54 protein-coding genes, 2 tRNA genes and 2 pseudogenes (2 of these 58 running past the window's edge) are annotated in these 55,762 nt (G+C 63.2%); 25 read left to right on the top strand and 33 right to left on the bottom strand.

Going from position 1 to position 55,762, the window contains the following annotated elements:
- The 3 genes in view from urtC to AC0IXR_RS00805 are tightly spaced (at most 59 nt apart) and all read right to left on the bottom strand, a layout consistent with a single transcriptional unit that may run on beyond the window.
- Positions 1-826, bottom strand: the 5' portion of a protein-coding gene (gene urtC / locus AC0IXR_RS00815; RefSeq protein WP_471759415.1) for an urea ABC transporter permease subunit UrtC. 260 nt of this gene lie to the left of the window's left edge; 826 of the gene's 1,086 nt are visible here — the first part of the coding sequence; its start codon is at positions 824-826; its stop codon lies beyond the left edge, outside the window.
- Between the two features lie 59 nt (positions 827-885).
- Positions 886-2,517, bottom strand: a complete 1,632-nt coding sequence (urtB, locus tag AC0IXR_RS00810; protein WP_471759414.1) for an urea ABC transporter permease subunit UrtB — start codon at positions 2,515-2,517, stop codon at positions 886-888.
- On the bottom strand, positions 2,510-3,736 hold the full coding sequence (locus AC0IXR_RS00805) for a transporter substrate-binding protein (RefSeq protein ID WP_311275953.1): 1,227 nt from the start codon (positions 3,734-3,736) through the stop codon (positions 2,510-2,512). The genes urtB and AC0IXR_RS00805 overlap by 8 nt, the downstream gene beginning before the upstream one ends.
- A 263-nt stretch (positions 3,737-3,999) precedes the next feature.
- On the opposite strand from AC0IXR_RS00805, the gene AC0IXR_RS00800 reads away from it, so the two are divergent.
- The 3 genes from AC0IXR_RS00800 to AC0IXR_RS00790 all read left to right on the top strand — a co-directional run bounded on the left by AC0IXR_RS00800 (position 4,000) and on the right by AC0IXR_RS00790 (position 5,639).
- Positions 4,000-4,386: a transposase gene (locus tag AC0IXR_RS00800; RefSeq protein WP_471759413.1), complete on the top strand. Its 387-nt coding sequence runs from the start codon at positions 4,000-4,002 to the stop codon at positions 4,384-4,386.
- Between the two features lie 194 nt (positions 4,387-4,580).
- Positions 4,581-4,657: transfer RNA gene (locus tag AC0IXR_RS00795), tRNA-Arg, on the top strand.
- Positions 4,658-4,793: 136 nt separating this feature from the next.
- The gene (locus tag AC0IXR_RS00790; protein WP_471759412.1) at positions 4,794-5,639 is read left to right on the top strand and encodes a hypothetical protein; all 846 of its coding nucleotides are present in this window, start codon (positions 4,794-4,796) and stop codon (positions 5,637-5,639) included.
- Positions 5,640-5,655: 16 nt separating this feature from the next.
- Here the strand turns inward: AC0IXR_RS00790 and AC0IXR_RS00785 are convergent, their stop codons facing one another.
- Positions 5,656-6,513 carry an exonuclease domain-containing protein gene (locus AC0IXR_RS00785; RefSeq protein ID WP_471759411.1) on the bottom strand — a complete coding sequence of 286 codons (858 nt, stop codon included), beginning with the start codon at positions 6,511-6,513 and terminating at the stop codon, positions 5,656-5,658.
- A 174-nt stretch (positions 6,514-6,687) separates the two neighbouring features.
- Between AC0IXR_RS00785 and AC0IXR_RS00780 the strand changes: the two genes are divergently transcribed.
- Positions 6,688-7,017, top strand: coding sequence for a hypothetical protein (locus AC0IXR_RS00780; RefSeq protein WP_471759410.1), 330 nt, complete (start codon positions 6,688-6,690; stop codon positions 7,015-7,017).
- Positions 7,017-7,595, top strand: a complete 579-nt coding sequence (locus AC0IXR_RS00775) for a hypothetical protein (RefSeq protein WP_471759409.1) — start codon at positions 7,017-7,019, stop codon at positions 7,593-7,595. Before AC0IXR_RS00780 ends, AC0IXR_RS00775 begins: the two co-directional genes overlap by 1 nt.
- Before the next feature lie 81 nt (positions 7,596-7,676).
- Here AC0IXR_RS00775 and AC0IXR_RS00770 read toward each other — a convergent pair whose 3' ends face one another.
- From AC0IXR_RS00770 to AC0IXR_RS00710, 13 genes are all read right to left on the bottom strand, one after another.
- Positions 7,677-8,081 carry a hypothetical protein gene (locus AC0IXR_RS00770; RefSeq protein WP_471759408.1) on the bottom strand — a complete coding sequence of 135 codons (405 nt, stop codon included), beginning with the start codon at positions 8,079-8,081 and terminating at the stop codon, positions 7,677-7,679.
- Positions 8,078-8,845: a hypothetical protein gene (locus AC0IXR_RS00765; protein ID WP_471759407.1), complete on the bottom strand. Its 768-nt coding sequence runs from the start codon at positions 8,843-8,845 to the stop codon at positions 8,078-8,080. Before AC0IXR_RS00765 ends, AC0IXR_RS00770 begins: the two co-directional genes overlap by 4 nt.
- Positions 8,842-12,189: a phage tail length tape measure family protein gene (locus AC0IXR_RS00760; RefSeq protein WP_471759406.1), complete on the bottom strand. Its 3,348-nt coding sequence runs from the start codon at positions 12,187-12,189 to the stop codon at positions 8,842-8,844. The genes AC0IXR_RS00765 and AC0IXR_RS00760 overlap by 4 nt, the downstream gene beginning before the upstream one ends.
- A gap of 26 nt (positions 12,190-12,215) precedes the next feature.
- A complete protein-coding gene (locus AC0IXR_RS00755; protein WP_471759405.1) occupies positions 12,216-12,602 on the bottom strand; it encodes a hypothetical protein in 387 nt (128 codons plus the stop codon).
- Positions 12,603-12,639: 37 nt separating this feature from the next.
- Positions 12,640-13,032: a hypothetical protein gene (locus AC0IXR_RS00750; RefSeq protein ID WP_471759404.1), complete on the bottom strand. Its 393-nt coding sequence runs from the start codon at positions 13,030-13,032 to the stop codon at positions 12,640-12,642.
- A gap of 399 nt (positions 13,033-13,431) precedes the next feature.
- A complete protein-coding gene (locus tag AC0IXR_RS00745) occupies positions 13,432-13,914 on the bottom strand; it encodes a hypothetical protein (protein WP_471759403.1) in 483 nt (160 codons plus the stop codon).
- Entirely contained in the window at positions 13,911-14,330 is a 420-nt protein-coding gene (locus AC0IXR_RS00740) for a hypothetical protein (protein ID WP_471759402.1), read from the bottom strand. The genes AC0IXR_RS00745 and AC0IXR_RS00740 overlap by 4 nt, the downstream gene beginning before the upstream one ends.
- Positions 14,331-14,347: 17 nt before the next feature.
- Positions 14,348-15,403: a hypothetical protein gene (locus AC0IXR_RS00735; protein ID WP_471759401.1), complete on the bottom strand. Its 1,056-nt coding sequence runs from the start codon at positions 15,401-15,403 to the stop codon at positions 14,348-14,350.
- Between the two features lie 26 nt (positions 15,404-15,429).
- Positions 15,430-15,627, bottom strand: coding sequence for a hypothetical protein (locus tag AC0IXR_RS00730; RefSeq protein ID WP_471759400.1), 198 nt, complete (start codon positions 15,625-15,627; stop codon positions 15,430-15,432).
- Between the two features lie 392 nt (positions 15,628-16,019).
- Positions 16,020-18,674 carry a PriCT-2 domain-containing protein gene (locus tag AC0IXR_RS00725; RefSeq protein ID WP_471759399.1) on the bottom strand — a complete coding sequence of 885 codons (2,655 nt, stop codon included), beginning with the start codon at positions 18,672-18,674 and terminating at the stop codon, positions 16,020-16,022.
- Positions 18,671-19,018, bottom strand: a complete 348-nt coding sequence (locus AC0IXR_RS00720) for a hypothetical protein (RefSeq protein ID WP_471759398.1) — start codon at positions 19,016-19,018, stop codon at positions 18,671-18,673. The genes AC0IXR_RS00725 and AC0IXR_RS00720 overlap by 4 nt, the downstream gene beginning before the upstream one ends.
- A 396-nt stretch (positions 19,019-19,414) precedes the next feature.
- Complete coding sequence (locus tag AC0IXR_RS00715; protein WP_471759397.1) at positions 19,415-19,927, bottom strand: hypothetical protein; 513 nt, start codon at positions 19,925-19,927, stop codon at positions 19,415-19,417.
- Positions 19,928-19,978: 51 nt separating this feature from the next.
- Positions 19,979-20,320 (bottom strand): hypothetical protein, encoded by a 342-nt coding sequence (locus AC0IXR_RS00710; protein ID WP_471759396.1) that lies wholly within the window; start codon positions 20,318-20,320, stop codon positions 19,979-19,981.
- A 369-nt stretch (positions 20,321-20,689) separates the two neighbouring features.
- On the opposite strand from AC0IXR_RS00710, the gene AC0IXR_RS00705 reads away from it, so the two are divergent.
- The 3 genes from AC0IXR_RS00705 (at position 20,690) to AC0IXR_RS00695 (ending at position 22,380) form a co-directional block, all read left to right on the top strand.
- Positions 20,690-21,004 (top strand): hypothetical protein, encoded by a 315-nt coding sequence (locus tag AC0IXR_RS00705; RefSeq protein ID WP_471759395.1) that lies wholly within the window; start codon positions 20,690-20,692, stop codon positions 21,002-21,004.
- Between the two features lie 436 nt (positions 21,005-21,440).
- The gene (locus AC0IXR_RS00700; protein ID WP_471759394.1) at positions 21,441-21,983 is read left to right on the top strand and encodes a Panacea domain-containing protein; all 543 of its coding nucleotides are present in this window, start codon (positions 21,441-21,443) and stop codon (positions 21,981-21,983) included.
- Complete coding sequence (locus tag AC0IXR_RS00695) at positions 21,898-22,380, top strand: hypothetical protein (RefSeq protein ID WP_471760268.1); 483 nt, start codon at positions 21,898-21,900, stop codon at positions 22,378-22,380. The genes AC0IXR_RS00700 and AC0IXR_RS00695 overlap by 86 nt, the downstream gene beginning before the upstream one ends.
- On the opposite strand, the gene AC0IXR_RS00690 is transcribed toward AC0IXR_RS00695, so the two are convergent.
- Both AC0IXR_RS00690 and AC0IXR_RS00685 read right to left on the bottom strand, forming a co-directional pair.
- Positions 22,340-23,299, bottom strand: coding sequence for a tyrosine-type recombinase/integrase (locus AC0IXR_RS00690; protein WP_471760211.1), 960 nt, complete (start codon positions 23,297-23,299; stop codon positions 22,340-22,342). The genes AC0IXR_RS00695 and AC0IXR_RS00690 overlap by 41 nt on opposite strands.
- 24 nt (positions 23,300-23,323) lie before the next feature.
- Positions 23,324-23,581 (bottom strand): annotated as a pseudogene (locus tag AC0IXR_RS00685) (Arm DNA-binding domain-containing protein); the annotation flags it as partial.
- A 133-nt stretch (positions 23,582-23,714) separates the two neighbouring features.
- Here AC0IXR_RS00685 and AC0IXR_RS00680 point away from each other — a divergent pair.
- Positions 23,715-23,794 (top strand) — tRNA-OTHER (locus AC0IXR_RS00680).
- 71 nt (positions 23,795-23,865) lie between these two features.
- Here AC0IXR_RS00680 and AC0IXR_RS00675 read toward each other — a convergent pair.
- Positions 23,866-24,165, bottom strand: a pseudogene (locus AC0IXR_RS00675) (transposase); the annotation flags it as partial.
- A 228-nt stretch (positions 24,166-24,393) separates the two neighbouring features.
- Positions 24,394-24,654, bottom strand: coding sequence for a hypothetical protein (locus AC0IXR_RS00670; RefSeq protein ID WP_056428669.1), 261 nt, complete (start codon positions 24,652-24,654; stop codon positions 24,394-24,396).
- A gap of 350 nt (positions 24,655-25,004) precedes the next feature.
- Here AC0IXR_RS00670 and AC0IXR_RS00665 point away from each other — a divergent pair, with 350 nt between their 5' ends.
- From AC0IXR_RS00665 to AC0IXR_RS00645, 5 genes are all read left to right on the top strand, one after another.
- A complete protein-coding gene (locus AC0IXR_RS00665; protein WP_056428264.1) occupies positions 25,005-25,457 on the top strand; it encodes a BLUF domain-containing protein in 453 nt (150 codons plus the stop codon).
- Between the two features lie 216 nt (positions 25,458-25,673).
- Entirely contained in the window at positions 25,674-26,570 is an 897-nt protein-coding gene (locus AC0IXR_RS00660; RefSeq protein WP_471759393.1) for an alpha/beta fold hydrolase, read from the top strand.
- Positions 26,571-26,910: 340 nt separating this feature from the next.
- Positions 26,911-27,096 (top strand): hypothetical protein, encoded by a 186-nt coding sequence (locus AC0IXR_RS00655; protein ID WP_207410946.1) that lies wholly within the window; start codon positions 26,911-26,913, stop codon positions 27,094-27,096.
- A 77-nt stretch (positions 27,097-27,173) separates the two neighbouring features.
- On the top strand, positions 27,174-27,641 hold the full coding sequence (locus AC0IXR_RS00650) for a hypothetical protein (RefSeq protein ID WP_471759392.1): 468 nt from the start codon (positions 27,174-27,176) through the stop codon (positions 27,639-27,641).
- Positions 27,642-27,761: 120 nt separating this feature from the next.
- Complete coding sequence (locus AC0IXR_RS00645; RefSeq protein WP_471759391.1) at positions 27,762-28,331, top strand: hypothetical protein; 570 nt, start codon at positions 27,762-27,764, stop codon at positions 28,329-28,331.
- A 274-nt stretch (positions 28,332-28,605) separates the two neighbouring features.
- Here AC0IXR_RS00645 and AC0IXR_RS00640 read toward each other — a convergent pair whose 3' ends face one another.
- Complete coding sequence (locus AC0IXR_RS00640; protein WP_461221419.1) at positions 28,606-29,637, bottom strand: aldo/keto reductase; 1,032 nt, start codon at positions 29,635-29,637, stop codon at positions 28,606-28,608.
- Between the two features lie 525 nt (positions 29,638-30,162).
- Between AC0IXR_RS00640 and AC0IXR_RS00635 the strand changes: the two genes are divergently transcribed.
- Entirely contained in the window at positions 30,163-31,041 is an 879-nt protein-coding gene (locus tag AC0IXR_RS00635; protein ID WP_471759390.1) for an SMP-30/gluconolactonase/LRE family protein, read from the top strand.
- A gap of 75 nt (positions 31,042-31,116) precedes the next feature.
- On the opposite strand, the gene AC0IXR_RS00630 is transcribed toward AC0IXR_RS00635, so the two are convergent.
- From AC0IXR_RS00630 to AC0IXR_RS00620, 3 genes are read right to left on the bottom strand one after another with little or no spacing between them, the layout of a single operon-like run.
- The gene (locus AC0IXR_RS00630) at positions 31,117-31,350 is read right to left on the bottom strand and encodes a sensor histidine kinase (protein ID WP_471759389.1); all 234 of its coding nucleotides are present in this window, start codon (positions 31,348-31,350) and stop codon (positions 31,117-31,119) included.
- A 29-nt stretch (positions 31,351-31,379) separates the two neighbouring features.
- Entirely contained in the window at positions 31,380-32,408 is a 1,029-nt protein-coding gene (locus AC0IXR_RS00625; RefSeq protein WP_471759388.1) for a sensor histidine kinase, read from the bottom strand.
- A gap of 13 nt (positions 32,409-32,421) precedes the next feature.
- The gene (locus tag AC0IXR_RS00620) at positions 32,422-33,075 is read right to left on the bottom strand and encodes a response regulator transcription factor (protein WP_471759387.1); all 654 of its coding nucleotides are present in this window, start codon (positions 33,073-33,075) and stop codon (positions 32,422-32,424) included.
- A gap of 671 nt (positions 33,076-33,746) precedes the next feature.
- Between AC0IXR_RS00620 and AC0IXR_RS00615 the strand changes: the two genes are divergently transcribed.
- From AC0IXR_RS00615 to AC0IXR_RS00605, 3 genes are all read left to right on the top strand, one after another.
- Positions 33,747-34,760 carry an antibiotic biosynthesis monooxygenase gene (locus AC0IXR_RS00615; RefSeq protein ID WP_471759386.1) on the top strand — a complete coding sequence of 338 codons (1,014 nt, stop codon included), beginning with the start codon at positions 33,747-33,749 and terminating at the stop codon, positions 34,758-34,760.
- Positions 34,761-34,817: 57 nt separating this feature from the next.
- Positions 34,818-35,300, top strand: coding sequence for a nucleoside deaminase (locus tag AC0IXR_RS00610; protein WP_018043743.1), 483 nt, complete (start codon positions 34,818-34,820; stop codon positions 35,298-35,300).
- A gap of 88 nt (positions 35,301-35,388) precedes the next feature.
- Complete coding sequence (locus tag AC0IXR_RS00605) at positions 35,389-36,774, top strand: FAD-binding oxidoreductase (protein WP_471760210.1); 1,386 nt, start codon at positions 35,389-35,391, stop codon at positions 36,772-36,774.
- A gap of 304 nt (positions 36,775-37,078) precedes the next feature.
- On the opposite strand, the gene AC0IXR_RS00600 is transcribed toward AC0IXR_RS00605, so the two are convergent.
- Together AC0IXR_RS00600 and AC0IXR_RS00595 are read right to left on the bottom strand one after the other, a co-directional pair.
- Positions 37,079-38,287: a DUF3829 domain-containing protein gene (locus AC0IXR_RS00600; protein WP_471759385.1), complete on the bottom strand. Its 1,209-nt coding sequence runs from the start codon at positions 38,285-38,287 to the stop codon at positions 37,079-37,081.
- A 182-nt stretch (positions 38,288-38,469) separates the two neighbouring features.
- Entirely contained in the window at positions 38,470-38,862 is a 393-nt protein-coding gene (locus AC0IXR_RS00595; protein ID WP_461221431.1) for a group III truncated hemoglobin, read from the bottom strand.
- Positions 38,863-38,967: 105 nt separating this feature from the next.
- On the opposite strand from AC0IXR_RS00595, the gene AC0IXR_RS00590 reads away from it, so the two are divergent.
- Positions 38,968-39,744 carry a sulfite exporter TauE/SafE family protein gene (locus tag AC0IXR_RS00590; RefSeq protein WP_471759384.1) on the top strand — a complete coding sequence of 259 codons (777 nt, stop codon included), beginning with the start codon at positions 38,968-38,970 and terminating at the stop codon, positions 39,742-39,744.
- Between the two features lie 53 nt (positions 39,745-39,797).
- Here the strand turns inward: AC0IXR_RS00590 and AC0IXR_RS00585 are convergent, their stop codons facing one another.
- The 4 genes from AC0IXR_RS00585 to AC0IXR_RS00570 form a co-directional block, all read right to left on the bottom strand.
- A complete protein-coding gene (locus tag AC0IXR_RS00585; protein WP_056428304.1) occupies positions 39,798-40,568 on the bottom strand; it encodes a potassium channel family protein in 771 nt (256 codons plus the stop codon).
- Positions 40,569-41,095: 527 nt separating this feature from the next.
- On the bottom strand, positions 41,096-41,353 hold the full coding sequence (locus tag AC0IXR_RS00580) for a hypothetical protein (RefSeq protein WP_471759383.1): 258 nt from the start codon (positions 41,351-41,353) through the stop codon (positions 41,096-41,098).
- Between the two features lie 154 nt (positions 41,354-41,507).
- Positions 41,508-41,780, bottom strand: coding sequence for a hypothetical protein (locus AC0IXR_RS00575; RefSeq protein WP_056428678.1), 273 nt, complete (start codon positions 41,778-41,780; stop codon positions 41,508-41,510).
- 571 nt (positions 41,781-42,351) lie between these two features.
- Positions 42,352-42,876 carry a DUF421 domain-containing protein gene (locus AC0IXR_RS00570; protein ID WP_471759382.1) on the bottom strand — a complete coding sequence of 175 codons (525 nt, stop codon included), beginning with the start codon at positions 42,874-42,876 and terminating at the stop codon, positions 42,352-42,354.
- Between the two features lie 271 nt (positions 42,877-43,147).
- Here AC0IXR_RS00570 and AC0IXR_RS00565 point away from each other — a divergent pair, with 271 nt between their 5' ends.
- The 5 genes from AC0IXR_RS00565 to AC0IXR_RS00545 all read left to right on the top strand — a co-directional run bounded on the left by AC0IXR_RS00565 (position 43,148) and on the right by AC0IXR_RS00545 (position 50,484).
- On the top strand, positions 43,148-43,381 hold the full coding sequence (locus AC0IXR_RS00565) for a hypothetical protein (RefSeq protein WP_471759381.1): 234 nt from the start codon (positions 43,148-43,150) through the stop codon (positions 43,379-43,381).
- A 658-nt stretch (positions 43,382-44,039) separates the two neighbouring features.
- Positions 44,040-44,732 carry a DUF72 domain-containing protein gene (locus AC0IXR_RS00560; protein ID WP_471759380.1) on the top strand — a complete coding sequence of 231 codons (693 nt, stop codon included), beginning with the start codon at positions 44,040-44,042 and terminating at the stop codon, positions 44,730-44,732.
- A gap of 1,170 nt (positions 44,733-45,902) precedes the next feature.
- On the top strand, positions 45,903-47,222 hold the full coding sequence (locus AC0IXR_RS00555; protein ID WP_471759379.1) for an HlyD family secretion protein: 1,320 nt from the start codon (positions 45,903-45,905) through the stop codon (positions 47,220-47,222).
- A 74-nt stretch (positions 47,223-47,296) separates the two neighbouring features.
- The gene (locus tag AC0IXR_RS00550) at positions 47,297-48,502 is read left to right on the top strand and encodes a hypothetical protein (protein ID WP_471760208.1); all 1,206 of its coding nucleotides are present in this window, start codon (positions 47,297-47,299) and stop codon (positions 48,500-48,502) included.
- Between the two features lie 8 nt (positions 48,503-48,510).
- The gene (locus tag AC0IXR_RS00545) at positions 48,511-50,484 is read left to right on the top strand and encodes a glycosyltransferase family 2 protein (RefSeq protein ID WP_471759378.1); all 1,974 of its coding nucleotides are present in this window, start codon (positions 48,511-48,513) and stop codon (positions 50,482-50,484) included.
- A gap of 403 nt (positions 50,485-50,887) precedes the next feature.
- Here AC0IXR_RS00545 and AC0IXR_RS00540 read toward each other — a convergent pair whose 3' ends face one another.
- The gene (locus AC0IXR_RS00540; RefSeq protein ID WP_471759377.1) at positions 50,888-54,082 is read right to left on the bottom strand and encodes an efflux RND transporter permease subunit; all 3,195 of its coding nucleotides are present in this window, start codon (positions 54,080-54,082) and stop codon (positions 50,888-50,890) included.
- Between the two features lie 88 nt (positions 54,083-54,170).
- A complete protein-coding gene (locus tag AC0IXR_RS00535; protein ID WP_471759376.1) occupies positions 54,171-55,430 on the bottom strand; it encodes an efflux RND transporter periplasmic adaptor subunit in 1,260 nt (419 codons plus the stop codon).
- 88 nt (positions 55,431-55,518) lie between these two features.
- Here AC0IXR_RS00535 and AC0IXR_RS00530 point away from each other — a divergent pair, with 88 nt between their 5' ends.
- Positions 55,519-55,762: the 5' end (the start) of a TetR/AcrR family transcriptional regulator gene (locus tag AC0IXR_RS00530; protein WP_471759375.1), read on the top strand. It continues 356 nt past the right edge of the window; only the first 244 of its 600 coding nucleotides appear in the window; it begins with the start codon at positions 55,519-55,521; the stop codon falls past the right edge of the window.

Raw genomic sequence — 55,762 nt, 5'->3', positions numbered from 1 at the left:
CGCGCGGGTTGATGATGCCGACCTGAGGCACGTACAGGATCCCGGCGATGGCGGCGATCGTCGCGGAGAGGCACCAGATCCCGAGCTTCAGGCGCGTCGTACTGTAGCCGAGGGTGCGCAGGCGGGCCTCGTCGTCGCGGCAGGCCAGCATGCGCCGGCCGATACGGCCGACCACAAGGGCACGCGTGCCCACGAGGATCAGGGCCAGGGCCAGCAGCGTCGCCACAGTCAGGCCCGTGACCATGCCGGGCGCGCCGATGGGATAGCCGAACAGGAGCGGGAATCCGGTCATGCCGTTATTCCCGCCGAGACCGGTATCGTTGCGGAACATCAGCAGCATGGCGACATAGACCAGGGCCTGGCTGATGATCGAGAAGTAGACGCCGTTCACCCGCGAGCGGAACGAGGCATAGCCGAACAGGAAAGCGATGGCGGCCGACAGGACAAGGGCCACGACCAAGGCATACGGCGCGCTCGCGAGACCGGACCAATAGAGCGGCAGGGTCTTCCAACCCATGAACTGCATCAGGTCCGGCGCCACGCCGGTGACGGCATAGGCGTGGGAGAGCAGGTGCATCGCGCAGACATAGCCGCCGATGGCGAAGAACAGGCCATGTCCCAGGCTGAGAATGCCGAGATAGCCCCAGACCAGATCGAGGGAGACGGCGAGGATCGCGAAGGCCGCGAGTTGGCCGACCATGTTGACGAGGTAGGGGGCGGGTTGCAGCAGGAGGATTGCGAGCGCGCCGGCGAGGACGAGACCGATCACCGCCGCCAGCAAGGGATCTCCCCCCAAAGCCGGAAGACGCCAACGGGACGCCGGCATGGGCCGAGATCGTGTCATGGGCTGAGATGGTGTCATCAGCGAGGGTTCCACGGCCTCGCTCATCGCCGCCGCCTGACGGCGAACAGCCCTTCGGGCCGGCGCTGGAGGAAGAGGATGATGCCCACGAGCACGATGACCTTGGCGGCGACCGCGCCGTAGAACGGCTCGATCAGGACGTTGGCCCCGCCGATGCCGAGGGCCGCCACGAGGGTGCCGATGACGGTACCGACGCCACCGAGCACCACCACCATGAAACTGTCGACGATGAAGGTCGCGCCCATGCCCGGATTGACGCTGTAGATCGGGCACAGGGCCACACCGGCGAGCCCCGCCAGTCCCGAGCCGAAGCCGAAGGCGAGGCGGTCGACCCGGCGGGTGCGGATGCCGAGACAGGCCGCCATGTCGCGATTCTGCGTCACCGCACGGATGTCGAGGCCGAGCGGCGAGCGCTTCAGGATCAGGAGCGTCAGCACCAGGGTGATCGCCGCAAAGGCGATGGCGAAGAGCCGGTTCCAGGTCACGATGAAATCTGCATAGAGGGGCACGCCGCCGCTCACGTAGGCCGGCATGGCGAATTGCAGGTTCTGCGATCCGAAGACCACGCGCACGAAATTGATGAGGAACAGGCTCACGGCCCAGGTGGCGAGCAGGCTCATCAACGGTCGACGATAGAGGTGGCGCAGGATCAGCGCTTCGATGACGATCCCCACCATGGCGGCGGCGAGGAAGGCGACGGGGATCGCCGCGAGGAGGTAGAGGTCGAGGAAGCCCGGAGCGAAGCGGCGGAACGCCTCCTGCACGGCATAGGCCGCATAGGCGCCGACCATGATGAACTCGCCCTGGGCGAGGTTGATCACGCCCATCAGTCCGAAAATGATCGCCAGCCCCGCGGCGGCCATGAACAGGATGCTGGCGAAGCTCAAGCCGTTGTAGAGGAGCGCGAGGCCGTTGCCGATCCACACAGCGCGTTCGACCTTGGCGATCGCGGCCTCCAAAGCCGCATGGAAGGCGGGGTCGGCGCGATAGGCCGGATCACTCTTCAGGGCGGAGAGCCGCGAGAAGGCAGCACCCGAGGGAGCCTCGGCCACCGCCCGGATCGCCGCCAGGCGACGCGCCGGATCGGGCGAGGACAAAGCCGCTCCCTGTGCCGCCACGCCGATTGCCGTCTTTAATCCGGCATCGCTCTCGTTGTCCTGCGCCCGCACCAGCACGGCATCGGGGACGCCCGCCATGCGCCGCTCGACGGCTGCCAACCCCTTCCGTCGAAGCTCCACCGTCTCGCCCGCGATGAGGGTCGAGATGCCGAGGGCGGTCTCCACGAGGCCGCGCTGCCGGAGGCCGAGCACCGGCGAACGTCCGCCATTCGTGGAACGAACGCCGCCGCTCACAACCTCGCGCCCGTCCGGTGCCCCGGCCTTCTCGAGCAGAACAGCCGTATCGCCGAGGCAGACGAGGCGTCTCTCAAGCAAGCCGCCCAGCAGGATGCCGGCGAAAGCGAGATCCTCGGCCGTTACCTCACCGCTCGACCGGATCAGCGCATCGAGCACCCGGCTCTGCGCGGCCCCGTCACCGCACAGACCGACGGCGAAGCCCGCGCGCTCGAAGCTAGGCGACGCTCCGAAGGCCGGCTGCATCAGACCGGCGACGAGCAGGATCGCGCCGCAGAGCCAGGATTTCAGGCTCTCAACCATACGGGCTGAACGGCACGGGCTTGGGGGCGTCGGGCGATTGCCAGAGGATGTCGAAGCCCTGCTTCTCGTTGACCGAGCCGATGAAGACGCCGCGGGCGACGTAGTTGTTCTCTCCCGTCATCGTCAGTGTGTAGCCGGAGGGATCGGCGAAGCTCAGGCCGGCGAAGGCCTTGCGCACTTCGGGCACGTCGAAGCTCCCGGCCTTCGCCGCCGCCAGGGCCCAGAGCTGAACGCTGTCATAGGCCGAGACCATCGGATCGATGACGGTGTCGGCGCTGAAGGGCACGGATTTGGCCTTCACGTAAGCAGCCCAATCCGCAAGGAACCGGGTATTGGCCTCCGCCTTCGCCGCCTGGAGATAGGCCCAGCAATTGAGGTGGCCGACGAGAGGCGCCGTATCCAGTCCTTCGAGATCGGCCTCCACCATATCGAGGCCGAGGATCGGCACATCGGTGGCCCGGATGCCCTGGTTGGCGAATTCGCGCAGGAAATCCGGAATCGACGAGCCCACCACCGTGAGCACGACGATCGGTTGCCCGCCGGGCTCGGCGGCGAAGCTGCGGATCTGGTTCACCAGGGTCTGGAAGTTGGAGAAACCCAGGGGCACGTATTCCTCGCGCCAGGCCGTCGCCGCCACCCCCTTCGATGCCCAATAGGCCTTGAGTTGCTTGTTGATCGTGCGCGGCCAGACGTAATCGGAGCCGATCATGAAGAAGCGTTTGGCCCCGACGCCCTCGGCACCCATCAGGTAATCCACCGCAGGCAGCACCGAGCTCGCCGGCGGTGAATTCACATAGACGACGTTCTTCGAATTCTCGTCGCCTTCGAAGTGAAGAGGATAGAACAACAGCCCGTCATTTTGCTCCACCACCGGCAGGACCGACTTGCGCGAGACCGAGGTCCAGCAGCCGAACAGGGCGGCGACCTTCTCCTGCTGCAGCATCTGCCGGCCGATCTGGGCGTAGAGCGGCCAATCCGAAGCCGGGTCCGAGGTCACCACCTCGATTCGGCGTCCGTTGACGCCGCCCTTGGCATTGATTCCATCGGCCGCCATGCGCACCACATGGTTCAGGCGGCCTTCGATATTGGCCATCGTGCCCGAGGAGGAGAACAGGCATCCGAGCTTGACCGTGTCGGCTGCCCAGGCCGGACGGATGATTGCGGGGGCGGCGAGCGCCGCCGCGGTCCCGATGAAATGACGCCTCGTGACATCGACCATGGGCTTCGAACCTCCCCCGATACGACCCGAAGTTTCCAATTCCTCAGGACTGAACGGAAGGTCAAATAGGCTGCATGGTCCCCCTGGGATGCGCAAAAGGTCATCGGACCGCCTGCAACATGGGCTGGATCCGATGCAAAACGTCAAAATTCGCATTTGCGCCGTCAGCTATTCGCCGGCCTGTCCTCCCATTCCACGGTGCGCTTCTTGCTGGTGCATCTTGCTCGAAGCCAAACCCCATCTTCGATCGCGAAGGTCTACACATGCGTCGATGCCGACACACCGATCAGGAGGTCGCCTTTCTCCTTAGGGAAGCCGAGAATGGGACTCCCATTTCGGCCATCTGCGAGACGGCTCATATCTCCGTCGGCACGTTCTACCGCTGGCGTCGCCGCCTCGGCGGTCTACCGCCGGCAGGCGTCGCCCATCTCGGGCAGATCGAACGCGAGAACGCCGCATTGCGGGCCGAACTGGCTCGCCTGAGGCATTCCTTGCTCGCCCTGACCCCACGTTATCCCGATCACCGGGTGGATCTCGCGACCAAAGCCCTCGACCGCGCTGAGACGCCCCCAGCCCATGGCGAAGGCGTGCGCTATCGCGGAGAAGCCGCCACGGTCGGTCGCTACGCCTTCGTGCGCGGCGCCAACTGAAGCCCGGTTCCGTTACGGGAGAGGTTCGTCGAGGATCGGACCATGCCGGCGTATCGGGGGCTGGTGAGATGCATGGACGTGCGTACCTAACGCCGCTCCGGATGGCGATCCGAGTCTCGCATGGCGAAACGCCGCTTTGACCGCCGACACCGTTGCGCGGGGCCACGGCTTGGGTTAGGTGTCATCCACGGTCAGCACCCGTAGCTCAGCTGGATAGAGCGTTGCCCTCCGAAGGCAAAGGTCACACGTTCGAATCGTGTCGGGTGCGCCAATCATTTCAATGACTTAGCTCGCCCTGCTAAAACCAATTCGAGGCTTGCGGAAGCGCTGCGGAAGCAGTTGCGCCGAATCACCCCGCGCCCAGTAAGGCGGCGGGGGGTTCGTCGTGCGCGTAGGGTAGAGCCCGCATGGAGATAGCCGTGGTAACGAAGCCTCGTCGTGAGACTGATGCTGCCCGTGAGTTCAGCAAGCTCATGAATAAGCTGGTGGCACACAAGGCGTCTGACAGCAGGCACGCGCACATCGTTCTTGGAGAATTACTTCATCCCACCAACATCAGCAGTCCAGCCATACTCGCATATTCAACCATTAATCGGCGGGTCGATGCGTTGCTGGATCTAGTTAATGGCCTTGACGACGATCGCATCGATGATGAAACAAGAGATTTGAGTATTAATGCAATAGAATCAATTCAGTCAATGTTTAGCGCCGAGAACATGTATCAATCGTGGAATGGCGTACTAAATAACCACCTTCGTAAAGAGCATCTGATTGCACTTTCGTTTCTTTCTCCTATCTTTGGCAAACACTATCCATTCCCCGCCGTTGATCAGGCTCAGCTTGATGAGCTTTCGCGATTGCTCCGAGAAGCCCTGGAAGATCTTGTGGTATCAGATCATTTGCCAGCATGGGCTGAGCGCCCACTGCGAAATGGGGTCCGAGATCTGCTGTTCACAATCGAAAATTTTGTTATATTTGGGCACGACGAAGCTTTAGCCGGTATTGTTGATCTTGTTGCAAAGACAAAATCAATTGTTAGCAGCATAAAATCAGAAGAAACAAACCGTTCTGGGCTATGGAATCTTTTAACTGCACTGGTGTTTGCTGTAGACCTATTCGCAGCTGCTCCGAACGTCGCCCAGGCGTATGTTTCTTATCGCGACTGGGCCACGGCAACATTGGAAACTGTGAGACCGCTGCTGTCACCGCCTCCCCTCCAGATCGAGGGGCCAAAGGCGACCGAGGCAACTTAGGCATCGCTGCCACCGGTCACACCGCGATCAGATCCCGGAAGTCCGATTCCGTGACGATGCGGATGGACTGTCCCTGATCGACCAGCTTCTCGGCCTTCACCTGCTTACTGCTGACCGCCTTGCCGGCGAGGCGGCGTACGTCCTGATCGCCGACGACGAGGATCGTGGTCTTCTGCGTGACGTTGTCGCCGACGCCGAAGCCGGCTGCACGCGCATCGCTCTCTGCCTCGCGCCGCTCGACACTGAGTTTTCCGGTGAAGACGATGACCTCGTTCGTCAGCACCTCGGCCAACACCTGCGCGGGTGCGGTGACGCTGGATAACGGCCGACCGATTGGCTGGCCGACACGCGAGAGCCAGTCGGCAACCGAGCGTCCGGTCTCGGCGCTGGCGCGGAGAAACAGCAGGCCGGCGGCACGGGCGTCTTGCACAGGGTCGTGATGATTATCGAGAGGGATGCCGTAGTGCCCGGACAGGAACTTGAGCCCGTAGCCACCGGCACCTGCGTGCTCAAACCACGTCCGGCGCGCGACCATCAGGTTGTCCAGCCAGCGGCACGGCCAGGGCGTGTGTGCGTGCTTGGCGAAGGCCCGGCGGAGGCCGACCCGGTCGAAGGGCCCGTGATGCAGCATTAGAGCGTCGCCATGCTCCTTGCCGATCTGGGCCAGGATCTCGGGCACGGTAGGCTTGCCGCGCACGTCTTCAGCCGAGATGCCGTGGAGCCGAGTGTGATGCGCTGAGAACTCGTCCTCCGGATCGATCAGCGTGTGCTGCTCCTCGATGATCTTGCCGTCCTCGAAGACAACCAGCCCAACAGCGCATATGCTCGACTGATCGGGGTTGGCTGTCTCGATGTCGATGGCGACAAAGTTCATGCGCGCGGCTCCCGTTCAATGGCCGTGATCGTACCGATAAACGGAGGGCTGTCACGATGCGCACTTGTAAGACTCCCTTACAGGCGTACTTTATGAGAAACCGTCCCCGGCGGGGACTCAGGACATGCGGAGAGGCAAGCGGTGGTAACACTGGCCCGCTCCGCGGAGACACACATGGCGAAGCTGCCAGAAGAGACCCAAAGGTTCCTACGTAAGATTTGGACAGCCCGCTTGGCCAAGCGTCAGGGGGCCGAACTCGTACGTGGGCACTCTCGGGGGCATTTCGTTACGCCGGGCAATCATGATCTGTCTGTGCCCGATATGATGTACGTCGATGCCGATGGCGTGCCGGTTGCCGTCGTCAATGTGAAGCCCGTGACGCGCGATGTTGTCGGCCGAGTTGCTAAGGCACTCGACGCCGGCAGCGCAGCAACGGGTGCTTTCAAAACGGCTGCGATCCCGCAGGCACACGTGATTGCTCACGCGGAGCATTCGGCCGACTGATGCCCGCGAACGATCACGAGGTGTTCGAGCACCTCGTCACCAATGGCAGCGGGCACGCCGCCCTCGACTTTCTCACCTACGCCTCGTTCGCGTTCGAGCGTGGGCAATGGATTCAGCATCGGACGATTACCAACAACGGGACGCCGCCGACGCAAGCCGAGATCGATGCGTGGATCCTCGATATCACGCCGTATCAGTTCGAGCAGATGCGGAGTCGCGCAGCCGCTACGTTCGATGTAGCGGCGCGTGAGTATATGAAGCCGGACATCGAGCAGGCCAAGATGGAGACGCTGCAGGGCGGCGTCCTGCGGGAAGTTAGCAACGCTACACAGGCCCAGCAGTCGGGGCTGGCTCAAACCCTCGCAGAGGTAAAAGCTGCTGGAGGCTTTGGGAAGCAGCTGAGCATTGCGCTTCTGACCGCAATCCTTGCTCCCATCATTATTGGCGGCGTGATTGTTCTAAGCCTCTTCGGCGAGAAAGCTGCGCCGACCATCTCAGGCGTGCGCGATGCAATCATGAATCAGCAGAACGGGGCGCAAAAGTCCGACACCGAGAAGAAGCCGGACGGCCAGCAGTAGGCTACGGCTTCCCCGTCGCCTTCTGTATGCAGCGGGTTTCGCGTGGTCGCCCCATCCTCCAATTATCGGAGGACCGCCGCGTCACGGGATGGTCGGTTGCGTGAACGACTTTCCCCGGCGGGTCGCTGGCAGGCCGGAGGCCGTCTTGGCCCGCGCGCCAAACGCTTGCGCCACCGCGTTTTTGCTGGCGTCGTCGAAGGCCAGCAAGAACGCCAGACTATAGGCGTTCGTCGCGTTCTCGTCCGCCCCGTCCCGGCGGAAAATCTCAATCCGGTCCCGGATGTAGCCTTCTAGGGCGCGCTCCACGATGTCCTCGGCTTCACGGCTCGCAGGCACCCCTATCACCGCCGGCGCGGTCTGCTTCGCCACGAAGTCCGCATCGGTTCTGGCGATCGATTGCAGAACCTCGAACACCTCCGCGTCGCCGCACCTCATCCGGAGGGTGGCAATCACGACGTTGGCCTTCGCGCGCTGGACGATGTTCATTCCGCAGCCTCCATCGCCGAGGCCGGCGCGGTGCCATATTCGATCGTAAAGGGCGGGTCGCCCGAGGGATCGATGGGACGGCCGATCTCGTCCGGCCAGCGATAGGCGATCCGCGTCTCGGCCCGGCCCCGCCTGAGATGAGTGTGCTGAAGGAAGCCGCCGACGATGTAGCCGGAACGCGATCCCGGCCCATGGATTTCGGTTTGCTCCGTGTGGCGAAGGGCCATCATCAGCCGGAGTCCGAGATCGTGATGATTGATCGGCCCGGTCAGGGTTCGCAGGTCGGCCGGCAGCCCGACTTTCGCGAGGGCTTCAGCGGATGCCGCCGGCTTGGTGTAAGAAGCGAGCGGCACGGGCGTGTGTGCCTCACACTGCATCCCCAGCAGCGACCCTGGCATGGTGATAATGAGGAACGCCTTCCACGCCTGCGCGCGCTCCGACCACCCGCCGTAGAGGTACATGGACCAATTCTCGGTCTCGCCGCGCTCCGGAAACGCCGCCATCATCATGGCATGCACTTCCCGCGACCATCCGGGCATCTGGTCCGCCACATCATCGAAGCTCCCCGGCGCATCCGAGCTCATGGCGAGATTGAGCAGGGACAGGCCCGAACCGCTGCTTGAGCAAGTGATGACGGTGTCGATGTCGGCGCGGATGAGCTGCTTGTCGTGGATCTGGCGGACGGTGCCCGTCTCGTCATAGGCGGCACCGTCCGAGAACACGACGATGCCGTCCTCCACCACGAACATGGCGTTGGCGGTCATGCGGCGACTCCGATGAAGAGGGCGGGCTGGCCGGTGCCGCCGCTCGGGAACACGGGGCGCCCCGGCATGTCGCCGACGAAGCCGCCGATATCGTAGCCTCGAAAGCCTTTCCGCAGCGCCTCGGCGGTGGCAACGCCGCCGACCCTACGGATATCGTCCTGACTCCAAACCAATTCGCCCTTATGGACGATGCCGGCAGCCTCCAAGCGGGCTCCGGGTCCGGTGTAGCCGCCTTGGTCGAAGCCGAGGAACGACTTCGCGCTGGCGAGCATGGAAGCGATACCGCCACCGCTGCCTCCGGCGCCACCTCCGCCCGCGAAAAGAGCCGAAATCGACTTGTCCGCCGCCGTCATGAGCAGCTTGTCGACCCATCGCCCGGTGAGGTTCGAGATAGACCCGATGATGTCCCGACCCTGGCGCAGGTCGGTGAGCAGCCCCCCGAACGCGTCGGTCGCGATGCTCTTCGTCTCCCGCAGGGTATCGTTCATGCGGGTGGTTTCTATGACCGCGCGAGCCGCGTCGCTGGACGTGTCGCCGACAACCCGCCGCCCGGCCGCGAATGCTGATTGCTCAGTGGCGGACCGGCCCAGCTGCTCGCGCTCGAAGGTGCTGTCGCCCGCGAATTGGACGAGGCGTTGCTTCTGCGCAGCGCCCGCGGCGTCGTTGGCGAACTGCAGTATGCTGGCCCGAAGCGAATCCGTGACAGGGATGCCCCGCGCCATCTGCTGCGAGAGCATTTCGTTGGCGCGGGTGGTGGCCTCGAGCTTCTGGCCGTTGACCCCGTAGAGCTCGGTGTTGGCCTTCAGGTTGTCGGTGGCCAGCTGGAGCGCACGGGCGTTCGCATCGAGTTCCTGGACCCGCTCGGTGACGCCGGGCGTCTGCCGGGTCACGTCGGCGATGTAGTTGCGGGTCTCCTTCGGGAAGCGGGACGGGTCACGGCCCACGCTATCGACGTTCCCCTGCCCCCAGTTGTAATCCGCCAGGGCAAGGGCGACGTCGCCGTTTCTGGCCTTCAGTCGGTCGCGGATAAGGCGTGCCGCGCCGTTAGCCGCGCTGGTGAAGTCGAGCGGATCCACGCCGTACTGCGCTGCCGTGGGCGGCATGAACTGGAAAGGACCGGCCGCGCCGGCGGGGCTCAGCTTGCGGCCGTCGATCACCTCCGGCCGGAAACGCGACTCCTGCCGGAACACGGACGCGAGGAGGTTGGCGTCGATGCCAGCGCTGTTCGCCGCCGACGACACGCGGTCCCGGTACTGCTCCGGTATGTCGCGGACGCTGGTGGAGTAGTTGCCGGGCTGAAGCAGCGAGGACTGGCGAAGGGTCTCCAACTCCTTCTGACGGGCCGTCTCGATGCCGGCGCGGTCCGATTCCTTGGCGTCGCGGAGAAGCTGTTCGTACTTGTCGTTCGTCGCTGCCACGGCCTGCGCCCCGGGGGCGTAGCCGACCGTTTTCAGGTTGAAGTCGGCCGTCCGGTTGAGCGCGGCAACGGCCCGGCTGCCGAACTTGTCCATGTCCTCGACAAGGTTCTTCACCACCGTGCTCACGTCGCCAAAGGCGCGCCGGGCGGCGTCGATCTGGTCCGTCTTCAGACCCCAGGCGACCGGATCGGTGAAGGCTTTGCGGAGGAGCACGCCCTCGTTGGTGAGCTTCTTCAGCTCCTCCCGCTCCGGGTTGAGGGACCGGACGAGGTTGCCGACCGCGAACGAGCGCTGGTTGGCCTGCGTCTGGCCGCCCTCCTTGGTGGCCTTGTCGATCTCGGCCTGGACCTTCGCGATCTGCTCTTTGATGACCCCGGCGTCATAGTTGAACAGCGGGTCGAGCAACCCGCCGAGCGCGCCCTTGGAGCCCTCGTTGCGCTTAAGCTGCGCCTGAAGGGTCTTGAGGCGAGACTCGGCGTCACCGCCTCCGAATCCCCGCTCGACGAACCGGCCGATCCCCTCGATTTCGTTCGATGAGGCCTTGGAGAACTCAGCCCAACCCCGCGCAAAGAACCCGAGCTTCTGCGTGGCGCCCGCGACGCTGCCGGAATAGGCGTCCAGAAGCACCTTCTGCGCGCCGAGACGGTCGCCCTGCGCCTGCATTCGGGTGATGGTCTGAAGCGTCGTGTCGTCGAGGAAGCCAAGCTGCGCATTGAGGGTCTGCGCGCCCTTGGTCGGGTCGGCAAAGGCTTGGGCGAGAGCCGCACCAGCTTCGGGCAAATCCTGTCTGGTCGCGACCGCGTAATCACGGGCGCTCGCGAGAAGGCCGGCGAACATCTCCGTGCCGATCTGGCCGGTACCGGCGAACTGCGCCTGTAGCTCGCGCGCCGCACTCCCCGAGATGCCCGCCGCGCTGGCCTGCGCCTCGGCGATAGCGTTGATCGTGCCGACCGTCGCCCCGGAGGCCCGGCCAATGCCGGACGTGGCGAGCTCGATCTCGCGTTGCTGAGAACGGTAGCTGGCGTAGGCAGCCGCACCGGTGAGAACCGCGGTCGTGACGCCGCCGATGGCGCCGCCGACGATGCCGATACGAGAAACGAACCTCGAAATTGCTTCGCCGGTCTGTGCCAGCGCGCCCTTCACGCTGGTGCTGCCGGGCCCGACGAACATCGGCGCGATCTGGCCGCCCTGCTGAAGCAGCACCGTAAGCGGGTTCATGCCGCCCTGGAGCGACGTGGCAATATCGATCCCCTGTGCCGTCAGGTTCTGGACCTGATCGCCCCGGAGCCGGGTGTTCTGGTTGGCGGCGGTCTGCGGCGTCAGGCCGAGCGATCCGAGCCGCCGGCTGGCCTCGGCGTTCCTCATGGCGGCCGTGCGCCCGGCCTCGATCTCCTTGAGGGTCGCGCTGCCAGCGGCCTCGAAGTCGCGCCATCCGGCGGCGATGGTGCGCGAGGTCGCGACCGGGGCGGCTTCGGCGGCGGGCGCATACTTCGCGGCGGCGAGGGCGCGGAGGCGGTCGCGCTCGGCAACGTCGTACCGGCCGGCCGCATACCCGGTATCGATACCCGTTTCGGTGCGGGCCAGCTTGATCTGTCGGGCATACTCGGCGTCCACCTCCGCTCGCACCCGCTCTGCCACTCGCAGGGACGTCGGGCTGAAGCCAGGCGCGTTCGCCGGCTGCGCGTTGGAGGAGCCGGAGGCGGGGCCGGTCGTAGCCGATGCGCTCGCGGCAGCCTGGGCCGTACGAGCCGCCGCTTGCGCTTCGCGGGTCTTCTGAGCGAGGCGGTCGCTTGCCACCCCGGCCTTGTCCATCGAGGCCGCAACCCCGTCGAACGCCTGCCGGCCGGCGCCGCCCGCATCCTCGAATGCCCGCCTTACGTCTGCTCCACCCTCTACGCCGAGGCGGATCGCGATGTTATTGGCCATGGTCCGCCTCCTTTATGCGGTGGGGGTCAGGCTGCGGCGTCGACCGCCTGGCCGTCGTTCGCGTTAAGGGCCGGGGTAAACACGAGCTGGTCGAAGCGCTCGTAAGCGTCCCAACGGGTCATCAGAGCGTCGATGTTCTCCGGGGTGACCGGCGCAGGGTCGCCGTTCGCGTCGCCGATGCCGGACCAGTCCGCGATGACGGCACGGGCGTACCGGATCACCATCGCGGTCGTTGCGCGGAGGTCGCTGGCTTCGTCCAGCAAGCCCGCATCGCGCTCCTCGATGTACGCCTTGCCGGCAGCCTCGCGGCTGAGCAGGATTTGGGCGATCGACGGGGGGCGAATCTGGAGGCGAACGCCGTCCATGAGGTCGATCCAGGTCGCTTCGGTCTTGGGTTGGCTCAGCTTCAACATGGTGGATTCCTTTGGTTGTGAGGGTGGGTGGCGAGCGCTACGATGCTTGGTCCCAGGGGTGGGGCCACTCGGGCGGATCGGGATCGCGCCAGTACGGCAGGTGACCTTCGGCCTCTCGCCACTCGTCCAGGGCGACGGGTGCGCCAGCCAAGTCCGCAAGGGCGGGCCAGTCGGGCGGGTAGTCGGTCGCCGCAACGGGCCCGAGAGCGCCGTCATCACCGTCCGGCACCTCGAAGGTCAGCGCCACGTTGGTACCGGCCGCCATCATCTCGGCACGGGCGATATTGGCGGCGGCGAACGCGGTCTCGGCGTTGCCCCCGGCGGCGATGACGGCGAAGGCGACGACAGCATCGGTGCGGTGGATCATTGCTACGATCACGTCCCGCACGAGATCCGGTGTCGGGGAGTCCTCGGGCTCCGGCAAAGACATTGGCTGCGCCTTTGGCGGTTTCGCCAGCCGCGCGGCCCGGTTAACTCCTCGGTCCTCGCCCGAGTAAAGTCCGACTGCATTCCGCTTAAGCCAGTTAAGGACTTCATCGCGGTTCAATTTGCCGTCAGAACGTACAGGCAGACCGGCTTTCACGTATTGGGAGACGCGGGCGCGACTAACCCTCATCTCATCAGCAAGTGAAGCCTTAGTAATAATCGTCACGGCAGATCCGGTTAAGTCACGATGTTAAGCGGGTTTTGAGGGTTGGCGCTAGAAACACTGGGGGCCCCGACCACCCGTATAGAGTTGGAGGCCCCAGGGTCCCCCGGCACCTCGGGCAGCTGGTCGGGATGCCGGTTCGGCGCGAGGCCTGGGGCGGGGCGACGGCGGCGCGATGGATCATCGACGCTTCGCCGCGAATGATCGAAGGGCGCTGATCTGCGAGGCCGCGATGGAGCGATCCAGATCTCGCCCTTCCTCGCGGGCGCTGACCTGCGTTGGTCGTGGGTGACGATGGTCGTAGGTCGCGATTGCTGCGAGGTAAGCCTCGGCCTCATCCTGCGCGGCCGGCCAACGCTTCGGATCGCATGCCCGCTGCGCCCGGTTTTCGGCCATGAGGCAGGCTGTTGCGCGCTGCTCCTCGTTGCGGATCGCACCCACGGTCACCGGCTTCCGATACAGATCGGAGGGTAGGTCCGCCAAGGGCGGCGATTGCTCGGTGCCGGCGGGGCGTGACGCACGGTCGAAGGCCGCGAGGGCTGCAATATCGGTGTCGAAGCTGACTTGCTCCTCGGTCGTCATCGAGCGGCAGCGGGTTCGATCGGCGAGCGCTTGCACCCGATCGCAGACGATAGCCCGCTCTGCGGTGCTCCGAATGGTCATCGTCCTGCCCTTTCCAGCGGCTCGATTCCCTGCGCTCGAAGGGTCTGCTCCATGTTCGCTGCCGATGCCGCGGCGCCGGCATTGCCGATGCTGGTCGGGATGTGTGAGGAGACGGCCGTTTCCTGCTCGCGTGCGACCATGATCTCGAAGATCCGTGAGCGGATGTCCTCGACGCTTCCGCCAGCCGCGAGCATCGTGTCGGCGAGATCGGCCGGGATCGTCTGATCGTGGCGCCGGCCCAGCGCGACGAGCTTATGAGCTTCGCCGGCCGCGCGAATGCGGGCCTTCACTTCCGCGATGGCGACGCCCTCGCCCATCAGCCCGGCCGCCATGCCGGGAACGCCGCCTGCCACGCAGAGCGCGACGATCTCCGCCGCCTCGCTCCGGCCAATCGATGCGTTCGTGCGATCTGACATCTGCGTGTCGTCAAGCATTAGGCAGCAAGCCCGCGTTCGGCGCGCCAAGCGCTACGGGCCTTGTCCGCCTCGGCCAGCTTCCAATCGGCCAGAACGAAGCCGATGGGCGGGAAGGCGGAGACCGGGATTCCTTGGCTGCCACGGGCGCGGGTCGCCTCGCGCAACTGGCGCCAGTTGTACGGCTCGGTCTCGGATGCGACGCCCTGGGCGATGGCGAAACGTGCCACCGGCTCGGGAAGACTGACGCGGGAGACTTCCACGATGTCGGGCATGCTGTCCGCCCGCCGCTTCCAGCTGAAGCGCGCCAGCGCATAGACCTGAATCTCGCCGGGGTGCGCCTCGAAGTCGGGCTCGGGCTCGACGTAGGCGCGGAGGTTAGTGGCGGCTTCTCCGCTGCGGATGCGCTTGGCCAGTTCGCGCATGGGGGTAACGAGGAGCGGGACGGCCGGGGCGTCGCCATCCGCGATCTCGATGGGCTTCGGGCTGACCCAACCGAACCCCATATTCTTACTCGCCTCTGAGACCTCGATCGTCGGAAGGGTGGTGGCGAGCATGTGCCCCGTGATGTAGGCGGCGATGGTCTCGGGAGCCTCGCTGTCTCGTGGGCCGTGCATGTCGCGCTTGCCGAACAGCGGGGCGGCGACGGGGCTGATAGCGGACGCAAGGGCGGAGTTGGCCTTGGCTAGATCGTCGACGGCCTTACGGACATTCGCGGCAGCCGCTTCAATGGCGTGACTGTCGCGCTCCAGGCGGTCGGCAGCTGCCTTGCGCTGGTCGGCCTGCCGCGCATCTTCGATCCGAGCTTCCGCATCGGCGATGAGGCGATCGACCTCCGTCAGCGCATCGGTGATTCCGAAGGCGGCACCCTCGGTTTCGCGGCAACGACGTTCGGCGTCGGCGATACCGGCGGCGTCGGTACCGGCGATGAGGAGCGCGCGGCGCTCGGCAATGGCCTTCTCGGTGTCGATGGCAAGGGCGGTCTGACGGCCCTGCAAGTTCTCGCGGGTGCGCATCAGGCCAGCGAGACCGTTCTCGGGCGTTCCACTGCTGGGCTGGGGCTTGGCTTTGGCCATTATGGATATCTCCTCTGCGAAACGGATCAGGCTGCCTGCTGAGCAGACGTGGCTTCCTGAGAGGGCAGGCCGAAACCGTCGCGCTTCAGCTTCTCGGCAAGGGCCTGCCGCACGTAGGCGGAGGGAGAGATGAAGACGCGGGATGCGGCGGCGCTGATGAGGCTCGGCATCTCGCGGGGGATACGGGCCGCGATGCGGACCTCGTAGGCTGTGCGGTTAGACATGGAGCCTCGCGAAACCGTCAATTGTTGAATTGAAGTTGCACGAATGTACAAGCAAGCGCGGCGCTAGATCAATATTTGCTAATATTGGCGGATCGTTCCGCGTTGTTGCTTGAGTTGCATTGTGCACGCGCTCGCGCCTATTACTTCTCAGGAAAAGAGCGGCAATCTCGGGCAACGAAAATAGGGGTTTAGGGGATTGCAGGGGTTCGTTTCGGCCCCGCCCTATGAACTGTCAGATACGAGTCAGGTGCGCTTAAGGGCGACACGTAACAGCAGTGACATGGGTCTGACAGTTTCCCCGCGTTGCTTGAATGAGACCCCTATAAACCCCTAAACCCTACATCAGCAGAAAGCGCCCCCCATCGTGTGCAACGTCTGGAAAAGTCGAGCGATCAAGCCGCGCTAGCAACCTCGTCGGAATGGCATTGATGCAGCGAGAACCGATTTCCATTGCTCGCATCGGACTTCACCTGGAGCATGTGGCCGTTGACCACTCGCCCGCTGATACGGGTCAGCCACTTTCCCAGCTTCCGGCTGTTGACTGCCCCGCCCTCGCCGGCCTGACGCAGAAGCAGATCCCGAAACTCCGGGGCCCGGAACTCGCCAGGCCCAGCGAAGCCGCTGCTGTGTTCGCGCTCACAGGCAACCTGAATGATGGCGTTTGTCGTGAAGCGCGGCATCCAGACGAGATGCTTCTGCCAGTGCCCGAACAACTCTCGGATCGCCGCAAGCTCGGGGTCCTCCTCCCGCGTCTGTTCCATCGTCTTCACCGGGTCGGCCTCGCCGAGCCAAATCAGCGGCGCGCGCACTCGGTCCGACCATTGGCCGTAGGAACCGATCGTCCCGCATACTTTGGGCGAGCCAGCGGCGATGTAAGCTCGCGCGATCGTCAGCACGGCCGCCACGTAGGCGCCCCGGTCGGCCCTGATCCGCTCATCTGGCCGGAAGGTGAACTCGCGCAGCTCAGGTCGCTCGACGCCGGAATTCAGATTGCAAAGAACCGTGCGCCGCGTCATGTCGCCGACAAGGGTGAGATTGTTGCCCGTGGCGAACACGGCCGACCGGCACTCAAGTTCAGGGGTCTCGCTTTTGCCCAGGATGCGAATCTTGATAAGAGGCCGCTCTGTCAATTGGCAGAGCATATTGCCCCCCAATTCGCCATTTACGTTGTCAATCGAAATGATTGCAGATGCGTCCCGAAGCATCGAGCCTAGACGCTTCTCGCTTTCTTCGTCAGTCGCGCCAGCGGTGATCACTGGGCATCGCCGGCCGGTAGCAACGAGAGAGATTAGGTCGACAAGGTAGCTTTTGCCGTCGCCGGGCGTGTGCGCCCGGATAGCGTGAAGGGGCGCCAGGTCCATTGCCCCGCGCAGGACACCGATCATGAGGCCGGACAACGCTACGGCCCGATCGAGGGGACCGACGAACGGGAAGCCGTCCAGCAACTCAATGAGGAGATCCAGCGCGCGGCGCGCGTCGTCCCGGGTCGGATGCTCGGCGATCTCCGGCATCCGGAGTTCGGCATCCTCGACGAGGAGGAGCCGTGTGGCCGGATCGTAGCCGGGCCGGTTGAGGATCGAGCCGTCGGGACGCAGCGTTGGGGTCGTGATGATGCCCGCGACCGGCGGCAGGCTCCATTCTCCGTCTCGCGCCAGGAGCGCCGCGATCACGTCCATAGGCGGGTTCACATCAACCCAATCCTCCGAGCGCTTGTCGTAACGCTGGAACCGGGCGACGCGAGCGGCGTGGTCGGTCATGCTTGGTGGACACATCGTCCGGAATCGCACCGTGGTCGTGGTCCGGCCGTCGGCAGCCGGCACCGTGTCGACCACTGGCCGAACCAGCATACCCGCTCGGGTATAAATCGGCGCGTCGGCCGCCAGAATCGCCCGCTCCGTCGCCGCAACGGCCCTTGGCAGGTTGCCACCTGAGACACGGATGATGGGCAGAATTACCCCGTCTTCGTCCGCGCCGTCCTCGCCGAGATTTGAACCTGCTGCACGTGAGGCGCCCTCTGATGGGTCCGATCCTGCCGCCCCCCCTGCTGCACGGTAAGCATCACGCCGGCTGCCGCACTTGCGGGTCTCGGCATTCCGCCATCCATTCCGGGCGGCATGCCAGAACAATGTTGCGGCCGTCACCGTGCGGCCCTGAGCGAAGGTCGACCACTTCCTCGCCGTCAGTGCGGGGTCGTTCCGCGGCGAGCTGGCGGACCATGCCTCCCAGAGATCGCGTCCGGCTTCGCCCAACGCAGCGTAGAGCGCGAAGCCGATCCGAACCCACTCGTCGTAATCGAGGTCGTTCGGAACATGCTCCAGCGCATCCGCTACGGTCCTCTGGTCTGGCCGCTCACCCGCCTTGAACCCACTGGCGCGTCGGCCTTCAGCCTCTCGTTTGGTCTCGGCACGCCTACGATCGGCACGCGTTGCGGCGCCTGCCTCTCTGATCAATTCTTCCGCGTCGGCGAGAAACTGGCGAAGGCTGGCCGGCTCGACCTCTGGCACGTTGGCGAAGGGAACGGTCAACGGCGAGCCATTGGGCCACGCATAGGGCTGACGAGTCTCAGGGTGTACGCCGAACGCGACGAACTGCTGACCGCGCCCTAGCACCTCGACCCGCGTCGGCTTCTCCAGCGGATCCTCGGTGAAGTGCAGCGCCGGCGTCTGCAACTTGTCGATCGCAAGCGCCGGCCGATAGCAGAGCAGCACCTTTGGGGCGCGGCCGATCCGGCGGAGCGGCGTCGGGCCCAACGACGAGATCGCCAGTTCCTCGATCCGTTCTGCCAGTACCGGATCGAGAATGTCGATGTCCACGCCGGTGAGCGCACCGGTCAGGAGCCCGGTATTTGTGCTGCCGGGTTCGACGCGGGGCCAGCGCGCCACCTCCTCAATTGAGGCGTCCAGGCACCGGGTCTGCCATTTCGCCATCAGGGGACGCTTACCCGCCGACGGGACGTTCATGTCCGGACCGCTCACCGGGACGGGGAAATAGCCGCCCGCACGCAGGCTGAGACGTAAAGCGGTGAGGTCGTCTCGGCCGTCCGTCACTCATGCCCCCGCTTCTCGTAGATCGCACGTTCCATGGCCTCGGCGATCTGATGCCCCTCCGGCCCGCATGCCTCGGCGTACAGGCGGCGCGACACCTCCTCGGAGAGGTTCACTTCGGCGTCGTCGAAGGACTGGTAGAATGCGCGGACCCGATAGCCGCACGCGACCTGCCGCACGGCGGTGAACCAGCGTGCGCCGATCACCAGGGGCGCAAAGGTCTGCCCGGCCTCGCGGCTAACCTGCAGCTCGACCGGCGCGGCGTGGCGGACCCTGTAGGACCGATTGCGGCGTCGGGCGAAAAATCGGCGGTCGGATTCGATCACCGCATCGAATTCGGGCGGCAAGGTTCGATCGCACCGAGCGGCCGTTTGCTGGTTCCGATGGGGTGCGCCGCCCCTCATTGTTCGTCCGTCTCCGAAGTCGAACGCCGCGATCCATTCAGTCGGCCGCTCACCCATGCGTCAAGATTGCTGCGGACGTAGAAGATGGACCGACCGAACCGATCGAACTTCGGGCCGCCGCCGATGCACCGCAGCTTGGCCAAGGTGGCGATCGCCACCGGCGTGCCGTGGATCGCAGCGAGATAGTCCGATGCCTCGACGGGATTGAGCCGCGGCTTGCGAAAGCGAGGATCCGGGCAAGCCGGTAACGCCCCCTCCGAGGACGGGTGGTGCAGATCAGACATTGGATTGCCTCAGACCGGTGTTTCGATCAGTTTCTGATCGATGATTAGGGGGCGATTAGGTTTGGGCTGCGGAACCGGCCAGATGTTCTCGGGTCCGGCGGAGTGCGGTCGCCACAACGTCGTCGAATGCAATGGCGAGATAAGCATTTACGGGGGGAGAAAGTTCTTCGCCGACCCGCATCAAATGACTTTGCCAGCCGAAGGCATAATTTGGATCGGGCCAACAGATCAGCATCAGACCCTGAAACAGTGTGTTGATACCTTCTTCTCCAATATCCTCGTTTCGGGGATTCAAACCATTTCCCCCTTTGAAAAGAGGGCCTAGAACGGCGGCGCGAGCTTGGCGGCTGGCCTCCTCCACCTTGACGCCGAAGTCGACGAGCTTGCGGGTGACCGCCAGGATCGAGATATCGACGAGGCTGAATGAAACCCATCCGCCGTCATTGCCAACAGATCCTGGGAAACCCAGCTGTCCGCGGGCTAGCCAGTTGCGGAGCGACTTGGGCGTTGCATCGATTGCGAACGCCGCCGTTGAAAACCGGATCTTCCGGTCGACGATCGAGGTCATAAAAAACTCCGCTGAGCACTTTTGATATATGGCCTCAGCTGAGAACTTTTGTCAAACAGCTATCTGCTGGCGTTCGCTTTTGTACCCCGCATAGTAGGTACGGTGCAGGTTGCGCGCGAGCGTGCCGATGTGATCGAGGGCGTACTCCAAGCCCTCAGCCTGATCTTCGCTCAGGACTAGAACGCGCATGGTCGAGGACCAGGGCGCCACACGGGCGATCTCCTCCGCAGCGCCACCGAGGGGGCGTCCCAAGGTGTCGCCGACCGCCATCTCCATGAGCATCGCCATACTCCGAAGCTTGGCGACGGCGTCCTCGAGATTGCGATAGGCAACAGCCAGCTCGCGGTCGTTGCGGCTGGAGGTAGAAGGTGTGGTATGAGTGGCTTCAGCCATGTTTCGTCCTCACTCGACGTTTCTGGTCAGGGCGCGAGTGGGAAGCTCCAACTTCCTTCGCGTCCGATTTTATGTAAACGTGAAAATATGAATATGTCAATTCCTGTAAACGAGAAAAGGCGCGGCCGACCTTCGGGACAGGCATTCCCTATTGCCGTGCAGCTTCGCCTCAGCGTTGAGCAGGCATCACAACTCGACGCGTGGCGTGAGGCTCAGACCATTAAGCCGACACGCTCGGAGGCCATCCGCGGGTTGATCGAGGAGGCGCTGAAAGTTAAAGCGTCATTGCAGCAATAAGTAGAAATGCCCCGGAACCTCTCGGAATAATGCACGTTTTCGGCACGGAACGTGAACGCGGAGAGGTGTGAGGTGGCAAAATCAGTGTTTTTCTGCACCTATGATATCGAATCCAATCGTTATGATCCCCACAGCAAGATGAGGGAACATGCATCCACTCATGGATGGTATGTTTTCGAAAAGGATTTTCGCGGCATCAACCACTATCTACCAAATACGACGTTTATGGGCTATTTCGAAGAGATGACGGATGCGCAAAAGGCATTTTATGATCTTTGTGATAGAGTGCGCGGGCTTTGCTCGGGTAATCTTACAGTAGAGAAAATGCTGATTGTTATGTCTAAAGGGAGCTTATTTTCATCAAACAAACCGTTTGGAGTCCCATAAGACTTAAGATTACAATACAGTGTTTTATAATAATTGCTGTCTTACCGATGGCAAATTCCAGAATGCATACTGGCAGGTCACTCGGTCGTGAGTGCCAAAGTGGCCGGCCCAGCCCCATAGCGGCTATACCTTCGGATCGACGCGGGACGTTTAAGAAAGCCCAGCGCTGAAACCAAACGATCCCAGCACGCGCTTCCTTCGGCACGGCATCGGTCGCTCGACGCTGGACAACGGCGCGGTACAGGCCCGGCTCGCTGATGACGGAGACATCCTGCTCGCCGCCAAGGGTACCCATACGGTGGGTACCCCTTTCATCGGCGCCCCCGTGCGGGCGAGATCCAACCTGACAAGCCCTCGCGCTCGGAAGCCATCCGACGGCTGGTCGAGGATGCGCTTAAGGCGCCGCGGGAAAAATAATTTTGATTGTCAATAGCCTGTGGACAAATCCACCGAAAGTTCATACATCGTTCTCATGCCCGGCACATCGTTAGACGTTGCCAACGAATTTATCCGCCTCGCAAAGGAGAGTGGAGAAGAGCTGACACAGATGCAGCTGCAGAAGCTCGTCTATATCGCTCATGGCTGGAGACTAGCGCTTACTAACGAGCCATTGACAACTGACCCGGCGCAAGCCTGGGATTTTGGTCCGGTCTACCCGCAACTTTATGAGCAACTGAAGAAGTATGGTCGCGGTCCCGTTCAGGATTACGTCCGAGATTGGCACCAGTCGATCATGCACTGGCTTGGCAAAGACGAAGACCGAGACATAGTAATTCCGCTCGACGAAGACGATAAGCAGGTTGTAGCTAGAGTATTCGATATCTATGGCTCTTTCCCTGCTTATAAACTGTCGGCCCTGACGCACGAAGCTAACACCCCATGGTCGCAGGTCTATGAGCGGAACGGAAACAAGCCCATCCCCAACCGTACCATCGAAGCGCACTTCAAAGCCCTCGCAGCAGAACAGTCTTCTGAATAAACTTGACGAGATATCGTCAGGGTTAGCTGCTGTTCAAGCCAAAGATGTTCCAGACCAGAAAGATCGGCTGGAGGCAGAAGATGCCTCAAAGCAGCAAGCCCGCGTATTTTCCGAAGCAATCAAAGATATGGAGCATAATCGCGAGCTAAGGCGCGAATATGCATTAAAAGTCTATAGATACTTGATCGCTTATTCGGGATTTTGCGGGCTTATTTTACTCTTGCAGGGCTTCAAAGTTTATAGTTTTTGCTTAGAGCCAACGGCCTTAACAGTTCTTGTTGGTAGCACGGCAGTGGCGGCGATTGGTCTCGTGGGATTTGTTGTGCAGGGTTTATTTAAAAATGGCACTCCCGCACCTAACCATGGCCCAACGAAATCGAAGAAGAGATCTGTTTAGCGACGCCATCCGCGGCCGCCATGAGCACCGCATCAAGGTGATGGATATATCTGGAGGTCACGCCATGTCCGGCATGGCCAATCATGGCCCCAATGGTTGAATCGCTGTAGCCGAGATCGGCGGCGGTAGAGGCAAAGGAGTGGCGGAGCGTGTGAGCGCTGACGCCCGCCAGGCCGGCACGGTCCATGATGCGCTCAAGGGCATCCGATAGGCTGACGAATGGGCCGCTCCCGCGCGTCGCTGGAAGCACGTAAGGCGAGCCCGGGGTGTGCGGCAGAGCTGCCAAGAGGGCCATCACGGCACAGCCGATAGGCCGGACCGATGCGCCCTCCTTCGTGTCCTCAAGCCGAAGGCATGAGCCCGCGGCATCCACCTCCGACCACCGCAGCTTGACGATCTCGCCCAGCCGGCACCCGGTGAGCGCCAGGAGCCGAACGCCCGCCACTGCCTGCCACCGCTCTGCCTGCTCAGCCTCGACGGCCTTCAAGGCTTGCCCGAGGGCGCCGTACTCGTCGGCGTTCAGACGGCGCGTGCGCTTCTGGTCCGCCGGCCGCTTCACGCCCGTTGCCGGGTTGTGCGGGATTATGCCTTCACTGACGGCATAGGTCAGGATCCCGCCGAGAAGCCCCACGGTACGAGCGGCTGTGCCTGGTCCGCCTTCGACGACCGCCTTACCACGGAAGCCCGTCTTGACCACGGCAGCGGTCTTTCCGGTCTGGACGTCCCTAACGAACCGCTGGACATCGGAGACGGTCAGATCCTTGACCAGGCGTGATCCGAGCAAGGGGCGAATGTGTCGTTCGATACGGCCGCGGTCGACATAGAGGGTGGACGCCTTTTTAGGCTTTCCGCCCTTACCCATGATCAGCCCTTTGTCAGTCGCGGCAAGATAGGCGTTGCAGAGCTCGGCCACGGTCATCGCGCTACGTCGTGCGTTTCTCTCCTCCGCAGGGTCCTCCCCTCTGGCCACGCGACCAAGGAGCGACTTCGCTTCCCGGCGAGCTTCGTCAGCAGTCAGCACCCCATGAAATCCGATCGTCACGCGCCTGCTTCGGCCGCTCGATCGATACTGGACGAGGTAGCTGCGGCGCCCGGAAGCGAATACACGCAGCCCGAAACCGGGAAGCTCATCGCACCATATGAAGTAATCTCGTCCCAGGGGCTCGGCGGCGTCGACGACCCGCTTCGTGATCCTTGCCATACGATCCTCACTGCTTCCGCGGAAGCACTGCGGAAGCACGCGGCGGAAAACTCACGCCATTTCAGATCGTCGCTGGATAACTCGGCCCGTAAAATTCGCAATATCTGTCAGAGCTTTAGCAATGACGGGGAAAGTCGGGCAATCACGAGGAAACCCATGACATCAATCCTCCGAAGGCAAAGGTCACACGTTCGAATCGTGTCGGGTGCGCCAATTTTTCGACAAATTAGGATTTGGACTCATAACCAATAGCTGATGGTTGCAGCGATGCAGGCAGCTTTGAGTTAGTGGGCTGCAGACCCGTCGTATCGCGTGGCGCTGCGACGGAAGTCCTTGATGCGGCCGAACATGCGCTCGACGGCGTTGCAGCCCTGGTAGAGGACCGGCGAGAAGCAGGGCTTCCAGCGCCGGTTGGACTTTGGCGGGATGTTGGGGGCGGCTCCTGTCACTTCGATCTGCCGGCGAATGGCATCGCTGTCGTAGCCTTTGTCGGCGAGCAGGATCCGGCACCGGGGCGAGCGCTCGAGGAGCAAGGCTCCTGCCTTGCGGTCCGCGACTTGTCCGCCCGTCAGTAGGAAGGCAAGCGAGCAGCGCTGAGCCACTCGGTTCAGGTGGCCAAGTCAAGATCTGCTTTGCAGGCGGGCGGTGGAACGCTCCTGCGCCGGAGGCACGCGCTTCCGCCGAATCGTCAAGGATGACGAATGGTATTCCAGCGCGCTCGCAGATCTCCACATCGCAGCCTTCGTCTGTCTTCTACTCGAACAGGCTGTTCAACGCGCAGACAGTCGATAACGGACGAGATTCGATACGTATCAGATCTGTCCGGGCTGGCAGCCATAGGGTGGCACCGAGCGCGGGAAGCGTTCTTTGATGCGCTCGCAGCCCCACGACCGCAGCGACTCTGGCAGGCGGCGATTCACTTCGATGCCAACCTCGTCGTAGGGCGTTAGTCCGGCCGTGACGTAGCTGTACCAGCGCCAGCCCAGGGTGCCGACGCCTGCGAGCAGGATTGCGAAGGCCACCGTCGCGGCCAGCCCCAAGCGTGACTGCGCAGGTCTCGTCTTATCTACCATGCAGACCATGTCCTCGATGTTCGTGCGATCCTGACAACGCTCTGCTCCCTCGCGGGGAAGAGCCCGTTGCGACCGACAGGATGATGGGGGCTCCCTTACAACACCCATTCAACGGATGGCCATGCTGCCGCTCTGTGAAAGACGGACGATCGGCTTGGCAACAACGTCAACGCCTCTCAGCATCCGCCCGGATGCCTAGCCTTTTTGATGTAAAAGGTATGTATTAACCCAAAGAATTTTCTCCGCCTCATGGGCCAAACCAGCCGCTCTTTTCTACGTTGTCTGTCCGCACGGCACGAGGGGAGCTCGTTTGATCGTGCCATGCTAAACGTGATGGACAAAAATCCGCAATGATACATCAGCTTGTTTACTATAGCCGAAACGTTGTTGCCGGCAACGATCGCTCCATGCTTATGAATTTGCGTGACATCGTCTCGGCCTCACAACGCAACAACAGCCGTGATGGGATTACCGGTTTTCTCATATTCGATAAAACCTGGTTCATTCAGGTTCTTGAGGGCGACCAAGCGCAGGTGAGTAGCACCTATACGCGCATCGCCCGCGATCCGCGCCATACAAGTGCTACCATTCTGGATGCACGGAACGTTCAGGGCCGTTCCTTTCCCAACTGGACCATGGGTGGCGCCATGCGAACCCCAGAAGTTGAAGAAATTTACTTGCAGCATGGCATCGGAAGCTTCATCGACCCGACGCGCCTGACAAGCGGCAAGGTCATCGCCCTCGCCCTCGATCTTCAGGCTTTCGATGCCGCGAAACGTCAGACTCAGCGGCTCGCGAGTTGAAGTCTGAGCGGCCAGTCCGGGTACGGCGTTTGACGCGGTTCGACCGCAGACATAGCAACGCGTCCACAAGGCTGCGTGCCCGCACTCGACTGGCCTCAAGTCCCGGTGCATGACCGAAAGCCCGGCCCTCTGAAACGATCTCGCGAGCGCTCGCGTCTCGCGGGGCCGGTTCTCTTCGGCGTCGAGTTCGAGGGCGGATGCGGCGGAAACGGGAATATGGGCGTGTCCCTGCGGTGGATCGGTGCAACGGCTGGCGGGATCCTGGCCCGCCTGGCCATGGCCGCTATCCTACCGTGGCGGCGTGCCGGCGAGGCTCGCCACGCAGGTTTGGGACGGCTTGCGGCGAGGCGGACCCGTGTCGACGGCCGGATCATCCATGCCAGGGTCTCCGTCGATTCCGTGCCGGATGATCGCCTGCCCGTGATCCTGGTCCATGGGCTGGGAATGTCCAGCCGATACATGGTCCCGCTCGCGAGGCATCTTGGCCCTCACCTGAAGGTCTACGCCCCCGACCTGCCCGGCTTCGGCTTGAGCGACAAGCCCCGGCACGTGCTCACCGTTCGCGAACTCGCCGATGCGCTGGCCGCCTGGATGCAGGCCCTCGGCCTGAAGCGCGCGGCTTTTATCGGCAACTCGCTCGGCTGCGAGATACTGGTCGAACTGGCGATCGTTCACCCCCACCTCGTCGACCGCCTGGTTCTGCAGGGGCCCACGCCTGACCCGGAGGCGAGGAGCCTCTTCCGGCAGGTTGCGGGGTTCCTGGCCATCGCGCCGTTCGAGCGCTGGTCGCTGGCCTGGGTGGCGCTGAGCGATTATACGCGGGGCGGGATCAACCGATATATCCTGACCTTGCACAGCATGGTCGGCAACCGCATCGGAGAGAAGGCGCTCCGCGTCATGCAGCCCACGCTCGTGGTGTGGGGCGCCCGTGATTACATCGTCCCCTACGCGTTCGTCACGATCCTCGCCGAAAGCCTGCCGCGCGGACGCCTTGCCGTCATTTCCGGTGCGGCCCACGGGATCAACTACTCACACCCCGAGGCATTCACTGCCGTGCTGCTCCCTTTCCTCCTCGCCGAAGGCGACAGGCCTGCCGCGCAGAACCAGTCTTAGAGCGCTCACCGCCGAAGTGGATGCCGGTTCGGCGAAAAAGAGCGCGGCAAAACAAAGGCCTGGAGTTGCACCCGACCCAACGTGGTCGGGTCCAACTCCAGACGGCCGGCACAGGCTGACATTCGGCCAGCGAGCGCCGTTATCGTTGCTCTCGCCGGTCACGACATAGTTTGGCAGGAGTCCGTCTCGGACCGGAGGCGGTGACGGGCGCGCCGAGGGATCGGTTGTCGAAACATTCGCCGAAGAACGGGCTCGTCATAGGATACCGCGCCAATACGCCGTCCGGCACGGATGCCGACCCCTTCACGACTCCTCAACCACACGGCGCCAGGATCGGGCTATGCTGAACCTCTCGCCCCCACGTCGTCTGACCTTCCTTCTCTCGCTGGTGCTGATCGGCCTCGCCGTCGCCAGCCTCTATTTGCGCCTTCCGACCATTGGTCCCACTGTGGTCAAGTACCGGACCTGGTTCTTCGTCGGTGCGTATGTCCTGCTGGCTTTCGGTGTCGTCTCGAAAAGCCTCTGACCGGTTGCAGACGAAGATCGTACGTCCCTGTTCTTCCTCCAGATCAACGACACACGATTTCTGAGGCCATACTGTCCATGCCAACGGTGTTCCTGGATTGCGATGGCGTGCTGGCCGATTTCGATGCCGGCGCGAAGCAAGCCTTCGGGATGGCACCGGCGGAATTCGAGCGGCGTTTTGGCCTGAAGCGTTTCTGGGGCGAGCTTGCCTCGCTCAACAACTTCTTCGGTGAGCTACCGTTGATGCCGGATGCCATGGAACTGTATGAGGCGGTTCGCCACCTCGAGCCCATCATCCTCACGGGTCTTCCGCGGGGAAACTGGGCTGAGCCACAGAAACGCCTCTGGGCGGCCCGGTATTTCCCCGGTGTCGAGGTGATCACGACGAGTGCCGCGCTGAAACGAGAACATTGCCGTCCTGGCGACGCCCTCGTGGATGACCGGGAGAAATACCGGCCCCTTTGGGAGCAGGCCGGAGGCATCTTCATCCATCATCGCAATGCGGATGCATCGATCCGGCGGTTGCGCCAACATGCATTCATCTAAGATAAAACGGCTTGTGCTTGTATCTCACTGGACAAGCATCATCTGTTCCTCATATGCTAAGCATTCGCTGCCGACGCGTCTTGCGTCCTTGAGCGTGTCGATCTCAGGATTATCTCATACATGAAGCGCCGTAGCGCGCGACCTTTCACGGTCGAAATCAAGCATACCCGTACATCCCGCGCCTCGCTCCCCGACGCCCCGGCACGTTCCCGCGTCGGTGACGACCTGTGGGGGGACCTGCAGGCAGCTGTGGCCGAAAAGCCGGCCGATATGCAGCCCCTGCGCCTCGCTCATCCCGAGCCTGCACCGTCAGTGGCGCCCGCCGAGCCGCCCGCCCGGCGTGTCCTGCCGAGTCTCGTGCCGATGTTTGCCATGCCCGATGAGCCGGACGCTCCCGAGGTCGGCAAAGCGCCGGAAGAGGAGCGGCTGCCACGCGTGCAACGCGTGAAGCCCCCGACCAAACGTAAGCAGAAGGTCGTGGCGCAGGTCGACTCGGCACTTTCGTTTGCCGATGCGGACGACGAGCTCGACGATACACCGATTGTCGCGAGCCCTGACTCGACACAGCTATCCGGTGGCGTCAGTGGGCCTGCTTTGGCTCAAGCGCGGACCGCACGGCGCGCTCAGCAGGCAGCGGCTCTACGGCCGGGCGAGCGTTGGAAGCGGCGGCTGCCACGTGCACTTTGGTAAGCCACCGCAACGGCTTCCTGCCTTGCTCGAGATGTAGCCTCCATCGTTCGATGGTTTGAAGCCTGCCCGCGCGGCCGCGTGGTGGCCGTCCGCGGGCCCTCAAGTCAGCCCGACCGATGAGCCCGCATGATCTCCGAGTTGGTCGGCAACGACGCATAAGGCCGTTTTCCAGTCGAGACGGGCGGAATGCGACACCATGCAGGCCGCGCTGCCAAGCGAGAGCAGGTGCACGCGTAACGAGCGCACCGCTCAAGACGATAGACGAAGAGCCGTTTTACCAAGTCGTCGGCTTGGGGTTGCGCTCGTCGAACCCCTTCTGGTGCCAATAGGGATAGATCGGCGTCTCTTGGCTCGCCGCATCGAGGCGGGCCACCTGCTCGGGCGTCAGCGTCCAGTCGAGAACGGCAAGGTTCTGCTTGAGCTGCTCCTCGGTGCGGGCGCCAACGACGATGTTGCACACGGTGGGCCGGGTCAGCAGCCAGTTCAGGGCGACCTGCGCCACCGTCCTGCCGGTCTCCGCCGCCACATCATCCAGCGCATCGACCACGCCAAAGAGGTACTCGTCCGACACCGGCGGCCCGCCCTCGGCGCCGCCCGCAGCGATGCGGCCGCTCTGGTTCGGTTGCCCACGGCGGATCTTGCCGGTCAGACGGCCCCAGCCGAGCGGACTCCAAACCATCAGGCCCACGCCCTGGTCGATGCCGAGCGGCATCAACTCCCACTCGTAATGCCGCCCGATCAGGGAATAGTAGCCCTGATAGGCCACGTAACGCGCGAGCCCATAGCGCTCGGATGTGGCGAGCGCCTTCATCAGGTGCCAGCCGGAAAAGTTCGAGGCGCCGATATAGCCGATCTTGCCCGAGCGGGTGAGATCGTCGAGCGCCCGAAGCGTCTCCTCCACGGGGGTGAGTGCGTCGAATCCGTGCATGAAGTAGACGTCGATATGCTCGGTACCGAGCCGCTTCAGGCTGGCCTCGCAGGCACGAACCAGATGATGGCGCGAGGAGCCGACTTGGTTCAGGTCGTCATTGAAGCGGAAGGTCGCCTTGGTGGAGATCAACGCGCGCTCGCGCTTGCCCTTCAGAGCCTGGCCCAGGATCTCCTCCGAGGCACCTCCCGAGTAGATGTCGGCCGTGTCGAAGAAATTGACACCGGAATCCAGGCAAAGGTCCACCATGCGGGTCGCCTCAGCGACATCGGTCTGGCCCCAGCGCTGAAAGAATTCGTTTGTCCCGCCGAACGTGCCCGTGCCGAAGCTGAGCACCGGTACGGTAAGGCCGGAGCGGCCAAGCTGCCTGTATTCCATCGAATCCTCTCAGCAACCCATCGCGCGGTATGTGATGCGCCTGCCGATCTAACGCGACGGAAGGCCTCGGTTTCCGTCGCGCGGGCATCGCTTCCGCGCGCCTCCTGGCTCTCGGCATGCAGGCCGCCTGCGTATCCTCGAAGTACTTTCGTTTGTATCGACCCGAGTGTTGCACCACGCATCTTGTACAGTGATCGCATCGGATATCGACGATCATCAGAATAGCCTGCGAAGACCTGTTGAACAATCGATGCCGGTCTCGCAGGCGTATGCGCAGATCGAGCGGTGCCCCGCTGCATCTTTCGTGGCCCCGATCCTGGATGCCGAGGGGACTCATCGTTCCCACACGAAACCCGAAGATTCCACATTGGAGGCTCCGACTTCGGAGAGCCCCGACTTCGGAAAGCCCCGACTTCGGAAAGCCCCGACTTGGGGATGCTTCGACCCGGGGGATACTCTCGGGGGATATTTCGGCATGACAGGCATGCCGGTCGCCGCGAGCGGCTGCCCCGAGAAAGGACGAGCATGGACACGATGACGATCCTCGACGCGCACCGCTGCCATCTCGGCGAGGGCCCCTGCTACGATCCGCGAACCGGCACGGCATGGTGGGTCGACATTCTGGAGCGGCAGCTGTTCGAGAGGTCGCTCGCGGACGGCACCGCGCGCCTGCACGACCTGCCTTTCATGGCGAGCGGCGTCGCCGCGGTGGACGAGACCCGTCATCTCCTCGCCGCCGAGGACGGGCTTTACCTGCGCGGGCTGAGTGACGGAAAGCTCATGCTGCTCTGTCCGCTGGAGGCGGAGGATGCAGGCACCCGCTCCAACGACGGCCGTGTGCATCCCTGCGGCGCTCTGTGGATCAGCACCATGGGCCGCGATGCCGAGCCGGGGCGTGGCGCGATCTACCATGTCGCCGGTACCCGGGTGACGCGCCTCTACGGGTCGCTCACCATCCCGAACGCCATCTGCTTCTCGCCCGATGGCGCGACCGGCTATTTCGCCGACACCGATGCGGGTCTGCTGAAGCGCGTCAGCCTCGACCCCAGCACTGGCCTGCCGACGGGCGAGCCCTCGACGCTCTACGATCATCGCGGCGGGGATGGCGGCCTCGATGGCGCTGCGGTGGATGCCGAGGGCCGCATCTGGTGCACCCGCTGGGGGGCATCCTGCATCGATGCCTACAGCCCGGAGGGCGAGCGTGTGCGGACGGTTCCCCTGCCGGTGACCCGCCCCTCATGCCCCACATTCGCCGGGCCGGATCTCGATCGCCTGCTGATCACCAGCGCCTATGAGGGCATGAGCCAGGAGGAACGCGACGCCGATCCCGAGCACGGACGCACCCTCCTGATGGCAGCCGGAATACGTGGCCTGCTGGAGCCCGCCTTCCGGATCTCCCTGTAAGTCGGTCGTTTCCGGCTATGCGCGACAGCCACTTGGCGCAGGAGTCGGAGACAGGCGTTGTGGGAACGCCGATGCTCATTCTTTGCCAGCGGACAGCGTCACCACGAAGGCCGCACCCTCAATCGTCCCGGGTTCACAACGCACCGTCGCGCCCATGCGCTCGGACAGCGTCGCGACGATGAACAACCCCATGCCCGTGCTCGGCGGTCCATCGGATCGCGTCCCAACAGGCTGATGGAACTTCTTGAACAGGAGATCGTGACGGGCAGGATCGATACCCGGTCCGCGATCCTGAACCCGGATCGACACGTCTCCGCCATCCTGTGCGGCGCTGACCGTCAGGATGCCCCCGTCGGACTGTAGCGGACGCCGTTGCCGAGAAGATTGTCGAGAATCTGTGCCAGGGCACCTGCGTCGAGCGTGGCGACCAACGGGCGATCCGGCAGATCCACGTCGATCCGGACGTCGGCGGATTGGGCGAGCGGCTTGGTCCGGCCTGCGGCGGCCAGCACATGCCCTCGCACATCCTCGTCGGTGAGGCGCGTGAGCGGCCGGTGCTCGGCGGCGTGCGCATCGAGCAGCCGGGTCGCGAGAGCGAGCATCGCGTCGATGCTCGCTCTCGCCTGCTGCAAGACGACGAGCGGCAATTCCGGCTCCCGCGTTGCGCGCCGGACGGCGAGATCGAACAGGTTGCGCAGCCCGTAGAGGGGACTGCGCAGGTCATGGGCGGTGATCGCCATCAGGGTGTCGAGTTCGCCGTTCCTCTCCATCAGCCGGTCATTCTGCAGGCGGATGGTGCGCTTCTGCTCGTAATCGCTGCGACGTCCGGCATGGATCAGCGCTGCGGCGACGACGGCGATGACCGAGACGATCGCGGCATTGACGATGGCGATGACCTGCTCGGCGGGAAACGTCGCCGTGCCGAGCACGATCCAACAATAGGTGAGCAGCAGCGGGATCAAGGTCAGCCCGAAGGTGAGCGGCGGCAGCACGAACAGCAAGGTCAGAGACAGGAGCATCATGGGGTATCCGCTCGTCAGCCGCCCCTTGGCGCCCATCGCGGCGATCGCCCATTGAGTATCGAGCAATGTCAGAACCAGGAAGATTACGACGAAGACGCGCGGGAGCCACGTTCCACCGCCGCGTCGCAGCGTCAGCGAGGCGAGCAGGAAGCTGAGCGCCAGCACGATCTCAACGGCGATCTGAACGGTCCTGAGTCCGGTGGCGAACTCGATCGACTTGGTGAACAGCCCCAGCATGCAGGCGATCTCGACCCGTCGAATATTGACGAGGGTCAGCATGTCTCCGAAGCTCATGCCGGCCTGCTCGGCGGGGGACACGTCCCAGCGTGCCAGCCAACTCTTCATGATGGCCTGCCTTTCATGACGGATCGAGACGCCCCGCGAGGTGATCCGCCGCATAGCGTTCGAGCATTCTCACGCTGTCCAGCCCGAGCTTGACCTTCAGGCGCTCCCGATAGGTACCGACGGTCTTCACGTTCAACCCGAGTTCCTTCGCCAGAGATTGCAGCGTCGCACCGCTGCCGATCAGCCGGAGAACCTGAAGCTCGCGACCGGATAGGGCGCCGATATCCGTCCGACGGTCGCATCGACGCGCGAGATCACCGATCAGCAGCTGTTGCACCGGCTCGCTCATATGGATCGCACCCGCCACCACGCGGTCGAGGGCCACGGCGACGGTTTCGAGCGGTTCGGATTTCGCCACGTAGCCATGCGCGCCGGCATAGATCACAAGAGGCCCCCAGACCGTTTCGTCGCGGCTGGAATAGACGATGATCCTGGCCGCCGGCAGGATGGCGCGCAGATCCTCGATCAAGGCGATGCCGTCACCGTCCCCCATGATGAGATCGGTAACGATGATGTCGGGCTGCACTCGTTCGGCCTCGATACGGGCCGTCCGGGCCGAGTTGGCCTCTCCGCTCACGTCAAAGCGGTCATTGCCCTGGAGCAACAGCTTCAGGCCGGCCAGCACGATCGGGTGGTCGTCGACGATCAGCAACCGAAACAAGGACATGTCTACCCCGAGCGAAGCGGCCAACCAGGGTATGATTCCTCATTGTTGCGCCCCCCTGTAGGTCACCGACCTACACGAGATCAACGTCATGCGACCATGATCCGTCCAAGATGCCACGTACGCTTCTGAATGACCCTCAGGCGAATCCGTTTCGCGCAGGCGGCCAAGGCCCGTGAGACATAAGCCATACGGTCTCACAGACCCGTACACGCCGCCGGATAGAGCCCTGGCCCGCCGGCCCGGGCAACCGGACAGCCTTGGTCCGCCCGACGCTCGACGCTCGACGCCCCGAGTCTGCCATCGGAGACTGTGTCGCCCCCCGGCGTGAGCGACCTGGAGCATTTGGACGAAGGCGCACCAGCGCCGACGCTTCACAACTTCACGCCGCACCACCCTCGTTCAGGTACCCTCCCCATGCCGCCCCACGCCGCCCCACGCCGCAAAAACAATTCAGTAACCTTCAATCGAAGCAATCAGCTTCGTTTGACTTGAAATTTCCCCAAAGATTGAAATGTTTACAATAAGCTCATGATTTTCGTTCATCTCTGTATTTAAATTCCATTCACTGCTCAAGAATTGAGCATGGAAGTGAATTTCTGTAGGTCAATGACCTACAGGGCTACCGAACCAGTCATGTATTTGGGCGATATGGGATTCGCAGGATGAGTTCGGTGGCGTACAACCAAGATGTTATCGAAAAACCGAATGCAAGTGACGGTCTAGACTTACGGCAGGATGCGTCGCGCGCAATCAAAACCGGGACGACGAAGGCCGTCGCGACGAAACTCACTGTCCGGCCCGGCATGGAGGCTCGCTTCGCAACGTGGCAGGCCGAGTTTACCCGGGCCGTCTCGGCATCCCATGACTTCGTCAGCCTCGAGATCATCCCGGCTTTCGCCGGCTCGGCCGAATGGCAGATCATCCAACGGTTCCGCTCGCCCGAAGCGCTGACCCGATGGGTCGAGGACGAGGCGCGCGCTACGCTCCTGGCAAACCTCACGGCCTTGGAAAGCGACGGCAAGGGACCACACGCCGATGAGGCGGCGCCGGATTATCACTCCACGACGACTGTCACGGAGGTCATCACGACGGTTGTGAAGCCGGGGCAGGAAGAGGCGTTTCGGCGTTGGGCCGAACGTATTCAGCAGGGACAGGCCCGCTTTCCAGGATATATGGGCACCCTCGTCCAGGCGCCCCTGTCGCCGGAAGTCCCGTACTGGACCACGCTGGTTCGCTTCGAAAGCCCGGCCTTCCTCGATGCCTGGCTGCAATCGCCGGAACGACAGGCGATCCTGGCCGAAGCGACGCCCCAGGTATCGACCTGGCGAAGCCACAGGATGAGCAACCCGTTCGCCGGGTGGTTCGCCAATGAGCAACGTCTCGCGCCGCCGCCCGCCTGGAAGCAGACCTGCCTCGTCCTGCTCGTTCTGTTTCCCGTCGTCATGCTGGAAATCCGCTTCCTCAGCCCCTTGCTGAACGGATTGCCGCTGACCGTTTCCACCTTCATCGGCAATGCCATCAGCGTCTCGCTCGTTTCATGGCCGCTAATGGCGGTGGCGATTTTCGGCCTGGGCTGGTGGCTGAAACCGGATACGCACAAGCGCTGGCGCAAGGAGTTGCTGGGCGTGACGATTCTGGCCGCACTCTACGGACTCGAAATGTTCTTCTTCTCCCACCTGTTTTAATCATTCGTCATCGTTCGTCACAGCATAAGCTAATCACTCAACCGAGGAAGACTGGAAATGGCTCACGACCACACTGATTTCATGGCTCGGGCGATCGCGTTGTCCGAAAAGACCTCCCTGGTCGAGAGTGCCGGTGGCGTCTTCGGCTGCGTCATCGTTCAGGATGGCGAGATCATCGCCGAGGGCGCCAATCGCGTCGTCGCGGAAAACGATCCGACATGGCACGGAGAGATCGAGGCCATTCGCAAGGCCTGCAAGTCGCAAGGGACGTTCAAGCTTCGCGATGCGACTCTCTATACCAGCGCCGAGCCCTGCCCGATGTGTATGGCGGCCGCGTACTGGGCCGGCATCAAGCGCGTTTACTACGCCGCCCAGGTGGAAGACGCACTGGAATACGGCGGCTTCGACGACAGCATGATCTATGCCGAGCTCAAGAAGGATGTCTCCGAGCGCTCCATTCCGACAACGCAGATCATGCGCACGGAAGCCGTCGAAGTCTGGAAGAAGTATGCCCAGAAGGCGGACAGAGTCCCCTACTGAATCCGACTCTCGAACGCCGATCAAAGCAAGATCCTCCGCCCGGATTGCTCCCATCCGGGCGGGCTCCTCCTTCATACTGCGTGACGCCATGAATATCGTTGGTCTGAGGGACGCCTGCAAAGGTGAGGTCTTCGCTGCGGGCGATGCGCAGTTCATCGAGGCGATCCATGGGAATCTCTGGAACAGGCTGATCCCGGACCGTGCCCCCCAGGCCGTCGTGAGAGCCGTGGACGAGGACGATGTCGTCGCGGCCGTGCGGTTCGCCCGCGCGAGCGGCCTGAAGGTCGTCGTCCGCGGCGGCGGCCATAACTGGTGCCAGCCCTCGTTGCGTCACGGCGGCATCCTGATCGATCTCTCGAATTTCACGAAGATCATCTCCATCGATGCCGATAATCTGAAGGCGGTCATCCAGCCGATCATCAGCAATCGCGACATTCAGAAAGCACTCAATCCCCTTGGGCTGGCCTTCCCCACCGGCCATTGTCCTCAGGTGAAAGCGAGCGGCTATCTGCTCGGTGGTGGCATGGCCTGGAACCCCACCGTCTGGGGGAGCGGAGCCGAGAGCGTCGAGGCGATCGAACTCGTCACGGCACAGGGCGACTTGATCAAGGCGAGCGCGACCGAGAACACGGATTTCTTCTGGGCTGCCCGAGGTGCAGGCTCCGGATTCTTCGGGATCGTCACGAAATACTTTCTCAAGCTTCATCGGCTGCCCGAAGCCATGCATGGCAGCACCTATTACTATCGGCTCGAGGATGCACCGGCGATCGGAACCTGGCTCGGCACGATAGCCCCGAGCCTGTCTCCCGCGGTCGAACTGAGCCTGTTCGTCGTACAGGCGCCACCGGAGTTGAGAGGACAGGCCGCCGCTCGGAACGGCTGGCTTTGCATGGTCACGGCGACGGCGTTCGAGCAGACGCCGCACGCCGCGGAGGCCGCGCTGCAGGCGCTGGAGCACGCTCCGATCCCTCCGCTTTCGTCGTCGTTCGCGACGCCCGTTACCTTCGAGCAGCTGTTCGATGCGTCAGGATCCTTCTGGCCGGAAGGTGCCCGCTCTCGCGTCGAGGCGACCTATTCCGATCACTCTCCGGGAGAGTTGGTGCAGGCCATCCTGCACCTGCTTCCGAGCGCGCCTTCCGCGACATCCGTCTACTTGTTGACCATCTTCTGCGGCCCCAATGTCCCGGCCGCGCAGAAGGACATGGCCTATTCCGTCTCCTCCAAGGTTTACGGTGGCCCGTGGACCATGTGGTGGAAGGCCGAAGACGATGACGCCAACACCGAATGGCATCGCCGTATCACGACGACCTTGCGCCCTTTCAATACCGGCTATTACATCGGCGAGACGAACACGGTCGAACAGCCAAGCAATATTCCCCAAGCCTTCACCTCTGAAAAATGGGAACGGCTTTGTGCCCTGAGAGATAAGCACGATCCAGATCGCGTCTTCTTTGATTACTACGATGGATTCTGATGAAAGTTGAATTTTATTTATGTTGTGATGCGGCTTTATGATCAAAAATACGAAAGATTGTCAACGATCTGACGCGGCGTTGCTTCCACCTGTTCACCGACATCACGCATCACCGATTGGAGGTGATGAGTCTGGTCGAGCGTAGCCCTCCATGTAGGCGAACACGTCGCGTCGGGCCTCGTCCCGGGTCGGCCATCGTCGCGGGTAGACGAGGCCCGACCCTGAGGTCGTGGAAGAAGCTTTCTGACGTGACTGTCGAGACGTGAGACGTCCGGGCGCTACAGCCATTCTTGTCCGCGCGGTATCAGCCCGGACGGACGCGATCGTCGTTCTTCTGACACGATTCGAAATCCCGCACCGAGCGATTGTAGGTCTCGTTGAAGCGTTGCGCCGGCTGGCTCGGGTCGCCTTTCGCGCGAATGTCACGCGCCACATCCCGGCCATGCCCGATCAGGCTCGCGACCGTATCCGTGTAGCCCGTGCAGGATGAGTCGGCTTTCGGACTCATGCCGTCGAAGGTCGTGCCAAGCTGCCGGTTGGCGTTCGATACCTCTCCCAGCGCCGCCAGAAAGGGCGCGACATCTGCCTTCGGTCCCAGTGACTCGAAGCGCCGCACGGCGCGTCGCAAAGTAAGGCTGGTCGAGAGAAGACGGCGCGCCGGCGCGTCTTCCGGAAGCGTCGCCAGGCGCCGCTCGTCCCGGGCAATCTCACGCTCGAACAGCGCGGAGCCGTAGGTTTCCATCGCTTTGACAGCGGCCTCGACACGGGGGACGAGGATCGCATGCTGCTCCCGCGCGAATTTGTAGCCGTCCTCCTTGAATTCTCGCGTGGTCTGATAGCGGGTGAGTGCCTTCAGCGTGGGGTTGAGCTCGCGCAGCGCCGCGAGCAATCGGGCCGCCTCGGCATCGATTTCGGGCACCGCTCCAGGCAAGGCGATGGCCTTCTCCAACTCACCGATGACTCCATCGAAATCCACGATGCCGAAATGGTACCACGCATTGGCTCCGAGCTTCGTGCCGAGCTTGAGCACCCGCTCATTGTCGCGGCGATAATCGGCGAGTTGCTGCTCGAGAGGGTGGGACCGGACGAGATGGTTCTGAGCCTCCGTATAGGCATTGGCCTTGGCGAGCGCCTGAGCCTCGGGGGTCGGCGGCGGCGCAGTGCGGGTGGGCGCACCCGTGCTTCTCGGTGGTGACGGTGGGGTCTGCAGCAGAGCCTGCGAAGCTGAGGGCGCAGCCGGAAAATCGCATTTGAAGGCATCGATCAGGCTTTTGCGTACGGCCTCGTGAGCCTGGGCACATTGATAGGCCACGGTCGGCCGAGCCGTCTCGTTACGCATGACCGTGTCGCGGAAGCTCTCCCGCATCGTGTTGATGCCCTGTCGAATGCCTGGGCGGGCCGCCTCCGGAACTCCAGGGCTGGCAGCACACCGGGCATATGCATCGAGGAACGCGTCGCAGCTCTCCACTCCCACCGGCGTCACCGGCGTGATGGCGAAAGCAGGCGTCGTCAAAATCCCAAGCAGAATGGCCGACACAGCGGCGGCGGCGCGACGCGGTCCTGTATGATGCATTCGTGCTGAGCCGCGCATTCTCATTCCTTCGGTCGAAGAGCCAGTCGGGCCTTTAAGCAGTCAGCGACCACTTCGTTGCAATACGCTGAGGGTAGCTCTCGCTTTTGTAGCGGTCCGCGAATTCAGGTCTCCGCCCGCGGGATCCCCGGCCGGAAGAAAAGACCCGCTTGCAAGCTGTCGCCGATGCGGTGAGCACGCTCGATGAGGATCGTCGCGATGTCAGGTGGGAACTCCTCGTTCGCCGCTTGTTCGAACAGCGCGAGCCAGCGGGCGAAATGGGCTGGCGTCAGATCACCGAGCCCCTGATGCTTGCCGAAGGGATTACCCTTGTAACGGCCGGATTTCAGAAGCACCGAGGACCAGAAATCCTGAATGACAGCCAAGTGGCGGGGCCAATCATCATTGGCGATGACACGGGCAAAAACCGGCCCGATGAGGGGATCGCGTTGAACTCTGGCGTAAAAGGCACCAAGGAACGCGTGCAAGCTCGCTTCCGTAAGGGTGTCTTCCGTCATCTTACCCTAGCCCATCGCCCTGCGTGACGCCGCATGCACAACGCCCCTGTTTTCCATATTGTGCCGTGACGGCGCCAGGGTCAGGGGCGAGGCAGGCTGGGCCTCATGCCTTTGGATCTCCCGGCCATCATGCCCCTCGCCCTCGAACCATTCCCTCTCGCTGTCGCAGCCTTCGCTTTCTTCCTTGCCGGGTTCGTCAAAGGTGTCGTCGGGCTTGGCCTACCGCCTGTGGCCATGGGGTTGCTCAGCTTGGTCATGGCACCGGCTCAGGCCGCCGCACTCCTGGTCGTGCCGGCCTTCGTGACGAACATCTGGCAGCTTGCGGCCGGTCCGCGCTTCGAGACGCTGGCGCGGCGCCTCTGGCCGATGCTCACGGCGAGTGTCGTTGGGACCCTGGCGGCAGCTGCGCTCCTACATGGAAATTTCGGAGGCGGGGCCATCGTTGCTTTGGGCCTCGCCCTGATCGCTTCTGCGATCCTCGGGCTCGCGGCCCCCCGCCTGAGAGTCCCACCGAGGACCGAGCGCTGGCTGGCACCTCTGGCTGGGGCGACGACAGGATTGGTGACGGCCGCCACGGGTGTCTCCTCGATTCCCGCCGCACCGTTTCTCGCCGCACTGGGCTTCAATCGGGAGGATCTCATCCAGGCCCTTGGGCTATCCTTCACGGTGTCCACCGTGGCGCTTGCCGTCGCCCTGGCGGGTAGCGGGATCCTGAACCTCGGCATCGCCAGTGTCTCGGCGCTCGCCCTGGTCCCTGCCCTCCTCGGCATGAAGCTGGGCGGGTGGGTGCGCGGCCGTGTGAGTGAACCCGTCTTCCGACGCTGCTTTTATTTCGGGCTGTTGGGGCTCGGGCTCCACCTCGCGTCCAGGGCGCTTGTCTGACATGTGAGCCCGGTGGACCGGCGCGGCATCTATGCGACCATGCCGCCTTCCGGTCAGTACTCTCCCTCATCGGGAATGCTGAGCACGGTCCCGCAGGCCTTGCAGTGAACCGCATCCGGCTCGTGCCTTTGTAAGGCGCAGGCCGGACAAGGATGCCTTACCTTGTTGGGACGAAACAGAACTTGAGCGAGGCGCAGAAACAGCGTCACTCCGCATATCATCACCACGACGGACAGTAAGCGACCAGACGTGCCAGGCAAGGTCACGTCGCCATAGCCGGTGGTGGTGAGCGAGGTGACGGTGAAATACAAGGCATCGACGTAGTTGGCGATAGCCGGATTGGTGCGGTGCTGAGTGGCGTATACCAGCCCCGTCATCACGAAGACGAACACCGAAAGGTTGGCGGCGGCGAGGATCACCTCCTCGTTGCGGCGGAAAAACCCGCTATCGGAGCGCAGGCGGTCGAGGAGTTGATAGGTTCTCAGCAGCCGTAAGGTTCGCAGGATACGCAAAAACCCGGCCCCTTCGCCGACGATGGGGGCGAGGAAGGAGACCAGTGCGGCGATGTCGGCCCAGGTGGTCGGACGGAGTAATTCCCGCCAGCGGTGCCGTTCGATGGAGAATCGGGCGACGAAGTCCGTGAGCACTGCAAGGCCGACGAGGACATCGAGTCCCTCCACGACCGGCGCCCTTGGCATGAACGACGACACCACAATGAAAAGGATCGTCGCGATGTCGAAGACAAGCAGGCCGTAGCGAAATCGGTGTGCCCTGTCGCTATCGCCCTCGTACAGGTCTCTGAGACGATGCTTGATCGCTTCCATAAAGGTTTCTACCCGCCCCAGCCTTCGTCGTCCCGTTCCACTTACACATGTGTCTGAAGGAACGTTCCGCAAAACGTCCGGGCTCGCACTCTGCGATGGCCTGCCCCCCCTGAAACATGGTCCGTCCTCGGACCTGGCCTCGCCCGAACGGATTGCAAAGTCTGACGTTTTCCCGTTTCAGGTGAGGAGACGTGGTGCTGTCGGACGGACAGGCGATGGAGTTGGCGCCGTTGATTTCGGCCTGTCGCCCGAAGGCCAAGATGCGGCCCAAAGCGCTTCGGCGCACGATCTCGGGGGCGTGTCCCAGGCAGGCTAACCGCCACGGCGTTCTGTCGCGCGATCCGCAGGAAGGGTAACGAATTAATCCAGGCCGGCGGCCCCGAGGCCCTAACGCACGAAATCGCATTTATCCGCGCACTGGCCCCAACAAGGCCGACCCTCGCGAGGCCAACATCACCGAGGCATGGACCGGCCTCGCGGGGTGGTTGTCATGAGCGTCCCACCGACAGAGCGATTGACGGCTACGCCTACCCCATCAACGCCTTCTCGAACGAGTGGCCCACGCCGTTACCGATATTGGTCTCATCGCCAAGCAGGCGACGACCGGATGCGATCACCTGCACGGCTTGGCGGCGAGAACATTCCTGGCGGGCAACGACTTCAAGGTATCGCAGATATTCGATCACAGGCTCTCGCGCTTTGGGTGCCCGACCAAGCACGGATGTCACTCTCGCCTCTACGAGGCCGGGGATCGCTTCCCAGAATTCCCCGGACCGTTCGAGCATGGCGACTTCTCCCGTCAGGTCAGAAGAAAGTGTGTCCACCTTAGGGTCGCCACCTTCATTCACACAGGTTGATACCCAGCGGGCCCGTCGGATCTCACACACAAAAACGGCGAGGCTCTCGCCCCGCCGCCAACGACAACCGTTCTCAGCAAGCTTAGCGGTTACCGCCCGAGGTGCGGCCATACTGCCAGACCGGGAAGCTGTTCTGCTCCGCATTGCCTTCCTGAGCGGAAGTGCGACCGCGGCTGTACCCTATCGATCCGGTAGTCAGATCGTCATCGGCTGTGACACGGCTCGGGGCGGAAGAGGTCACCTCATAGGCCGGAACTTCGCCACGTGCGAGATAGGTCTTGGCAAGGGCGGGCGAAGCAACGGCGCTGACGCTCAGGACGACAGCAGCAACAGCAGACGTAATACGAGTGTTCATGGCACAATCCACTTGGGTTTGCGCGGTCTCCGTCGAATGGCGGTTGGCCGTGACTTGTTCAGTGACCTTGATCTAGGCTTGCCTCGCCCGGCACGCCGTGCGGTTCGGCACTCGCTCACACGCCAACCCGCTCTGGATCTCAAGCATGCCCCATCCTGTCACATGCCGTGCCCCACCGGCATTGCTGACATGGAAAGGCCCCGCCAATTACCGACAGCGCCCGTCCGATCGAGTTGCACAACGCGATCGTCCTTAGGAGACAGCCTCAGCATGCGGATGGGCTGGCGGTTCAGCAATTCGCTCGTGCGTCGCACGCCGATATGTGGTGTGATGCGATGCTCGAAAGGCCGCCAAAATTGACCGTCTAGGGTCGCCGTCAACTCGGCCGGTGGGTCGTGGCGGTTTCGGACCGAGTGCCTTCCCTGGCCCGCTGGGGCGACGGGGCAGCCATCCAGCTCCGCCTGAATGCAGCGAACCCAAACTCCGCTGCAACAATTCGTGCAGGAACGCGGAGAGCGGACATGCTCGGTGGCTACTGGTCTGCCGCAAACCCTGGCTTGTGGCGCTCGGTCTAGATCGCGCCTCTGGCTTTATCGTCCGGTGGCTTGGCCTTGGTTTCATCCGCTGGGATGATGCTGATACGGCCATCGGCTTCGATCGAGGCTTCCTTGATGCATGCTGGGCCATCGATCCCCTGATGTCTGAGCTGGCTCATCAGTTCCGCATGAGTGATCATGGCTTGGCGCATGTTCTTCCAACAGATTTCGCCATCTGCCACCAGTCGCAGGCGCTTGGGTACGATGAAATTTTCGAAAATTGGCAATCGAAAGCTCAACCAATCGATAGCATAGTTCCAAAACACGATTGTCAGAACCAGCAGGATGCCTTCTGTCAGAGACTTGTATTCATTAGAAAATGCATTCTGCGACACATCTGCAATCAATACGATCACAAGGAGGTCGGCAAGACCTACAGCGCCAGCTTGCCTTTTCATAACGAAGCGCATGATGATAAATAGCATCAGGTACATCACAGAGCCACGCAGAAGTATTTCAAGAAGCGAGTGCTCCGGTACGATCATCGCGCGCCAATCCATCGTGCTTTTCTCCTCGGCAGCCAAGGTACAGGGCTGAGTTCCATAGGATCGCTCGCTGGCCCCGTGCGAGCCACGTTTCTCGATGTGGCAACCGGCCGTAAAAATAGCTCGCAATCGATAGCCAATATGAGCTGGAGCCCTGCGAGCCCAGGGGCTGGCGCATTTTTTGGGCCCGCTAACACACAGAAACCATTGTAAGAACGTCGATCAAATCAACATGACGTCTACAATGGCAGAGGTGGAGGAGCGATCGATGACGACGAGGAAACCTATGACGAGCGACAACTTTATCCGGGACCAGGTCGGTCACCTTATTGCTTTTCAGGAGCTCGAGCATCTCACCGGGCGGCAGTTCTCCGAGACCGAGCTCGCCAAGATGGAAGAAGCGGCACAAACCCAGGGGCACACTCTAGAGGAGGCACTTGCCAGGTTCCTCCACGCCTTGCGCAGCATTAGCCAGGACGACCTCGAGACGATTGTTAAGCTTCGGGGGGCACCTCACTAAGAGGAGTGTTCGTTGCAGACCTTACGTGTCAGAGTCCCTCTCCTTCTGCCGGATCGCTTCCACCAAGCGCTCGTTCTTTACGGGCCCGTGCAGGCCGTGGTGGATCTCGCGGTGGCAGCCTGGACAGACAACTCCTACGAACCGTCAATCGTCTGGACCGCCGTCGCTGAACCGCCGAGTATGATGGGGCTCAAGGTAGGGCTCTCCCCGCAGAGTGACGAAGGGTGCAGGCTGATTGCAGTTCTCACAGATCCCGGCCGCTTGAGCGAGGGCGTAGCGACGGACAGCTGCCGAGCGTCGGTAAAGGCTTCGGCGAGATTCAGTGCCAGCGACCTGGGGCATCAATCGAGCTGCATCCAGAGCGCGCGAGCGGAGGACAGCTAGATCGACGTCGACCTCCTCGGTCTGCTCCTCTCCGACCTCGAGCGGCTTGTCACCGACACTGGCTAGGACGAACTCGAAGACGATCACAGAGCGTTGGGTGCCTTCTCGATCAGGAGCTGGCTCGGTGCTGTCGCCGGCGCACTCGAACTGACCCAGGAACCGCACGCCCTACCATGACGGCAGAGAAACCTCGGCACGCCGACCGTGTTATGAAGCTGTTCGAACGCATTGTGAGCCCGAAAGCGTGGCCTTCATTGGAACGGCTGGGTGGAATGTGCCGAAAGCCTACGCTGGTGCGTTTCCGGCCGTTGGAAGCCACCTACAGCGCTATGCCCAGCGCCTCACCGCCGTGGAGATCAATACGTCGTTCTATCGCCCTCATCGTCCCGCCACCTACAAGCGATGGGCCGAGGCCACGCCTGAGCATTTTCGCTTCGCCGTGAAAGTCCCGCGCATGATCACGCACGAGCTGCAGCTTGGGAATGCCGACGCCCCGCTACAGCGATTTCTGGATGAGATCGCTGGACTCGGCCCGAAGCTCGGCCCGCTCCTGCTTCAGCTACCGCCGAGCCTTCGCTTCGACGATCGGACGAGCGACCCGTTCCTGCGAGCATTTCGGCACGCCCATGGCGGCAGCATCGTTTGCGAGCCGCGGCATGCCAGCTGGCTGGCGCCAAGTGTTGATGCACTGTTGACGAAACTTCGTATTGCCCGTGTGGCAGCAGATCCGGCACCGATGCCGGGCGCAGACGAGCCCGGTGGCTGGCAAGGCCTGCGCTACTATCGACTCCACGGCTCGCCGAAAATCTACTACTCCGCTTACGAGCAGCACGCCCTCGACGCGATGGCTGACCGCCTCGCCGCAGACGCGACGCGGGGATGCGAAAGCTGGTGCATCTTCGATAACACTGCCACCTTCGCCGCGACCGGCGACGCGCTCTCGATCCTGGAGCGTTGGGCGTCCTAGCGTCGTCTAGTGAAGTTCACTCCGCAACCTAGAGCTGCGCCCGACCACGTTGGGTCGGGACACATCTCTAAGTCTCTGTTTTGCCGCGCTCTTTTTCGCCGAACCGGCATCCACTTCGGCGGCGAGCGCTCTAGCGTCACTGTGAGGCACAGCTTGCCACACCGCATTCTGGCCGCATCGCGTATTGATCGGATGCATAGGCGAAATGCCGCCCCTACCAGCGACCGCAAAATTGACTGCCGAGTTGGATTGCCCTTGTTCTCAGCACGTTAACTGGAAAGGCTGGGGCGCTCAGAGCATATCTTCAGCCTCCAGAGTGTACACGTAGCACATATTGCGCCACCACCGGCAAGTCGGACTACGTAGGCAATTCGCGCCATAAATTTTCAGAAAAGTGAATGAATTAGTTAAGGAACGGTTTTTGTTGCGATGCCGTTGAATAATTCGCTGATGCCGAAATCCTGGCGCAGCGCACAAAGGCGGCGCGGAGACAGGTCGCCTAATAGATTTATAATGCAACTAATTGGGCGCATTTGCAACAAAGCGCGCCCTTGCCTTGGGTTAACGAGATTAATCAGTAGAACTAGCGATCATCCGCCTTATCAGAGGCGTTGATCCAGCCGTACAGTCATGCGTGATAGCCCTCTAAATAAAACGGCTAAACTTCTGTTGAGCATGCCAGTTAGCCGCAGGTTGCCATTTGGTTAATTTACTATTAGCCATCTTAAATTCATCGAATGAGCCAACGCCAGGCAGCATTCGGGCCTAACCCACATCTAATACTACGCGATTGCGTCTGCGCCCATGTTGGACGCCTGGATCGCTGTGCCATTAGTCGCTTGGAGCCAAGTATAGATTTGCTTGGATCCTTGTCGTGCCTGTCACTCATGCTTTCTACCTAAGGAGAGTCCTATGCAGCGACCCGTGCCGGCCTCCGCGTCCCTCGTTGGCCAGAAACCAAGTCATACACGGATGGTGCGAGTCTCAGCATATTCGGTCGCAACCGTCCTCGCCCTACTGATGACTACGGCGACCCTACCGCCCCTCCTCGCTGATCAGTCGGATCGTGCCGTCATCAACGCGCCAATTAGCTTACTGACGGCGCCCATTGCCGGGGAGATGACTAAGGTCTCTGCCACCATCGGGCAGCACCTCGGCCCCGGAGCACCGGTGGCGCGCATTCAGAACGTTCGCATCGACCGCACGACGCTGATTACTCTTGATGGCAAAGTTGACGAGTTGCGCGGCTCTCTCCTGGCGGCGCGGCAAAAGAGGGAGTCCGACGAGGCCTACGTAGCGGCCCTTGATGCCGAGATTAGGCGTCAGGTGGAACAAACTGTCGCTAAGCTCGACGGAGAAGTGGCTGAAGCTCGCGCCCGCGTGGGGTCAGCAGATGCCGAGGGTCAATCCACCAAGGCGGTGGTCGACCGCCAGCAGGCCATGGTTGATCGCAACACCGCCAGCCTCGATCTCCTGCGTCCGACTCAGCACAAGCTCGAAGCCGCTCGCTTCGACAAGGAAGCAGAAACGGCCAAGCTGAACCAGAAGTTGGCGGAGCTCAGTGCGGTCAAGAAGAGCGTCTTCGTGGGCAACCAGTCCAATAGCCTGGCGGTGCTGACTCAGAAGCGGCGGGATCTTGCATTTGATGCCCAGCGGCTTGCTATCGAGGAGGCGCAACTCTCCACAAGTCTGAAGGCGCAAGAGGCGTTGCTCGTCGCGGAACGCAAGCGCCTCGACAGCCTTGCCGATGCGGAGATGCGGGCCATGAACGGTGGTGTCGTCCTCGGACTCGGTGTTGCGGAAGGGCGTCACGTCAACCCAGGCGACTCGGTGGCGACTTTGGTCGATTGCGAGCAATCCTTCGCTGTCGGGATCTTCTCCTATCGCCAAGCACAAGAACTGGCAGTTGGAACGCCGGTGCGAATTTCGGCGGCGGGCAGCAGCATTCCCGAGCGCGGGTGGGTCAGTGAGATTCTGCCGAAGACCAGCGACAAGACCGATCAGCAATACGCGGTGCCGTTCCCTCAAACCGAGCGGCGCGAGATGTATGTGCTCGTAAGCCTGGACCGCGACACGCTGCCTGCCTCGGACAAGACCGCTTCCCCCACCGAGGCCGCGCGCCGCACCACGCCGTGTTCGGTGGGCCAGTGGGTCACGATTACCCGGGAGAACGGTTGGGTTCCATCGGCTTCTGTGGCCTGGAAGGCGGTTGCGTCTGGGGTTACGGGGCCGGAGATCAAGGCGGCCTGGGCCTCTCTGGCCACGACCTTCAACGGGACGGCGGTGCAAGCCTCCGATCTCGTGAGCCGTGGTGTGAACTCGCCGGCGGCGAAGCAGGCATGGGCCTCTGTGGCGAACGGCGTCACGCAGGCGGCAGATGCAGTGGCGAATGGGGTCAAAGACCTGTTCTCTAAAGGTTCGACCGCCCCCGCGAACGGTAAGACGGCACAATCCGCGCCGCGCCAGCACAGCGCCGAGAACACCCATTGACCCGGCCGCATCCGCGCGGCGGATCTGTGCTGGCTCTGACCGTGGCAGCGCTGCTCCTGGTCTCGCTCCGGCCAATGGAGGCGGAGTCCTCGCCAGGTAGAGTCGAACGTGCCCCTTTGTCGTTGGCGGGAACGCTGTGTCACTCTCTATCTGAGGCCGTCGACACGACGGGAACCGGACCGGTTTTTGTGTCGAGCTATCGTCCGGGCCCGCAGGAGACCGAACTGCCCGCTCCCTTGAAGAGTTCGGCCTTCACCTACGACAATGCCGTTGCGGCGATCGCTTTGATTGCCTGCGGCGAGGTCGGGCGGGCCCGCAGGATCGGCGACGCACTCCTCGCCGCGCTGGCACGGGACCGCAGCTTCTCCGATGGCCGCATTCGCAATGCTTATCGTGCCGGTCCAGTAGGTGACGGCCCGTTGGCTCTGCCCGGGTGGTGGGACGCGAGACAGAATCTATGGGCCGAGGACGCCTATCAGGATGGCACTGCTACCGGGAACGTCGCCTGGGCCGCCCTCGCCCTTCTCAACCTAGACGCAGTGGCACCTGACGGCGGTTACCGCGCCGGCGCTCGACGGATGCTGGGGTGGATCGCCGGACAGACCGGCGATCCGCGGTCTCCCGAAGGGTATACCGGCGGCGTCGATGGTTTCGATCCGCATCAGACACGCCTGATGTGGAAATCTACTGAGCACAACCTCGACATCCACGCGGTCGCGGCCTGGCTTCATCGTCTGGACGGCGGAGCGGAGGAAGCTCGGATCGCGGCGACGGCGCGGGGCTTCCTCGACGCGGTCTACGCGCGCGATCCGGGGGTGTTTCGTCTCGGCACGACGCCAGACGGCAAGCTCCAGCCCATCGCCAAGATCGCCCTGGATACGCAGCTCTGGCCCCTGATCGGGGTGATCGATGCACCCGACATCTGGCGCAGGGCGCTCGACTTCGCCGAACGCCATCTCGCAATCCGGGGCGGTTTCGATTTTAACGAGGACCTCGATGGCCTCTGGGTCGAGGGCACGGCCCAGGCCGCGTTGACCGTCCGTTTTCTCGGCCGAAGCGCCGAGGCCGACCGCCTCCTCGCCACCATCGCTGGGCAGCTCTCGCCATCCGGCTTCCTGTTCGCCACCGATATCGCCCGCCTCACCACCGGCATCGCCATCGGTCCGGCCAGTGCCGAGCCCGATTTCTTCTATTTCCGCCGGCCGCATCTCGGCGCCACCGCCTGGGGCGTCCTCGCGGCCGTGGGCTGGAATCCCTTCACCGGACGGAACGTGGAGTAACCCCGCCCATGTTCGAAGCGCCTCAGGACGTCCTGTCCGTCCTCACCATCGATCTCGGTATTCTCATCGGGCTCCTCGTCATGGCGGGCCTGCTCGACCGCACGAGCGCCGCCGCCCGCATTCTGTTCGGCCTAACCACGGCCGTGTTCATCGTCTGCTACGCCGCCTGGCGCTGGCACGACACCCTTCCAAGCTTCGAGCCGGGGCTCGACATGCTCTGGCCCTACCTGTTCTTCGCCTTCGAGATGGTGGCGATCCTCTACACGCTGATGTCCATCGTCATCCTATTCCGCTTCGAGGACCGGTCCGCCGAGGCCGACCGCGAGGAGGCGCGGCTCTCGGTGAGCGGTGCTTGGCCCGCCGTCGACATCTTCATCTGCACCTACAACGAGCCCCTGGACGTGGTCGAGAAGTCGATCATCCCGGCGTTGGCGGTGGATTACCCGAACGCCACGGTGTGGGTCTGTGACGACACCCGGCGCGACTGGCTGCGGACCTATTGCGAGGAGGTCGGGGCGAACTACGTCACGCGGCCCGACAACCACGGTGCCAAGGCCGGCAACCTGAACAATGCCCTGCGTCATACCGCGAGCCGGTCCAACGCGCCGATCATCCTGGTGCTCGACGCGGATTTCGCGGTAGCGCCCAACATCCTGCGCCGCGCCGTCGGCCTCTTCCATGACGAACGAGCGGCCGTCGTCCAGACTCCGCAATTCTTCTTCAACGCCGATCCCATCCAGCACAACCTGATGGCGTCCGAGGCCTGGGTCGACGATCAGCGGATCTTCTTCGACGTGTTCCAGCCAGCCAAGGATGCCTGGGGCTGCGCCTTCTGCGTCGGCACCTCGTTCCTGGTGCGGCGCGGCCGCGTCGAGGAGATGGGGGGATTCCCGCACGATGCGATCTGCGAGGACATCAATCTCACCTACTCGCTGATGCGCCACGGTTATCGCACCCATTGGCTCAACGAGCGCCTTAGTGCCGGGTTGTCGGCGGAGGGACTACCGGAATACATCACTCAGCGCACGCGCTGGTGCCTCGGCACGATTCAGGTTGCTCTGCTCAAGGTCGGCCCCTTCCGCAGCGGCGATTACACCTTGCTGCAGCGGCTGCACTACTTCCACGGAGTGCTGAACTGGCTGTGCAAGCCGTTCATCGTGCTCATGCTGGTGGCCCCGTCGATCTACTGGCTCTTCGATATGCCGGCCTTCCAGGCCGACTACCTCTCGTTCCTGCGCTACGGCCTGCCGACGCTCTTCGCCCTCTGGACCTACAGTAGCTGGGTGTCCGGACGGCGCACCCTCCCATTGTTCATGGAGGTCACGCACATCATGACGGCCCTGGCCATCACGCTCACCCTGGCATCCGCCGCGATCCGGCCGTTCGGTCGTCCGTTCAAGGTTACCGACAAGGGCGGCGATCGCTCGGTGTCCATGGTGCGTTGGCGCATGGCGGCAGGATTCGGAGCGATCACCCTGCTCTCCGCCGGCGCGATCGTCTGGTCGTTCGTCTCCCCGTCCGGGGCCACCGAGATCTCATCCCTCGACTATTTCAACCTGATCTGGGCCGGCGTCGCCATGCTGTTCTGCTTCGTCGCCTTCCTGGTCTGCTTCGAGCGTCCCCGCGGGGCGGAGGAGTTCCGGATCGAAGAGCCCGTGCGGGTGAGGTCGGGCGGGGTCGCTTACGACGCGGTTCTGGCGACCCTCGGCATGGAGACCGCCCGGCTGCGTCTCACCGCACCGGGCCACGCCTTCGCAGTAGGCGACGGCCTCGATGTCCTGATCGAGCCCACCGGCTGGGTTCCAGCCAATTTTCTTGCGGTGCAGGCGGGCAACTATGCGGTTGCCCTCGCGCCAAACCCTCTGCAGCGCCGAACCCTGATCTTGCGACTATTCACGCAGGTCGTGGACCCGATCGCGCGCACGGCGAGCCTGCGACTTGCTCTGCGGGGCCTCATCGCCCGCTGCTTCCGAGCGACGTGACGCGGGATTTGACGCGATCAGGGAGCGCATTACAGCCCTTATTGCGAGGTCGCTTTGGCATCGACGTCTCGATCCATCCGCGGTGAGATGTGCCTGTCCCCTCGACAGCGCTGATCGCCGTGACGAAGCGGTGGAAGCCATGCCGTGCGAGAAGCAGGGCACCGAAGAGTAAGACCGCGTGGGCTCAGCCGTTTGGGCGTATGTCTGATTGGGCGAACCGCATTCCAAAAGCGGACCGGCAGAAATCCACCCTTCTTGGTCATAGAGCGGACCACCGGGACCCGACCCAATGTCGCAGTAAATTTCGGATCCAACCTCTTCCGAAAGCAGTCGTTGGGTGACGTTTTCGAGGTGCAGCAGATCCATGCCGGCTCAGGCAGACCAGCCCGTCGGTACGGAACCATTATGCGGCCTCTGTGATCCGCTCCTGATGAACAACCGGGGCGCTGCCGCCATGCTGCTTGAGCGGCCGGTTGCCACTGAGGCGACGCAGGAGGACGTAGAAGACCGGCGTCAGGAAGAGGCCGAAGGCGGTGACGCCAATCATACCGGAGAACACAGCGACGCCCATGGCGCTGCGCATCTCCGAGCCGGCACCGGTGGCCGTCACCAGGGGCAGCACGCCCATGATGAAGGCCATCGAAGTCATCAGAATCGGCCGCAGCCGAAGGCGGCTCGCCTCGATGGCGGCCTGGAGCGGCGTGCGGCCGGCGAATTCAAGTTCGCGGGCGAATTCCACGATCAGGATCGCGTTCTTGGCCGAGAGGCCGACGAGGACGATGAGGCCGATCTGGGTGAAGACGTTGTTGTCGCCCGCTGAAAGCCAGACCCCAAACATTGCCGCGAGCAGGCCCATCGGCACGATCAGCAGAATGGCGAGCGGCAGGGCCAGGCTCTCGTACTGGGCGGCAAGCACGAGGAAGACGAGGAGCAGCGCCAGCGGGAATACCCATATCCCGGAATTGCCGGCGATGAACTCCTGGTAGGTCAGGTCCGTCCACTCGAAGGCGAAGCCGCGCGGCAGGGTCTCGGCCGCAATGCGGGCGGCGGCCGCCTGGGCCTGGCCCGAGGAGTAGCCCGGTGCCGCACCGGCGTTGATGTCGGCCGAGAGGAAGCCGTTGTAGCGCATCGCGCGTTCCGGCCCGGCCGTCTGCCGGACGCGAAGCAGTGCGGCGAGCGGCACCATCTCGCCGGAGCCCGCCCGCACCTTCAGCGCCCCGATGTCGTCCGAGCGGGCGCGGAAGGGCGCGTCGGCCTGAACCCGGACCGAGTAGGTGCGGCCGAACCGGTTGAAGTCGTTGACGTAGAGCGAGCCAAGATAGATCTGCAGCGTGTCGAACACGTCCGTTACAGGGATGCGCAGCTGTCGAGCCTTCGTCCGGTCGATGTCGGCGAAGAGCTGCGGCACATTCATCTGGAAGCTCGAGAAGAGGCCCGCGAGCTCCGGGGCCTGGGCGGCCTTGGCCAGGAAGGCCTTGGTCGCGTCGTTGAGCGCCTCGTAGCCGAGGCCGGCCCGGTCCTCGATCTGCATCTTGAACCCGCCGATGGTGCCGAGGCCGTTCACAGGCGGCGGCGGAAACATCGCGATGAAGGCCTCGGGGATTGCCGCGAACTTCTTGTTGAGCGACTGGGCGATGGCACCGCCGTTCAGGGCCGGCGAGCGGCGCTCCTCGAATGGCTTCAGGGTGGAGAACACAATCCCTGAGTTCGAACTGTTGGTGAAGCCGTTGATGGAGAGGCCTGGGAAGGCGACAGCGCTTTCGACGCCGGGCTCCTTCAGGGCAATCTCGCTCATACGGCGGATCACGTCCTCGGTCCGGTCGAGGGTCGCGCCGTCCGGCAGCTGCGCGAAGCCGACGAGGTACTGCTTGTCCTGGCCCGGCACGAAGCCGCCGGGGATCTGGCGGAACAGCACCACGGTCAGACCGACGAGGACGAGGTAGAGCACCATCATTGTCACCTTGCGGGAGACGACGAAACCGACGCCTCGCCCGTACCCGTCCGAGGCTCGGCCGAAGACGCGGTTGAAGCGCCGGAAAAACCAGCCGAGCATCCCGTCGAGGATGCGGGTCAGGCGGTCCTTGGGGGCGTGGTGGTCTTTCAGCAGCAGCGCCGAGAGAGCCGGCGACAGGGTCAGCGAATTGACGGCCGAGATGACGGTCGAGATAGCGATGGTGAGGGCGAACTGCTTGTAGAACTGGCCCGTCAGGCCGCTGATGAAGGCGAGCGGTACGAATACCGCCACGAGCACGAGAGCGATGGCGATGATGGGTCCGGAGACCTCGCGCATGGCCTGGTAGCTGGCGTCTCGCGGCGACAGGCCGCTCTCGATGTTACGCTCGACGTTCTCGACGACCACGATGGCGTCGTCGACCACGATGCCGATGGCGAGCACGAGGCCGAACAGGCTGAGCGCATTGATGGAGAAGCCGAAGACGTGCATCACCGCGAAGGTGCCGACGATGGAGACCGGCACGGCGAGAAGCGGGATGATCGAAGCGCGCCAGGTCTGCAGGAACAGGATCACCACGAGGACGACGAGGGCGATGGCTTCCAGCAGAGTGTGGATCACGGCCTCGATGGAGGCGCGCACGAACTGCGTCGGATCATAGACGATCTCGTAGTCGACGCCCTCGGGCATGTTCTGCTTGATCTCCGCCATGGTCCGGCGGACCTCGTCGGAGATCTGAATCGCGTTCGAGCCGGGCGACTGGGAGATCGGCAGGGCGACGGCGGACTTGTTGTCGAGAAGCGAGCGCAGGGCGTAGTCGGAAGCTCCGAGCTCGATCCGGGCGACGTCGCGCAGGCGGGTGATCTCACCGCTCTCCCCGGTCTTTACGACGATGTCGCCGAACTGCTCCTCAGTGGTAAGCCGCCCGTCGGCGTTGAGGGAAAGCTGGAGGTCGAGTCCCGGGATTGCCGGCGAGGCGCCAATGACACCGGCCGCCGCCTCCACGTTCTGCGCCTGGATCTCGCGCACGACGTCGCCGGCCGACAGCCCGTGCTCGGCAACCTTCTGCGGGTCGAGCCAGATGCGCATCGAATAGTCGCCAGAGCCGAAAAGCTGCACCTGCCCGACGCCGTCGAGGCGGGCGAGCCGGTCCTTGATGTTCAGCACCGCGTAGTTGCGCAGGTAGGTCATGTCGTAGCGCCCGTTGGGCGAGACGAGGTGCACCACCATGGTCAGGTCCGGCGAGGACTTCACCGTGACGATGCCGAGCTGGCGCACGATGGCCGGCAGGCGCGGCTCTGCCTGCGAGACGCGGTTCTGTACGAGCTGCTGGGCCTTGTCGGGGTCAGTGCCGAGACGGAACGTGACGGTGAGCGTCATGATGCCGTCGGTCGTGGCCTGGCTCGACATGTAAAGCATGCCCTCGACGCCGTTGATCTGCTCCTCGATCGGCGTCGCCACCGTCTCGACGATGACCTTGGGGTTAGCGCCTGGGAAGGTCGCGCGCACGACGACCGAGGGTGGCACCACGTCCGGATACTCGGAGATCGGCATCGCGAAGAGCGAGATCAGGCCCATGATGAACATGAGCACCGAGAGCACGCCTGCGAAGATCGGCCGGTCGATGAAGAATTTCGAGAGGTTCATGCCGCCCTCCTGGGCGCACGGGGAGAGAGCGGTCGCATGGCGGCCGCCGGGTAGAAGCCCGATCGGGAAGAGCGGCCTGCGCCGCCCGTCAGTTCTGCGCGACTCGGCGCGGAGCCGTTGCGGAGTCCTGCGGCCGCGCGCCCATGGCGACCGGCTCGGGCCGGAGGAGCATGCCGGGCCGGAGCCGCTGAAGGCCGTTGACGACGATGCGCTCGCCGCCTGACAGGCCGGAGTTCACGACGCGCAGTCCGTCAACGGACCGGCCGAGGGTGACGGCACGGAACTCTGCGCGGTCGTCGGCCCCCACAACGAGCACGAACTTCTTGTCCTGATCCGTGCCGACCGCCCGCTCGTCCACGAGCAGCAGCGATTCGGGTGCGGCCTGGCCGAGGCGCATGCGAGCGAACTGACCCGGGATGAGATGTCCGTCGCTGTTGCCGAAGCTTGCGCGGACCCGGATGGTGCCGCTTCGCGCATCGACCTTGTTGTCGATGAACTGGAGGTGCCCACGCGCCCGCGCCCCGTCGGCGGTGAGCATCTCGACCGGGATGCGGTCGAGGCTGCCGCGCTTGCCCGAGGGGTCAGCCAGTGAGGCCAGGGCCTTGAGGACGACGGTCTCGTCCGCGTCGAAGCTGGCATAGACGGGATCGACGGAGACAAGGGTGGTCAGCACAGCAGCGCCCGCGCCAGTGGCGACGAGGTTCCCCGGCGTGATCTCACGGCGTCCAACGCGTCCGCCGACTGCGGCCCTCACCTCCGTGTAGCTGAGGTTGAGCCGGGCGGCCTCCAGCGTCGCCTTGGCAGCGTCGAGGCTCGCCTTGGCTTCCTTGAACGCGTTGGCGCGGACATCGAGATCGCGGGCCGTGACGATGCGCTGGTCGGAAAGCCGCTGTCCACGCTCGAAGTCGCTTGCGGTCAGGGCGAGACGCGCCTCGGCGCCGGCGGCCTGTGCCTCCAGGCGATGGACTTCGGTGGCGTAGGGTGCGGGGTCGATGGTCACCAGCAGGTCGCCGGGCCTGACGAGTTCGCCCTCGGTGAAGTGCGTCGCCTGGATCGCTCCGCCAACACGTGCCCGGACGTCGACCCGGTCAACCGCTTCGAGTCGGCCGGAGAACTCGTCCCACAGCACGACCGGGCGAGGCGCGACGGTGGCGACGGGCGCCGGCGTCGCGGGCTCGGACGGCGCCGGTGCGGCGACCGCCTCCGTTCCGTGCGCCGTAAGGCTGGGGAGGGTTTGAACGAAGGCGCCCGCCAGAAGAGCGAAGGCAACACCGGCCGCGAGGCTGCGCCGAAAACCGGAACGGGTAGGGGAAGCTTGAGGCGAAGGGTTCACGGCCGACTCCGACATCTGTAGAGTTCGCTACACATGTCGGCATGGACGGCGGGCGTCAAGAGACTTATCTACCACTCGTTATAAAAGTTGGAGTCAGCTGACAATGGTGATGGGGCGACCCAGGTCCTTCGATAGGGACAAAGCCCTCGACGAGGCGATGGAGGTGTTCTGGCGTCACGGCTACGACGGCGCCAGCCTCGCCATGCTGACGAAGGCGATGGGCATCAAGGCGCCGAGCCTCTACGCAGCCTTCGGCAGCAAAGAGGGCCTCCTCAAAGCCGCCCTCGATCGCTACGCGCTGCGGCGGTCGGAGCACATGCTCTACGTGCTCGCCGGCGCCACGGCGC

Source organism: Methylobacterium sp. AC832 (genome assembly GCF_979256025.1).
The sequence above is the reverse complement of the archived record's forward strand: the minus strand, read 5'-3'. Positions and strand labels throughout refer to the sequence as shown.

Bases quoted from the DNA above. Each gene is read 5' to 3' on its own strand.
- AC0IXR_RS00640 (WP_461221419.1), bottom strand. From the start codon at position 29,637: ATGGAATACAGGCAGCTTGGCCGCTCCGGCCTTACCGTACCGGTGCTC.
- AC0IXR_RS00695 (WP_471760268.1), top strand. From the start codon at position 21,898: ATGAGCGGAACGGAAACAAGCCCATCCCCAACCGTACCATCGAAGCGC.
- AC0IXR_RS00755 (WP_471759405.1), bottom strand. From the start codon at position 12,602: ATGTTGAAGCTGAGCCAACCCAAGACCGAAGCGACCTGGATCGACCTC.
- urtB (WP_471759414.1), bottom strand. From the start codon at position 2,517: ATGGTTGAGAGCCTGAAATCCTGGCTCTGCGGCGCGATCCTGCTCGTC.
- AC0IXR_RS00590 (WP_471759384.1), top strand. From the start codon at position 38,968: ATGCCTTTGGATCTCCCGGCCATCATGCCCCTCGCCCTCGAACCATTC.
- AC0IXR_RS00765 (WP_471759407.1), bottom strand. From the start codon at position 8,845: ATGACCGCCAACGCCATGTTCGTGGTGGAGGACGGCATCGTCGTGTTC.
- AC0IXR_RS00805 (WP_311275953.1), bottom strand. From the start codon at position 3,736: ATGGTCGATGTCACGAGGCGTCATTTCATCGGGACCGCGGCGGCGCTC.
- AC0IXR_RS00635 (WP_471759390.1), top strand. From the start codon at position 30,163: ATGGACACGATGACGATCCTCGACGCGCACCGCTGCCATCTCGGCGAG.
- AC0IXR_RS00645 (WP_471759391.1), top strand. From the start codon at position 27,762: ATGAAGCGCCGTAGCGCGCGACCTTTCACGGTCGAAATCAAGCATACC.
- AC0IXR_RS00785 (WP_471759411.1), bottom strand. From the start codon at position 6,513: ATGAACTTTGTCGCCATCGACATCGAGACAGCCAACCCCGATCAGTCG.
- AC0IXR_RS00775 (WP_471759409.1), top strand. From the start codon at position 7,017: ATGCCCGCGAACGATCACGAGGTGTTCGAGCACCTCGTCACCAATGGC.
- AC0IXR_RS00650 (WP_471759392.1), top strand. From the start codon at position 27,174: ATGCCAACGGTGTTCCTGGATTGCGATGGCGTGCTGGCCGATTTCGAT.
- AC0IXR_RS00690 (WP_471760211.1), bottom strand. From the start codon at position 23,299: ATGACCGTGGCCGAGCTCTGCAACGCCTATCTTGCCGCGACTGACAAA.
- AC0IXR_RS00580 (WP_471759383.1), bottom strand. From the start codon at position 41,353: ATGCTCGAACGGTCCGGGGAATTCTGGGAAGCGATCCCCGGCCTCGTA.
- AC0IXR_RS00735 (WP_471759401.1), bottom strand. From the start codon at position 15,403: ATGGCCAAAGCCAAGCCCCAGCCCAGCAGTGGAACGCCCGAGAACGGT.
- AC0IXR_RS00565 (WP_471759381.1), top strand. From the start codon at position 43,148: ATGACGAGCGACAACTTTATCCGGGACCAGGTCGGTCACCTTATTGCT.
- AC0IXR_RS00770 (WP_471759408.1), bottom strand. From the start codon at position 8,081: ATGAACATCGTCCAGCGCGCGAAGGCCAACGTCGTGATTGCCACCCTC.
- AC0IXR_RS00605 (WP_471760210.1), top strand. From the start codon at position 35,389: ATGAATATCGTTGGTCTGAGGGACGCCTGCAAAGGTGAGGTCTTCGCT.
- AC0IXR_RS00545 (WP_471759378.1), top strand. From the start codon at position 48,511: ATGTTCGAAGCGCCTCAGGACGTCCTGTCCGTCCTCACCATCGATCTC.
- AC0IXR_RS00790 (WP_471759412.1), top strand. From the start codon at position 4,794: ATGGAGATAGCCGTGGTAACGAAGCCTCGTCGTGAGACTGATGCTGCC.
- AC0IXR_RS00610 (WP_018043743.1), top strand. From the start codon at position 34,818: ATGGCTCACGACCACACTGATTTCATGGCTCGGGCGATCGCGTTGTCC.
- AC0IXR_RS00540 (WP_471759377.1), bottom strand. From the start codon at position 54,082: ATGAACCTCTCGAAATTCTTCATCGACCGGCCGATCTTCGCAGGCGTG.
- AC0IXR_RS00655 (WP_207410946.1), top strand. From the start codon at position 26,911: ATGCTGAACCTCTCGCCCCCACGTCGTCTGACCTTCCTTCTCTCGCTG.
- AC0IXR_RS00625 (WP_471759388.1), bottom strand. From the start codon at position 32,408: ATGAAGAGTTGGCTGGCACGCTGGGACGTGTCCCCCGCCGAGCAGGCC.
- AC0IXR_RS00660 (WP_471759393.1), top strand. From the start codon at position 25,674: ATGGGCGTGTCCCTGCGGTGGATCGGTGCAACGGCTGGCGGGATCCTG.
- AC0IXR_RS00570 (WP_471759382.1), bottom strand. From the start codon at position 42,876: ATGGATTGGCGCGCGATGATCGTACCGGAGCACTCGCTTCTTGAAATA.
- AC0IXR_RS00665 (WP_056428264.1), top strand. From the start codon at position 25,005: ATGATACATCAGCTTGTTTACTATAGCCGAAACGTTGTTGCCGGCAAC.
- AC0IXR_RS00710 (WP_471759396.1), bottom strand. From the start codon at position 20,320: ATGGCTGAAGCCACTCATACCACACCTTCTACCTCCAGCCGCAACGAC.
- AC0IXR_RS00535 (WP_471759376.1), bottom strand. From the start codon at position 55,430: ATGTCGGAGTCGGCCGTGAACCCTTCGCCTCAAGCTTCCCCTACCCGT.
- AC0IXR_RS00800 (WP_471759413.1), top strand. From the start codon at position 4,000: ATGCGTCGATGCCGACACACCGATCAGGAGGTCGCCTTTCTCCTTAGG.
- AC0IXR_RS00740 (WP_471759402.1), bottom strand. From the start codon at position 14,330: ATGTCAGATCGCACGAACGCATCGATTGGCCGGAGCGAGGCGGCGGAG.
- AC0IXR_RS00745 (WP_471759403.1), bottom strand. From the start codon at position 13,914: ATGACCATTCGGAGCACCGCAGAGCGGGCTATCGTCTGCGATCGGGTG.
- AC0IXR_RS00670 (WP_056428669.1), bottom strand. From the start codon at position 24,654: ATGGTAGATAAGACGAGACCTGCGCAGTCACGCTTGGGGCTGGCCGCG.
- AC0IXR_RS00620 (WP_471759387.1), bottom strand. From the start codon at position 33,075: ATGTCCTTGTTTCGGTTGCTGATCGTCGACGACCACCCGATCGTGCTG.
- AC0IXR_RS00715 (WP_471759397.1), bottom strand. From the start codon at position 19,927: ATGACCTCGATCGTCGACCGGAAGATCCGGTTTTCAACGGCGGCGTTC.
- AC0IXR_RS00595 (WP_461221431.1), bottom strand. From the start codon at position 38,862: ATGACGGAAGACACCCTTACGGAAGCGAGCTTGCACGCGTTCCTTGGT.
- AC0IXR_RS00760 (WP_471759406.1), bottom strand. From the start codon at position 12,189: ATGGCCAATAACATCGCGATCCGCCTCGGCGTAGAGGGTGGAGCAGAC.
- AC0IXR_RS00780 (WP_471759410.1), top strand. From the start codon at position 6,688: ATGGCGAAGCTGCCAGAAGAGACCCAAAGGTTCCTACGTAAGATTTGG.
- AC0IXR_RS00550 (WP_471760208.1), top strand. From the start codon at position 47,297: ATGGAGGCGGAGTCCTCGCCAGGTAGAGTCGAACGTGCCCCTTTGTCG.
- AC0IXR_RS00585 (WP_056428304.1), bottom strand. From the start codon at position 40,568: ATGGAAGCGATCAAGCATCGTCTCAGAGACCTGTACGAGGGCGATAGC.
- AC0IXR_RS00730 (WP_471759400.1), bottom strand. From the start codon at position 15,627: ATGTCTAACCGCACAGCCTACGAGGTCCGCATCGCGGCCCGTATCCCC.
- AC0IXR_RS00575 (WP_056428678.1), bottom strand. From the start codon at position 41,780: ATGAACACTCGTATTACGTCTGCTGTTGCTGCTGTCGTCCTGAGCGTC.
- AC0IXR_RS00750 (WP_471759404.1), bottom strand. From the start codon at position 13,032: ATGTCTTTGCCGGAGCCCGAGGACTCCCCGACACCGGATCTCGTGCGG.